Genomic DNA, 57,671 nt, shown 5'->3' on the forward strand with positions numbered 1-57,671 from the left:
CAACGTTGCTGCTGACGGCGTGATCATCACTAAAATCGACGGCACCTACGGCATCATTCTGGAAGTTAACTGCCAGACTGACTTCGTTGCTAAAGATGGCGGTTTCCAGGCATTTGCTAACAAAGTTCTGGACGCAGCTGTGGCTGGCAAAATCACCGACGTTGAAGTTCTGAAAGCACAGTTCGAAGAAGAGCGTGTTGCGCTGGTTGCTAAAATCGGTGAGAACATCAACATCCGTCGCGTTGCGGCCCTGGAAGGCGAAGTTCTGGGTTCATACCAGCACGGCGCGCGTATCGGCGTTCTGGTTGCGGCTAAAGGCGCTGACCAGGAGCTGGTTAAACAGCTGGCAATGCACATCGCTGCAAGCAAGCCGGAATTCGTTAAGCCGGAAGACGTGTCTGCTGAAGTGGTAGAGAAAGAGTACCAGGTTCAGCTGGACATCGCGATGCAGTCTGGTAAGCCGAAAGAAATCGCTGAGAAAATGGTTGAAGGCCGCATGAAGAAATTCACCGGCGAAGTTTCTCTGACCGGCCAGCCTTTCGTTATGGACCCGAGCAAATCTGTTGCTCAGCTGCTGAAAGAGCACAATGCCGACGTTACTGGCTTCATCCGCTTTGAAGTGGGCGAAGGCATCGAGAAAGTTGAGACTGACTTTGCAGCAGAAGTTGCTGCGATGTCCAAGCAGTCTTAATTTTCAAAAGGAGCCGCCTGAGGGCGGCTTCTTTTTGTGCCCGTTTTGTAAATTCAGCTCATCGCTTATAGTGGCTGTGCTGAAAAGCGGCATACAATGTCGCCAGAATTAACTCATCTCACTCGTTGACAGTCTCAGGAAAGAAACATGGCTACCAATGCAAAACCCGTCTACAAACGTATTCTGCTTAAGTTAAGTGGCGAAGCTCTGCAGGGTTCGGAAGGCTTCGGTATTGATGCAAGCATACTTGACCGTATGGCTCAGGAAATCAAAGAACTGGTTGAACTGGGTATTCAGGTTGGTGTAGTGATTGGTGGTGGTAACCTGTTCCGTGGTGCTGGGCTGGCGAAAGCGGGTATGAACCGCGTTGTGGGCGACCACATGGGCATGCTGGCAACGGTGATGAACGGCCTCGCCATGCGTGACTCACTGCATCGCGCCTATGTGAACGCTCGCCTGATGTCAGCGATTCCGCTGAATGGCGTGTGTGATAACTACAGCTGGGCAGAGGCCATCAGCCTGCTGCGTAATAATCGCGTGGTGATTCTTTCCGCCGGTACCGGTAACCCGTTCTTCACCACCGATTCCGCTGCCTGCCTGCGCGGTATTGAAATCGAAGCTGATGTGGTGCTGAAAGCCACCAAAGTCGACGGTGTGTTTACCGCTGATCCGGCCAAAGACCCGTCTGCCACCATGTACGATCAGCTGACCTACAGCGAAGTGCTCGATAAAGAGCTGAAAGTCATGGATTTGGCCGCCTTTACCCTGGCGCGTGACCATAAATTGCCGATTCGCGTTTTCAACATGAATAAACCTGGCGCACTGCGTCGCGTGGTGATGGGCGAAAAAGAAGGCACACTGATTACGGAATAATTCCCGTCAGCGCCAAATCCGGGTAATATTCCGCCTTACTTTCGCGGGCTGATTGCCCGGTGATTTGCATTAAATCTGACTATACTTAGCTCACTTTCGCGGTGAGCGACCGTCTGGTCTGTCTGAGACAAGTTTTCAAGGATTCGTAACGTGATTAGCGATATCAGAAAAGATGCTGAAGTACGCATGGAAAAATGCGTCGAAGCGTTCAAAACCCAAATCAGCAAAATACGCACGGGTCGTGCTTCTCCCAGCCTGCTGGATGGCATCGTCGTAGAATACTACGGCACGCCGACGCCGCTGCGTCAGCTGGCAAGCGTCACGGTGGAAGACTCCCGTACTCTGAAAATCAACGTGTTCGATCGCTCGATGAGCCCGGCCGTTGAGAAAGCGATCATGGCTTCCGATCTCGGTCTGAACCCAAGCTCTGCGGGCAGCGACATCCGTGTTCCGTTGCCGCCGCTGACCGAAGAACGTCGTAAGGATCTGACGAAGATCGTTCGCGGTGAAGCCGAACAAGCGCGTGTTGCCGTGCGTAACGTGCGTCGTGACGCCAATGATAAAGTAAAAGCGCTGTTGAAAGATAAAGAGATCAGCGAAGATGACGATCGCCGTTCTCAGGACGACGTGCAGAAAATGACTGACGCCGCCATCAAGAAAGTGGATGCGGCGCTGACAGATAAAGAAGCGGAACTGATGCAGTTCTGATTCTCTGCCGATACGTTCGCCGCCTGCCATTATTCATGGGCTGCGGGCGTTAAGTCTGAAACGCCGTACAGAAGACCGAACGCTCAATTCCTGGGATTGTGTTAACACGGTCGGCCCTGTAGCCTCTGGCATGCTTGCCGAAGGTGATAGACCGCCGACCTGCTCCCGGATGATTGTGGCGTAAGGGCTACTGGCGGCGTTTTTCTTTTTATCCTGTCTCAATTCTTCTGGACATCTCATGAAGCAATTAACCGTTCTCGGTTCGACCGGTTCAATTGGCTGCAGCACGCTGGATGTGGTGCGCCATAACCCCGATCGCTTTTCCATCGCCGCGCTGGTCGCAGGGAAAAATGTCGACCGCATGGTTGAACAATGTCTGGAATTCTCTCCCCGCTACGCGGTGATGGACGATGTTCAAAGCGCCGACGCGCTGCGCATCCGCCTGCGTGAAAACGGTAGCCGCACTGAGGTATTGAGCGGCCAGCACGCTGCCGCGGAAGTGGCTGCGCTGGACGACGTTGACCAGGTGATGGCGGCGATTGTGGGAGCTGCGGGACTGGTGCCAACGCTGGCGGCCATCCGTGCCGGCAAAACGGTGCTGCTGGCGAATAAAGAGTCGCTGGTCACCTGCGGGCGCCTGTTTATGGATGCTGTGCAACAGTACGGCGCGCACCTGTTGCCCGTGGACAGCGAACATAACGCGATTTTTCAGAGTATGCCGGTAACCGTACAGCATAATCTTGGATACGCTGACTTAACGCAGAATGGCGTTTCGTCGATTCTGCTGACCGGTTCCGGTGGTCCTTTCCGGGAAACGGCGATAGCGGAACTGGCGGCGATGACGCCGGATCAGGCCTGCCGTCACCCCAACTGGTCAATGGGACGCAAAATCTCTGTCGATTCCGCCACGATGATGAACAAAGGGCTGGAATATATCGAAGCCCGCTGGCTGTTCAACGCTTCAGCCCGGCAGATGGAAGTGCTGATCCACCCGCAGTCTGTCATTCACTCGATGGTGCGTTATCTTGACGGCAGCGTCATCGCGCAACTCGGTGAACCGGATATGCGCACGCCTATCGCCCATACGATGGGCTGGCCAGATCGCCTGAATTCTGGCGTGCCAGCGTTAGACTTCTGTCAGTTGAGCCACCTGAGCTTTTCCGCGCCGGACTACGGGCGCTATCCGTGTCTCAAACTGGCGATGGACGCATTCGATCACGGTCAGGCGGCGACAACGGCGCTGAATGCGGCAAATGAAATCTCAGTGGCAGCCTTCCTGGCTGAAGAGATTCGCTTTACCGACATTGCGGGAGTCAACCTGGCAGTACTGGATCAGCTGACGCTGGATGAACCGCAAAGCATTGATGAGGTGCTGGTTATTGACGCTCAGGCCAGAGTCGTTGCCGGGAAGCAGATTAAACATCTGACAACGCGGGGCTGAACCTCACGCCACGCTGTGATATTTGTGGGCGCTGGGCTTCAGTGATATAGTCTGCGCCACCCAATCGTTGCATTTTGTTGTAAAAGATTGTGGTGGCCGTGGAAAAACACGGCTTTTTTGCGTAAAGCTTTGGGTTGTTCTCTGCGATGAGCTGTAGCTTCGGCACTGGATAAAAATGCGTATACAGCGCTGACCGGTTGCTCGCGTTTAGTGGCTTGGCTAATCCTTATTATGGACTTAAAACGCGTTATGTTGTCTGCTAATCACACTGTCAGCGAAATATCGCCTGCACATGGCTGTCGTCATGTCGCCATTATCATGGACGGCAACGGTCGTTGGGCGAAACAGCAAGGAAAAATTCGCGCATTCGGCCATAAAGCCGGGGCGAAGTCGGTTCGTCGCGCGGTCTCCTTCGCGGCGAACAATGGTATTGAAGCGTTGACGCTGTATGCATTCAGCAGCGAGAACTGGAACCGCCCCGAGCAGGAAGTCAGTGCCCTGATGGAGCTGTTCGTTTGGGCGCTGGATAGCGAAGTGAAAAGCCTGCATCGGCATAACGTCCGCCTGCGGATCATCGGCGAGACAACGCGTTTTAATGCTCGCCTGCAGGAGCGTATCCGCAAAGCGGAAGCGCTGACGGAGAACAACACGGGCTTAACGCTGAATATTGCGGCGAACTACGGTGGGCGCTGGGATATTATTCAGGGTGTCCGCAATCTGGCAAGACAGGTTCAGAACGGGTTACTTCAGCCCGAACAGATCACGGAAGACATGCTGAGTCAGCAGGTCTGTATGCATGAACTGGCACCTGTAGATTTAGTTATTAGGACCGGGGGAGAGCATCGCATCAGTAATTTTTTGATTTGGCAAATTGCGTATGCCGAACTTTACTTTACCGATGTTCTTTGGCCCGATTTTGCTGAACAGGACTTTGAAGGTGCACTCCATGCCTTTGTTAATCGAGAGCGTCGTTTCGGCGGCACTGAGCCGGGTGGCAATCATGCCTGATGGGGGTCACTTTTGCTGAAGTATCGCCTGATATCGGCTTTCGTTTTAATCCCCGTGGTGATTGCGGCGCTTTTTCTGTTGCCGCCTGCGGGTTTTGCCATCGTTACGCTCGTGGTGTGTATGCTCGCTGCGTGGGAGTGGGGGCAATTTAGCGGTTTCACTTCAACTTCACAACGCATCTGGCTGGCGCTGCTGTGTGGCCTGCTACTGGCGTTGATGCTTTTCCTGATGCCGGAATATCACTATGACGTTCATCAACCGTTGGTTGAAGGATCGCTCTGGGCGTCGTTTGGCTGGTGGATTGTGGCGCTGCTGCTGGTGCTTTCTTACCCGGCGTCCGCTGCTTTCTGGCGCAACTCGAAAGCGCTGCGTCTGATCTTTGGTATTCTGACTATCGTCCCGTTCTTCTGGGGCATGCTGGTGCTGCGCGCCTGGCATTATGCGGATAACCATTACAGCGGCGCGCTGTGGCTGCTGTACGTGATGATTCTGGTCTGGGGCGCGGACTCTGGCGCCTATGTGTTTGGCAAGATGTTCGGCAAGCATAAGCTGGCTCCGAAAGTGTCTCCGGGTAAAACCTGGCAGGGTTTCTTCGGTGGCCTGGTGACGGCGGCGATCATCTCCTGGGCCTACGGTCAGTGGGCGAATCTGGATGTTACGCCAACGGTATTGCTGGTTTGTTCCGTTGTTGCGGCGCTGGCCTCAGTGCTCGGCGATCTGACAGAGAGTATGTTTAAGCGAGAGGCCGGCATTAAGGATAGCGGTCATCTGATTCCCGGACACGGTGGAATACTCGATCGTATCGACAGCCTGACGGCGGCGGTACCGGTGTTTGCTTGTCTGCTATTGTTGGTCTTCAGGACGATTTGACGGAAGGTTTTATGCTAAGCGTTCTCTGGAATTTGGCTGCCTTTATCATTGCGCTGGGCGTATTGATCACCGTGCATGAGTTTGGCCATTTCTGGGTGGCTCGTCGCTGCGGCGTTCGCGTTGAACGCTTTTCCATCGGCTTTGGTAAAGCGCTATGGCGGCGTTTTGACAAACAGGGAACGGAATTCGTCATCGCTCTTATTCCACTCGGCGGCTATGTCAAAATGCTCGACGAACGCGTCGAGCCGGTGGTGCCTGAGATGCGCCACTACGCTTTCAATAACAAAACCGTTGGCCAGCGTGCGGCCATCATTGCCGCTGGTCCTGTCGCGAACTTCATTTTTGCCATCTTTGCCTACTGGCTGGTCTTTATTATCGGCGTCCCTGGCGTACGTCCGGTTGTTGGTGAAATAGTACCCGACTCGATTGCCGCGCATGCACAAATTGCAAAAGGTACGGAACTTAAAGCGATAGATGGCATCGAAACGCCTGATTGGGATGCAGTGCGTATGGCGCTGGTCTCGAAGATAGGTGACGAGCAAACAATAGTTACGCTCGCCCCTTTCGGGAGCAGTCAGCGCCAGGATAAAATCCTCGATCTGCGGCACTGGGCGTTTGAGCCGGATAAACAAGATCCGGTGACATCGCTGGGCATTCAGCCTCGCAGCGCGCAGATTGATACGGTGCTGGCTGAAGTACAATCTGGTTCGGCGGCGCAGAAGGCCGGTTTGCAAGCGGGCGACAGGATCGTTAAAGTCGATGGTCAACCGTTAACGCAGTGGATGACGTTTGTCAATCTGGTGCGTGATAATCCGGGTAAGGCGCTGGTTCTGGAGATCGAGCGACAGGGGAGTCCCTCGTCTGTTACGCTGACGCCAGATAGCCGATCCGCAAAAGGTCAAGCCGAAGGGTTTGCAGGGGTTGTACCTAAGGTCATCCCGCTGCCTGATGAATATAAGACAGTGCGTCAGTACGGGCCGTTTGCCGCCATTGCTGAAGCCACGGATAAAACCTGGCAACTGATGTCATTAACCGTCAGGATGCTGGGTAAATTGATAACCGGTGATGTCAAACTGAACAACCTCAGCGGGCCGATTTCTATCGCCCAGGGGGCTGGAATGTCAGCGGAGTTTGGGTTGATTTACTATCTGATGTTCCTTGCGCTGATTAGCGTGAACCTCGGGATAATCAATCTGTTCCCGCTTCCCGTCCTGGACGGGGGGCACCTGCTATTTTTGGCGATTGAAAAGCTGAAGGGCGGGCCGGTATCCGAGCGAGTTCAAGACTTTAGTTATCGCATTGGCTCAATACTGCTGGTGTTGTTAATGGGGCTTGCACTTTTCAATGATTTCTCTCGGTTGTAAGAGAGTTTGTTAGGAAGAACGCATAATAACGATGGCGATGAAAAAGTTGCTCATAGCGTCGCTGCTGTTTAGCAGCGCAACCGTATACGGTGCTGAAGGGTTCGTGGTGAAGGACATTCATTTCGAAGGCTTGCAGCGTGTCGCTGTTGGTGCGGCCCTCCTCAGTATGCCAGTGCGTCCTGGCGATACGGTGACCGATGATGATATCAGTAACACCATTCGTGCTTTGTTTGCCACTGGCAACTTTGAGGACGTCCGCGTCCTGCGCGATGGTGATACCCTGTTGGTGCAGGTGAAAGAGCGCCCAACGATTGCCAGCATCACTTTCTCCGGTAATAAGTCGGTGAAGGATGACATGCTCAAGCAAAACCTTGAGGCATCCGGCGTTCGCGTTGGGGAGTCCCTTGACCGCACGACCCTCGCTGATATCGAGAAAGGGCTGGAAGATTTCTACTACAGCGTCGGTAAGTACAGCGCCAGTGTAAAAGCTGTCGTCACGCCGCTGCCGCGTAACCGCGTCGACCTGAAACTGGTATTCCAGGAAGGCGTCTCGGCGAAAATCCAGCAGATTAACATTGTCGGTAACCATGCGTTCAGCACCGATGAACTGATCTCAACATTCCAGCTGCGCGATGAAGTGCCGTGGTGGAACGTTGTCGGCGATCGCAAATACCAGAAGCAGAAGCTGGCCGGGGATCTCGAAACCCTGCGCAGCTACTATCTGGATCGCGGCTACGCGCGTTTCAACATCGACTCCACGCAGGTGAGCCTGACGCCGGATAAAAAAGGCATCTACATCACCGTGAATATCACTGAAGGCGAGCAGTACAAGCTTTCCGGTGTTCAGGTGACGGGCGATCTGGCGGGGCATTCGGCAGAAATCGAAGCGTTGACCAAAGTCGAGCCGGGCGAGCTGTATAACGGCGCCAAAGTGACCAAAATGGAGAATGATATTAAGAAACTCCTTGGTCGCTATGGCTACGCCTATCCGCGCGTCCAGTCTCAGCCGGAAATTAACGATAGCGATAAGACTGTGAAGCTGCACGTTAACGTCGATGCCGGCAACCGCTACTACGTGCGTAAAATTCGCTTCGAGGGCAACGACACCTCCAAAGACTCCGTCCTGCGTCGCGAAATGCGTCAGATGGAAGGGGCATGGCTGGGCAGCGACCTGGTCGACCAGGGTAAAGATCGTCTCAACCGCTTAGGCTATTTTGAAACGGTAGATACCGATACGCAGCGCGTACCGGGCAGCCCGGATCAGGTCGACGTGGTCTATAAAGTCAAAGAACGTAACACCGGTAGCTTCAACTTTGGTGTCGGCTACGGTACGGAAAGCGGCGTCAGCTTCCAGGCCGGCGTTCAGCAGGACAACTGGTTGGGTACCGGCTATTCCGTCGGAATTAACGGCACCAAAAACGATTACCAGACCTATACTGAACTGTCGGTCACTAACCCGTATTTCACCGTTGACGGCGTGAGCCTCGGTGGTCGTATTTTCTATAACGACTTCGACGCGAACAACGCGGATCTGTCTGACTATACCAATAAAAGCTATGGTACGGACGTTACGCTGGGCTTCCCGATCAACGAATACAATACGCTGCGCGCGGGCTTAGGTTATGTCCATAACGCCCTGTCCAATATGCAGCCGCAGGTGGCGATGTGGCGTTATCTGAACTCGATGGGGCAATATCCGAGCGACACGAATGACAGAAACTCGTTTAGCGCCAACGACTTCACCTTCAACTACGGTTGGACCTATAACAAGCTCGACCGTGGCTTCTTCCCGACGGAAGGTTCGCGTGTCAACCTGAATGGTAAAGTGACCATTCCAGGTTCTGATAACGAATACTACAAAGCGACGCTGGATACGGCGACCTATGTACCGATCGATAACGATCATCAGTGGGTGGTTCTGGGACGTACCCGCTTTGGCTACGGTGATGGCATTGGTGGCAAAGAGATGCCGTTCTACGAGAACTTCTACGCCGGTGGCTCAAGCACCGTGCGCGGGTTCCAGTCGAACACCATTGGTCCGAAAGCGGTTTATTTCCCGGCCAGCAACCGCCACGATGGCGATAATAGCTATGACAATAACTGTAAGAGCACTGAATCCGCGCCGTGTAAATCGAATGATGCGGTGGGCGGTAACGCCATGGCCGTTGCCAGCCTGGAGCTGATTACGCCGACGCCGTTTATCAGCGATAAATATGCTAACTCGGTCCGTACCTCCTTCTTCTGGGATGTGGGTACCGCGTGGGATACGCACTGGGATTCGAGCGCTTACGCGGGTTATCCGGATTACGGTGATCCGAGCAACATCCGTATGTCCGCCGGTATTGCGGTACAGTGGATGTCTCCGTTGGGGCCGTTGGTATTCTCCTACGCCCAACCGTTTAAAAAGTACGAAGGAGACAAGGCCGAGCAGTTCCAGTTTAACATTGGTAAAACCTGGTAATTGCGGGCGGCAATGGAATGTAAGTGCAGTATAGCGCTGACTTTAGGCGATAATTACGGTTATCGCCTGGCCACGCAAATAACGGTACCCCTGGGTACTCATGGGATGGTAAGGAGTTAATTGTGAAAAAGTGGTTATTAGCTGCAGGTCTGGGTTTAGCAATGGTAACTTCCGCTCAGGCGGCAGATAAAATTGCAATGGTTAACATGAACAGCCTGTTCCAGCAGGTTGCCCAGAAAACAGGCGTTTCTAACACGCTGGAGAACGAGTTCAAAGGCCGCGCGAGCGAGCTGCAGCGTATGGAAGGCGATCTGCAGTCCAAGATGCAGCGTCTGCAGTCCATGAAACCGGGTGCTGACCGTACCAAGCTGGAAAAAGACGTTATGGCTCAGCGCCAGACCTTCTCTCAGAAAGCACAGTCTTTTGAGCAGGATCGCGCACGTCGCTCCAACGAAGAGCGCGGCAAACTGGTTACCCGTATCCAGACTGCTGTGAAAAGCGTAGCGAGCAGCCAGAGCATCGACCTGGTTGTTGATTCTAATGCCGTTGCATACAACAGCAGCGATGTAAAAGACATCACCGCTGATGTGCTGAAACAGGTTAACTAAGTAATGCCTTCTATTCGACTGGCTGATCTGGCACAGCAGTTGGATGCAGAATTACACGGTGATGGCGATATCGTCATCACCGGCGTTGCGTCCATGCAGACTGCAAGAGCAGGTCATATTACGTTCATGGTCAATCCTAAGTACCGTGAACACCTGGCCGCCTGCCAGGCTTCTGCCGTTGTCATGACGCAGGATGATTTACCTTTTGCCCACAGCGCCGCACTGGTCGTGCGTAATCCCTACCTGACCTATGCGCGTATGGCTCAAATTCTGGATACCACGCCGCAGCCGGCGCAGAATATCGCCCCGAGCGCGGTGATTGATGCCACGGCGAAGCTGGGTAAAAATGTCTCGATTGGCCCTAACGCGGTGATCGAATCTGATGTTGTGCTTGCTGACAATGTGGTGATTGGCGCCGGGTGCTTCGTTGGGAAAAAGACGAAAATTGGCGCTGGCTCCCGTTTGTGGGCCAACGTGACCGTTTACCACGAAATTGAGATCGGTGAGAATTGCCTGATTCAGTCCAGCACCGTGATCGGTGCCGATGGTTTCGGTTATGCCAACGATCGCGGTAACTGGGTGAAGATCCCGCAGCTGGGTCGCGTTATTATTGGCGATCGCGTGGAGATCGGCGCCTGTACCACCATTGACCGTGGTGCGCTGGATGATACCGTGATCGGCAATGGCGTTATCATTGATAACCAGTGTCAGATTGCGCATAACGTGGTGATTGGTGACAATACTGCCGTTGCGGGTGGCGTTATCATGGCAGGCAGCCTGAAAATTGGCCGTTACTGCATGATTGGCGGAGCCAGCGTGATTAACGGACATATGGAAATTTGCGACAAAGTCACCGTCACCGGGATGGGGATGGTCATGCGTCCTATCACCGAGCCTGGCGTCTATTCTTCAGGTATTCCGCTGCAACCGAATAAGGTGTGGCGTAAAACCGCAGCGCTGGTGATGAATATTGATGAGATCAACAAACGCCTCAAATCGATTGAGCGTAAGGTTAATCAGCAAGATTAGCGCATTCGTTGACACACAAAATCATGCAAAGCAGCATCTACGCGGGTAACTGCCGCTGACAAAGACGCTGCCTGAAAGATGAAGTGTAAAAATTTTCGGCCTGTTGCATTCATAAGATTGCCGCAGGCCGTGTTATTATTGCCTTTTAGTATATTTAGACAGGAAGAGTATTTTGACTACTGAAACTCATACTCTGCACATTGAAGAGATTCTGGAACTTCTCCCTCACCGCTACCCGTTCCTGCTGGTAGACCGCGTGCTGGATTTTGAAGAAGGTCGTTTTCTGCGCGCAGTAAAAAATGTTTCTGTTAACGAGCCGTTTTTCCAGGGGCACTTCCCTGGTAAACCGATTTTACCGGGCGTGCTGATTCTGGAAGCGATGGCGCAAGCCACCGGTATTCTGGCATTCAAAAGCGTAGGTAAGCTCGAGCCGGGTGAACTTTATTACTTCGCCGGGATTGATGAAGCGCGTTTCAAACGTCCGGTAGTACCAGGCGATCAGATGATTATGGAAGTCACTTTCGAGAAAACCCGTCGCGGCCTGACTCGTTTTAAAGGCGTCGCGCTGGTCGATGGTAAAGTGGTTTGCGAAGCAACGATGATGTGTGCGCGTAGCCGGGAGGCCTGATACGTGATTGATAAAACCGCCTTTATTCATCCGACTGCCATCGTGGAAGACGGTGCCGTTATCGGTGCAAACGCCCACATTGGCCCGTTTTGTATTGTTGGTGCTAACGTCGAAATTGGCGAAGGTACCGTACTGAAGTCTCATGTTGTTGTTAACGGCCATACCAAAATTGGTCGTGATAATGAGATCTATCAGTTCGCTTCCATCGGTGAAGTTAACCAGGACCTGAAATACGCTGGTGAACCGACACGTGTGGAAATTGGCGATCGCAACCGCATCCGCGAGAGCGTCACCATTCATCGTGGCACAGTACAGGGCGGTGGATTGACGAAGGTGGGCAGCGATAACCTGCTGATGATCAACGCGCACGTTGCACACGATTGTACGGTCGGAGATCGCTGTATTCTGGCCAACAATGCCACGCTCGCCGGACATGTCTCGCTGGATGATTTCGTCATCATCGGCGGCATGACGGCAGTCCATCAGTTCTGCATCATCGGCGCGCACGTCATGGTCGGCGGCTGCTCAGGCGTCGCGCAGGATGTCCCGCCGTTCGTGATTGCTCAGGGCAACCACGCGACGCCGTATGGCGTCAATATTGAAGGGCTGAAGCGTCGTGGCTTTAGCCGCGAAGCTATCACCGCGATTCGCAATGCGTACAAACTGCTGTACCGCAGCGGGAAAACGCTGGATGAAGCGAAACCGGAAATCGCCGAGCTGGCGGCTCAGTATCCTGAAGTTCAGCCATTTGTCGATTTCTTCGCCCGCTCCACACGCGGTCTGATTCGTTAATGTCCGCACAGCGTCCCCTGACAATTGCCCTGGTCGCCGGAGAAACCTCCGGCGATATTCTTGGTGCAGGTCTGATCCGCGCCCTTAAAGCACGTATTCCCGATGCTCGCTTTGTCGGCGTGGCGGGCCCATTGATGCAGGCTGAAGGCTGTGAGGCCTGGTATGAGATGGAAGAGCTGGCGGTGATGGGCATTGTCGAAGTGCTCGGTCGCCTGCGTCGCCTGCTGCATATCCGGGCCGATCTTACCCGCCGCTTCAGCGAATTACGTCCTGATGTTTTCGTCGGTATTGACGCTCCGGACTTTAACATTACGCTTGAAGGCAACCTGAAAAAGCAGGGTATTAAAACCATTCATTACGTCAGCCCCTCCGTATGGGCCTGGCGGCAAAAACGCGTTTTCAAAATCGGCAGATCGACGAATCTGGTACTGGCATTTCTGCCTTTCGAAAAAGCGTTTTACGACAAATTTAACGTTCCCTGCCGCTTTATCGGCCATACCATGGCGGATGCCATGCCGTTGGATCCGGATAAAGGCGCCGCGCGGGATCGCCTGGGCATTGCCCGGGATGCGCACTGTCTGGCGCTGCTGCCGGGCAGCCGCGGCGCTGAAGTCGAAATGCTCAGCGCAGATTTTCTGAAAACCGCGCAAATTCTGCGCCAGGATTACCCTGACCTGCAGGTCCTGGTACCGCTGGTGAATGCCAGAAGGCGGGAGCAGTTCGAACGTATTAAAGCGGAAACGGCGCCAGAGCTGACGGTACATCTGCTTGATGGCCAGGCGCGCGATGCCATGATCGCCAGCGATGCGGCCCTGCTGGCTTCCGGAACCGCGGCGCTGGAGTGCATGCTGGCCAAGTGTCCGATGGTGGTTGGCTATCGTATGAAGCCGTTTACTTTCTGGCTAGCGAAACGACTGGTGAAAACCGACTACGTGTCGTTACCGAACCTGCTGGCCGGCCGCGAACTGGTCAAAGAGCTGTTGCAGGAAGAATGCCAGCCCGGGTTGCTTGCGGATGCGCTGCGGCCGCTGCTGGCCGATGGTAAAACCAGCCATGAAATGCATGACACTTTCCGCGCTCTGCATCAACAAATTCGCTGCAATGCGGATGAGCAGGCGGCGGACGCAGTACTGGAGTTAGCAAAATGATGGAGTTTGTGTATCCGCATACTCACCTGGTCGCCGGCGTCGATGAAGTCGGTCGGGGTCCGCTGGTCGGCGCGGTCGTGACCGCCGCGGTGATCCTTGACCCGGTACGGCCAATTGTGGGTCTGAATGACTCCAAAAAATTAAGCGAAAAGCGTCGTCTGGCGCTGTTCGATGAAATCAAAGAGAAGGCGTTAGCCTGGAGTTTCGGCCGCGCGGAAGCGCATGAAATAGACGAGCTGAATATTCTGCATGCGACCATGCTGGCGATGCAGCGCGCCGTTGCCGCCCTGCCGGTTGTGCCGGAGTTTGTGCTGATTGATGGCAACCGCTGCCCGCCGCTGCCCGTGCCTTCACTGGCGGTGGTCAAAGGCGATAGCCGGGTGGCAGAAATCAGCGCAGCGTCTATTCTGGCTAAAGTCGCGCGCGATGCGGAAATGGCTGAGCTGGATCTTGAATTTCCTCAATACGGCTTTGCGCAGCATAAAGGCTATCCTACCGCTTTCCATCTGGAAAAACTGATCGAACATGGCGCAACCGAGCATCATCGGCGTAGTTTTGGCCCGGTAAAACGCGCGCTGGGCCTTGCGTCCTGATTCTTGTGTCGAGAAATAAGTAAACCGGAATCTGAAGATGTCTGAACCACGTTTCGTCCACCTGCGGGTGCATAGCGACTATTCCATGATCGATGGGCTGGCAAAAACCGGGCCGCTGGTGAAAAAGGCGGCCTCGCTTGGCATGCCTGCGCTGGCGATCACCGATTTTACTAACCTGTGCGGGCTGGTGAAGTTCTACGGAACGGGACATGGCGCCGGGCTGAAACCTATCGTCGGCGCGGATTTTCACGTCCAGAGCGAACTGATGGGCGATGAGTTCACTGAACTCACGGTGCTGGCGGCCAACAATGTGGGTTATCAAAACCTGACGCTGCTGATTTCGCGCGCCTATCAACGCGGCTACGGCGCGCTGGGTCCGTGGATTGACCGGGACTGGCTGGCCGAACACCATGAAGGGCTGATCCTGCTTTCCGGCGCACGTAAGGGCGATGTTGGCGTCAGTCTGACGCGCGGCAATATGGCACTGGTCGATCAATGCCTCGCGTTCTACCAGCAACATTTCCCGGATTGCTACTATCTGGAGCTGATCCGCACCGGCCGTGCCGATGAAGAGACCTATTTACATGCCGCCGTGCAGCTGGCGGAGGAGCGCGGGCTGCCGGTAGTGGCGACCAACGACGTGCGCTTCCTTGAGACCGGCGACTTTGACGCGCATGAAATCCGCGTGGCGATCCATGACGGTTTTACCCTCGACGATCCGAAGCGCCCGCGTAACTATTCGCCGCAGCAGTATATGCGCAGCGAAGAAGAAATGTGCGAGCTGTTCTCTGATATTCCTGAGGCGCTGGAAAATAGCGTCGAAATCGCCAAACGCTGCAACGTCACCGTGCGCCTTGGCGAATACTTCCTGCCGCAGTTCCCGACCGGGGATATGACGACGGAAGATTTCCTGGTGGTTAAATCGAAAGAAGGGCTGGAAGAGCGTCTGGCTTTCCTGTTCCCTGATCCGCAAGAGCGCGCTAAACGCCGTCCTGAGTACGATGAACGTCTGGATATCGAGCTGCAGGTGATTAACCAGATGGGCTTCCCCGGCTACTTCCTGATCGTTATGGAGTTTATCCAGTGGTCCAAGGATAACGGCGTACCGGTCGGCCCAGGCCGCGGCTCCGGCGCCGGATCGCTGGTTGCGTATGCGCTGAAAATTACCGACCTCGATCCGCTGGAATTCGATCTGCTGTTCGAACGTTTCCTGAACCCTGAACGTGTATCGATGCCCGACTTTGACGTCGACTTCTGCATGGAGAAGCGCGATCAGGTTATCGAGCACGTCGCCGATATGTACGGTCGCGATGCGGTATCGCAGATCATCACCTTCGGTACGATGGCGGCGAAAGCGGTTATTCGCGACGTGGGTCGCGTGCTTGGTCATCCGTACGGGTTCGTTGACCGGATCTCAAAACTGGTGCCGCCCGACCCGGGGATGACGCTGGCGAAAGCGTTTGAGGCCGAGCCGCAGCTGCCGGAGATCTACGAAGCTGACGAAGAGGTTAAAGCGCTAATTGATATGGCGCGGAAACTGGAAGGCGTCACGCGTAACGCCGGTAAACATGCGGGGGGAGTGGTTATCGCTCCGACCAAAATTACCGATTTCGCCCCGCTATATTGCGATGAAGCCGGTTTGCATCCGGTCACCCAGTTTGACAAGAACGACGTCGAATACGCCGGGCTGGTGAAGTTTGACTTCCTTGGCCTGCGTACGCTGACCATCATCAACTGGGCGCTGGAGATGATCAACAAGCGGCGGGCGAAGCACGGCGAGCCGCCGCTGGATATCGCGGCGATTCCGCTGGACGATAAGAAAAGTTTCGATATGCTGCAACGCTCGGAAACCACGGCGGTGTTCCAGCTTGAATCGCGCGGCATGAAAGACCTGATTAAGCGTCTTCAGCCCGACTGCTTCGAAGATATGATAGCCCTGGTGGCCCTGTTCCGCCCGGGGCCGCTACAGTCGGGGATGGTAGATAACTTTATCGACCGTAAACACGGCCGCGAGGAGATCTCTTACCCGGACGTGCAGTGGCAGCATGAGTGTCTAAAACCGGTGCTTGAGCCGACGTATGGCATTATCCTGTATCAGGAACAGGTCATGCAGATTGCCCAGGAGCTTTCCGGCTATACCCTCGGCGGCGCGGATATGCTGCGTCGCGCGATGGGTAAGAAGAAGCCGGAAGAGATGGCCAAGCAGCGCGGTACCTTCGAAGAAGGGGCGAAAAAGCGCGGCGTGGACGGCGAACTGGCGATGAAAATCTTCGACCTGGTGGAGAAGTTTGCCGGTTATGGATTTAACAAATCGCACTCGGCGGCCTATGCGCTGGTCTCCTACCAGACGCTGTGGCTGAAAGCGCACTATCCGGCCGAATTTATGGCGGCGGTAATGACCGCGGATATGGATAACACCGAGAAAGTGGTCGGGCTGGTGGATGAGTGCTGGCGAATGGGGCTGAAAATCCTGCCGCCGGATATTAACTCCGGTCTGTACCATTTCCACGTCAACGACGACGGTGAAATCGTCTACGGTATCGGCGCGATTAAAGGGGTCGGCGAAGGCCCAATTGAAGCTATTATTGAAGCACGTAACAACGGCGGTTATTTCCGCGAGTTGTTCGATCTTTGCGCCCGCACCGATACCAAAAAACTGAACCGTCGGGTGCTGGAAAAACTGATTATGTCCGGGGCATTTGACCGCCTCGGGCCGCATCGCGCGGCATTAATGAATTCGCTGGGCGATGCGCTGAAGGCCGCCGATCAGCATGCGAAAGCCGAGGCGATTGGCCAGGCGGATATGTTCGGGGTGCTGGCGGAAGAGCCGGAACAAATCGAGCAATCCTATGCCAACTGCCAGCCGTGGCCGGAGCAGGTGGTGCTGGATGGTGAACGGGAGACCCTGGGGCTGTACCTGACGGGTCATCCTATCAACCAGTATTTGAAAGAGATTGAGCGCTATGTTGGCGGCGTGAGACTCAAAGACATGCATCCGACCGATCGTGGTAAAGTCACCACGGCGGCGGGGCTCGTTATTGCTGCGCGGGTAATGGTCACCAAGCGCGGCAATCGTATCGGTATCTGTACGTTGGATGACCGTTCCGGGCGTCTGGAGGTGATGTTATTTACCGACGCGCTGGATAAATATCAGCAATTGCTGGAAAAAGACCGCATACTTATCGTCAGCGGACAGGTCAGCTTTGATGACTTCAGCGGGGGGCTTAAAATGACCGCCCGCGAAGTCATGGACATTGACGAAGCCCGGGAAAAATATGCTCGCGGGCTTGCTATCTCGCTGACGGACAGGCAAATTGATGACCAGCTTTTAAACCGACTCCGTCAGTCTCTGGAACCCCACCGTTCGGGAACCATTCCAGTACACCTCTATTATCAGAGGGCGGATGCGCGCGCGCGGTTGCGTTTTGGCGCAACATGGCGCGTCTCTCCGAGCGATCGTTTACTCAACGATCTGCGTGGCCTTATCGGCCCGGAGCAGGTGGAACTGGAGTTTGACTAATACAGGAATACTATGAGTCTGAATTTCCTTGATTTTGAACAGCCGATTGCAGAGCTGGAAGCGAAAATCGATTCCCTGACTGCGGTAAGCCGTCAGGATGAGAAACTCGATATTAACATCGACGAAGAAGTGCATCGTCTGCGCGAGAAAAGCGTTGAACTGACGCGTAAAATCTTCGCCGATCTGGGGGCATGGCAGGTTGCTCAACTGGCACGCCATCCACGTCGCCCGTACACCCTGGATTATGTTCGCCTGGCATTCGACGAATTTGACGAACTGGCCGGCGACCGCGCTTACGCTGACGATAAAGCCATTGTTGGCGGTATTGCGCGTCTGGACGGGCGTCCGGTGATGATTATCGGCCACCAGAAAGGACGCGAAACGAAAGAGAAGATTCGTCGCAACTTCGGTATGCCGGCGCCAGAAGGCTACCGTAAGGCGCTGCGCCTGATGGAGATGGCCGAGCGTTTCAAAATGCCGATCATCACCTTTATCGACACCCCAGGTGCCTACCCGGGCGTGGGCGCGGAAGAGCGCGGCCAGTCCGAGGCGATTGCCCGTAACCTGCGCGAAATGTCGCGTCTGAGCGTTCCGGTCATCTGTACCGTTATCGGGGAAGGTGGGTCCGGCGGCGCGCTGGCAATCGGCGTTGGCGATAAGGTCAACATGCTGCAGTACAGCACCTACTCGGTTATTTCGCCGGAAGGCTGCGCCTCCATTCTGTGGAAAAGCGCGGATAAAGCCCCGCTGGCGGCCGAAGCGATGGGGATCGTTGCCCCGCGTCTGAAAGAGCTGAAGCTTATCGACTCGATTATTGCGGAACCGCTGGGCGGCGCCCACCGTAATCCGGAAGCCATTGCGGCAAGCCTGAAGGCGCAGCTGCTGGCGGATCTGGCCGATCTCGACACGCTGAGTAAAGAAGAGCTGTTAAATCGTCGCTACCAGCGTCTGATGAGTTACGGCTACGCCTGATTATTTCTCGCGTCAATATTGCCAGGGGCCGGATTTTCCGGCCCCTTTTTTATGTGCGATACGTCAGCGCGATTGCTATGATGCCTGACTCAGGTCAATTCCAGGAGGAAAGCGTGAATATCATCGCCATTATGGGGCCCCACGGCGTCTACCACAAAGACGAACCGATCAAAGAGCTGGAGGCGGCCCTGCAACGGCAAGGCTTTCAGACTATCTGGCCGCAAAACAGCGCCGACCTGCTGCAGTTTATCGAACATAATCCGCGGATCTGCGGGGTCATCTTTGACTGGGATGAGTACAACGCCGATCTGTGCAGCGATATCAATCAGCTGAATGAGTATCTCCCGCTATACGCCTTTATCAACGCGCATTCGACGATGGATGTCAGCAGCCAGGATCTGCGTATGACGCTGTGGTTCTTTGAATACGCGCTTGGTCTGGCAGAAGAGATAGCTACCCGAATCGCCCAGTACACGCGCGAATACCTGGATAACATCACGCCGCCGTTTACCAAAGCCCTGTTCAACTATGTGCAGGAGGGAAAATATACCTTCTGTACGCCTGGGCATATGGGGGGAAGCGCGTACCAGAAAAGCCCGGTTGGCTGCCTGTTTTATGATTTCTTCGGCGGTAATACGCTGAAAGCCGACGTGTCGATTTCGGTCACCGAGCTGGGGTCGCTCCTCGACCACAGCGGGCCGCACCTGGAGGCTGAAGAGTATATCGCCCGCGCTTTTGGCGCCGAGCAGAGCTATATGGTGACCAACGGGACCTCGACGTCGAACAAGATTGTCGGCATGTATTCGGCGCCGGCGGGCAGCACGCTGCTGATTGACCGTAACTGCCATAAGTCACTGGCGCACCTGCTGATGATGAGCGATGTTGTTCCGCTGTGGCTGAAACCGACGCGTAACGCGCTGGGCATTCTGGGCGGCATACCGAAACGGGAATTCACTCGCGACAGCATTCAGCAGAAGGTCAATACCGCGAGCGGCGCCGGGTGGCCGGTACATGCGGTGATCACCAACTCCACCTATGACGGACTGTTGTATAACACCACCTGGATCAAAGAGACGCTCGATGTGCCCTCGATCCATTTTGATTCCGCCTGGGTACCTTACACCCATTTCCACCCGATCTATCAGGGGAAAAGCGGGATGAGCGGCGATCGTATTCCGGGAAAGGTGGTCTTCGAAACGCAATCAACGCACAAAATGCTGGCGGCGCTGTCGCAGGCCTCGCTTATCCACATTAAAGGTAGCTACGACGAAGAGACCTTTAATGAAGCTTTTATGATGCACACCTCGACGTCGCCAAGCTATCCGATCGTTGCTTCGATAGAAACCGCGGCGGCGATGCTGCGCGGCAATTCGGGCAAGCGGTTGATCCAGCGCTCCATTGAACGAGCGCTGGATTTCCGCAAAGAGGTCCAGCGTCTGCGCGAAGAGTCTGACGGCTGGTTCTTTGATATCTGGCAGCCGGAGGATATTGAGCAGGTGCAGTGCTGGCCGGTGGCAAGTGGTGAGAACTGGCACGGTTTTAAAGACGCTGACGATAACCATATGTTCCTCGATCCGGTGAAGGTGACTATCCTGACGCCGGGAATGGATGAACAGGGCAATATGGATGACGAGGGGATCCCGGCGGCGCTGGTGGCGAAATTCCTTGATGAGCGCGGCGTGGTGGTGGAGAAAACCGGGCCCTACAACCTGCTGTTTCTGTTCAGTATCGGTATCGATAAAACCCGGGCGATGGGGTTGTTGCGTGGCTTAACCGAGTTTAAGCGCGCCTACGATCTCAACCTGCGGGTGAAGAACATGCTGCCGGATCTCTACGCGGAAGATCCCGATTTTTATCGCAATATGCGTATTCAGGATCTGGCGCAGGGGATCCATCGCCTGATCCGCCAGCACCAGCTGTCACAGCTGATGCTGAGTGCGTTTGATGTGCTGCCGGAAATGAAAATGACGCCACATCAGGCCTGGCAGCGGCAAATCAAAGGTGAAGTCGAAACCATTGAGCTGGAAAATCTGGTCGGGCGCATTTCGGCTAACATGATTCTGCCGTACCCGCCGGGCGTGCCGCTGCTGATGCCCGGTGAGATGATTACCGAAGAGAGCCGGGCGGTGCTCGATTTCCTGCTGATGCTTTGCTCGATTGGCCGCCATTATCCGGGCTTCGAAACGGATATCCACGGGGCGAAGCGTGATGACGACGGCGTCTACCGTGTACGAGTCTTAAAAAATGACCCACTGCTTGCGCCGCGTTAAGCGGCGCGAGTAACCTGGATGGTATTAACTGGAGGAGTAGATATGCTGGGTTTAAAACGGGTTCACCATATTGCTATCATCGCGACCAACTATGCGCAGAGCAAAGCCTTTTACTGCGATATCCTGGGCTTTACGTTGCAGAGCGAGTTCTATCGTGAAGAGCGCGACTCGTGGAAGGGCGATCTGGCGTTGAACGGCGAGTATGTCATTGAACTGTTCTCTTTCCCGTTTCCGCCTGCTCGTCCGAGCCGCCCGGAAGCCTGTGGGCTGCGTCATCTGGCCTTTAGCGTGGATGATATTGACGCGGCGGTGGCCCATCTGCAAGCGCATGGGGTGGCCTGTGAGGGGATTCGTATCGATCCTTTTACCGGCAAACGCTTCACCTTTTTTAACGATCCCGACGGCCTGCCGCTGGAGATTTATCAGCAGTAACCCTTGCCAGAGCGCGCCCGGCCCGGTAACGTGCCGGGCTATCTCCCCAGCGACACTATCAAGATGATGACGCCCGATATTGCGCAAACCCTACACCCCTGTCGTCAGTTTTTGATCGCCTTCAGCGGCGGTCTGGATTCGACGGTGCTTTTACATCAGCTGGTCTGCTGGCGTGAACGAGACCCGACGCTACAGCTGCGGGCCATCCATATCCACCATGGCCTGAGCGCGAATGCCGATAGCTGGGTTGCGCACTGCCAGCAGGTTTGTCAGCACTGGCTGGTGCCGCTGGTGGTCGAGCGCGTTACCCTGGCGGATGACGGACTGGGCGTGGAGGCGCATGCGCGTCAGGCGCGTTATCAGGCTTTCCGGATGGCGCTGCAACCGGGAGAAGCCCTGGTGACGGCTCAGCATCTCGACGATCAGTGTGAAACCTTCCTGCTGGCGCTCAAACGCGGCAGCGGCCCAACCGGGCTGGCGGCGATGGCGACATCCTCCGAATTTGCCGCTACGCGGCTGCTGCGTCCTCTGCTGAATACCCGCCGTGAAACGCTGCTCCAGTGGGCGCTGGCCCATCAGCTCAGCTGGATTGAGGACGAGAGCAATCAGGATGATACCTACGATCGTAACTTCCTCCGTCTGCGCGTCGTTCCGCAGCTTAACGCGCGCTGGCCCCACTTCACCGAGGCGGTCGCCCGTAGCGCCAGCCTGTGCGGCGAGCAGGAGCAGTTGCTGGATGAACTGCTGGCGGAAGATTTGGCAAAACTGGTGGCGAATGACGGTTCGTTAGCTATCGACGCGCTGGCGTCCATGAGCGCGCCGCGCCGTGCCGCGCTGCTGCGGCGTTGGCTGGCCGGGCACTCTGCGCCGATGCCCTCGCGCGAGGTGCCGGAGCGAATCTGGCGTGAAGTCGCGCTGGCGCGGGAGGATGCCTTTCCCTGCCTGCGTCTTGGCGATTTTTCCGTGCGTCGTTATCAGCAGCGGCTGTGGTGGGTCAGATATCAACCCGGTCAGACGGACGCGGTGCTAGCGTGGCCGGATTACCGCCAGCCGCTGCGGTTGCCGGCAGGCCTTGGCGAGCTGACGCTGCGGCCAGGCGGACCGTTACGCGCCCCGCGTGGTGAAGAGCCGGTGACGGTGCGCTTTCGCGCCAGCGGAAATCTGCATATTGTCGGCCGTCACGGCGGCCGCAAGCTGAAGAAAATCTGGCAGGAGCTGGGGGTTGCCCCCTGGCGCCGCGATACGACTCCGCTGCTGTTTTACGGCGAGACGCTGATTGCGGCGGCGGATTCGCTGTTCGTCACCTGCGAAGGGGCCGCGCGGGAAGGCGAGGGGACAGAGATGATATGGAGGAAAACGGGCGGCTGAACCACCCGTTTTTATTCAGGACTCACTGACCACCACGGTACCGATTTCCGGGTGGCTGAAGCTGGCGATTTTATCCAGGCGTAGCTCGCGACTGTTTCCGCTCAGGTCCACCACCAGATACTCGATATTTTTGCGCGAGATAAGATCGTTTGCCTTCGCTTGCAGCTGCTCACCATCTTTGAGCGTCAGGACAAGCACCAGGTGATGCTGGCAGGCAAGTTCGAGGTTGTCATAATCATCACAATTGATGGGTTGATAAGTATCATTCATTGACATAATCGCTCACCAGTAAGTTTGCTGCCGCACAGGCGGCCTTTTCCCTGACTGACTCCGAAAGGGCCTCATCCGCCGCAATTTCATTCAATACTTTCAACACGCAACCCAGCGCGTCTGAAATATACCCTAGGTCTCCGCTGGCTATTTCCGCATACCGTTTGCGTATTAACTCACAATATTGGTCCACATGCCCTCCTGTCAGTATTCTGACTCAACCGTGGGATGTAAGTTTAAGCCTACGAAGATACACTCTGTTTAGCAAGGTGACTATACCATAGTCATTTAAGCAATATCAGCAGGATGAAAAGAGAGCCGCCGATTGTCGGCAGCCTTTTGTCGTGAGTTTCGTTACAATGTACGCCATTTATTTCAGGAGTGTATTCATGGCGCTGAAAGCGACAATTTATAAGGCTACGGTGAACGTCGCCGATCTCGATCGCAACCAGTTTCTGGATGCCAGCCTGACGCTGGCTCAACATCCGTCGGAAACCCAGGAGCGTATGATGCTTCGCCTGCTGGCGTGGATCAAATACGCCGACGATCGTCTGCAGTTTACCCGCGGTCTGTCGTCAGATGATGAGGCGGAGCTGTGGCTGCTCAACGATCATCTCGGCGTTGACCTGTGGATCGAGCTTGGTTTGCCGGATGAGCGGCGGATTAAAAAAGCGTGTTCGCGGGCTCAGGAGGTGGTGCTGTTTGCCTACAACAGCCGGGCGGCTGAAATCTGGTGGCAGCAGAACAAGAGCAAAATGGCGCAGTTTAGCAAGCTGACGGTGTGGTATCTGGATGATGAGCAGCTCGCCCGGCTCAGCGCTTTTGCCGATCGTTCAATGGTGCTGCAGGCGACGTTACAGGACGGCGGCATCTGGCTATCTGACGCTAAGAATAATCTGGAAATTCATTTAACGGCGTGGCAGCCGTCGGCATGATTACGATTAGCCGCAGCGTGGTGATTGCGGATGAAGAGATAACCCTGTCCGGGATACGCGCGCAGGGTGCGGGTGGTCAGCACGTGAATAAAGCGTCTACCGCCATCCATCTGCGCTTTGACATAAAAGCATCCAGCCTGCCTGACTCTTATAAAGAACGCTTACTGGCCGCCAGTCACCACTTAATTTCTGCCGATGGTGTGGTTATCATTAAGGCTCAGGAATATCGCAGCCAGGAAATGAATCGCGAAGCGGCCATTTCTCGTCTGGTTGCGTTAATACAAGAATTAACCGCAGTGCAAAAAAGTCGCCGTGAGACCCGGCCGACCCGGGCGTCAAAAGAGCGTCGTCTTGCCTCGAAGGCGCAAAAGTCCTCAGTCAAAGCACTGCGTGGGAAAGTTCGTCAGTAAGCGGCATGGCGAACGGGTGGAATGGATTATAAGGAATTCACAGTGAAGAAAATCGTACTCTCCGTTGCGCTAGCGTGTTCGTTCTTTGCGCTATTTGGCTGCAATCATCGTTCGGATGTCGAGATGCTGCAGCCAGCGCCGATGGCCGAACTGAAGCCGATGCAGCAAAGCTGGCGCGGTATTTTGCCCTGCGCCGATTGTGAAGGGATTGAAACCTCGTTGTTCCTCGAAAAAGATGGCAGCTGGGTAATGAACGAACGCTATCAGGGGGTCAGTCATGAGCCGTCATCGTTCGCCTCTTACGGGACCTGGGCGCGGACCGCAGATAAGCTGGTACTGACCGACAGCAAAGGTGATAAGTCCTACTATCGCGCGAAGGGGGAAACCCTCGAGATGCTCGATCGGCAAGGCAACCCCATTGAGTCGACGCTCAACTACACCCTGAAATCGGTCCAGGCCAGCCTGCCGACCACGCCGATGACGATGCGCGGGATGTATTTCTATATGGCGGACGCGGCCACCTTCACCGACTGCGCGACCGGTAAGCGGATCGCGGTGGCTAACAATGCCCAGCTTGAGCGCGATTATGCCGCCGCTCGCGGGACGCAAACGCGCCCGGTACTGCTGGTGGTGGAAGGGCACTTTACGCTGGAAGCCAATCCCGATAGCGGGGAGATGGTGAAAACGCTGATGGCGGATAAAGATATTAAATTCGTGCCGGGCAAAGACTGTAACCAGTAAGTCGTTTTCTCGCGAACGCGGCAAACAGCGTTGAAATAAAAAAAGGCCCCGCTTCAGCGGGGCCTTTTACGTTTAGCGGTGGGGTCAGCCTTTGATAGCGTTAACCAGGTAATTCACGATATCGCCGGTTTTGATCAGCTGCTTCTCGCCGTTGCGACGATATTTGTATTCAATATCGTCATTGTCGAGGTTGCGATCGCCGAGCACGATGGTATGCGGAATACCAATCAGCTCCATATCGGCAAACATCACGCCCGGACGCTCTTTACGATCGTCCATCAGCACTTCGATGCCCTGTGCGCGCAGTTCGCTATACAGCTTCTCTGCCAGTTCCTGCACGCGGTAGGATTTGTGCATGTTCATCGGCAGGATGGCGACCTGGAACGGTGCAATCGCGTCTGGCCAGATAATACCGCGATCGTCATGGTTCTGCTCAATGGCGGCAGCCACCACGCGGGTTACCCCGATACCGTAGCAGCCCATCGTCAGCACCTGGTTACGACCGTCTTCACCCTGCACCGAGGCGTTCATCGCCTGGGAGTACTTGGTCCCCAACTGGAAGATGTGACCCACTTCGATGCCACGCTTAATCAGCAGCGTGCCCTGACCATCCGGGCTCGGATCGCCGGCGACAACATTACGGATATCAGCGACTTCCGGGGTCGCCACATCGCGATCCCAGTTAATACCGAAGTAGTGTTTGCCATCGATATTGGCGCCGGCAGCGAAATCGCTCATGGCCGCCACGGTACGGTCGATAACCAGCGGAACCGTCATGTTGACCGGACCGAGAGAGCCAGGGCCCGCTTTGACGATAGCGCGGATCTCTTCTTCGGTGGCGAAAGTCAGCGGGCTGGCAACCTGCGCCAGTTTTTCTGCCTTCACTTCGTTCAGCTCATGGTCGCCGCGCACCAGCAGGGCAACCAGCGGATAGCTGCTGCCTTCAACGGCTTTGACCAGCAGCGTTTTGACGGTTTTCTCAACCGGCAGGTTGAACTGCTCAACCAGCTCGGCGATGGTTTTCGCATTCGGCGTATCGACCAGGGTCATCTCCTGAGTGGCCGCTGCGCGCGGCGCTTTCGGCGCGATCGCTTCCGCAAACTCAATATTGGCCGCAAAGTCGGAGCTGTCAGAGAAGATCACGTCATCTTCGCCGCTCTGCGCCAGAACCTGGAACTCATGAGAAGCACTACCGCCGATTGAACCGGTATCAGCCTGTACCGCGCGGAAATCGAGACCCATACGGGTGAAGATTTTGCTGTAGGCGGCATACATCGCATCGTAGGTCTCTTGCAGCGATTCCTGAGAGGTGTGGAAAGAGTAGGCATCTTTCATCAGGAACTCGCGGGAGCGCATCACGCCAAAGCGCGGGCGAACTTCGTCACGGAACTTGGTCTGAATCTGGAAGAAGTTCAGCGGCAGCTGCTTATAAGAGTTCAGTTCGTTACGGATCAGGTCGGTAATGACCTCTTCATGCGTCGGGCCGAGCACAAACGGACGATCGCCACGGTCAACGAAACGCAGCAGTTCCGGACCATACTGTTCCCAGCGACCGCTCTCCTGCCACAGGTCCGCTGGCTGAACTACCGGCATGGACACCTCGATGGCACCGGCGTTGTTCATCTCTTCACGCACGATGTTTTCGACTTTTTTCAGGACGCGCAGACCGGTCGGCAGCCAGGTATACAACCCGGAGGCCAGCTTGCGGATCATCCCGGCGCGCAGCATCAACTGATGGCTGATGACTTCGGCGTCGGCAGGTGTCTCCTTTTGAGTGGAGAGCAGGTATTGGCTAGTACGCATGTTGTTACGGTTCCATTTGGACGATCGGAACAGGCTGGGGGACCAGCCTGAAACAAAAAAGTGGTTTAGTTTACCAGTGTGGCAAAGATGCCAAAAGAGAGGAAAATAAAATTAGCGCGCTTCAAGGGAAAAGACTTCAAAACCGGACGGAATCACCCGCCAGCGGACGTTAAAATCGAGCAGCCAGACGGCATAGGTTTTTCCCGCTTCTTCCTCTTTACGATAGGCCGGCCGCGGATCCTGCGCCAGCACCTCGCAGATGAACGCTTTAAGGTGCGGATAGCGCTTTTCCAGGGCGAAGAGCTGCGCCTGCGTTTCAGGGGTAAAGCTGACCGCCATCTCCGCCTGCGGCGCCTGCTGGGCGTAGCTGGCGCTGGCATCCGGCAGCGCTTCGGCAAACGGAAGATAGGGTTTGATATCGACGACCGGCGTACCGTCAACCAGATCCAGACTGCCAAGCTCCAGGATGACCCGATCTTTATGGCAACGGATGCCCTTGAGCTCAACCAGCGACATCCCAATGGGATTCGGGCGAAACGTCGAACGCGTAGCGAACACGCCCATGCGCGCATTGCCGCCGAGGCGAGGTGGGCGCACGGTGGGTCGCCAGCCGCCTTCCATCGTCTGATGGAAAACAAACAGCACCCACAGATGACTGAATGCTTCCAGACCGCGTACGGCATCAGCCTGGTTATAAGGGGGCAGCAGATGCAATTCGCCGCCGCCATGTTTGACCAGGCCTGGCTGGCGCGGGACGGCAAATTTTTCTTTATATGGCGAGCGAATAACGCCTATCTGCGTAAACTGAAAAGCACTCATTGCGCCGAGACATCAAGCGCTGACCCCAGGCAAACGGCCTGGCGATAGCAACCTGGCGTGCCGCTGGTGACTTCACAGCGGTGCAGAAGGACCGCGTTGGCTTTCATTCTCGCGGCGTTGATTTGCAGACGCTTGCGTGCGGTTGGGATATTGGGCGGCGAGTCCTGATTGCTGGCCTGGCATGATTCGCCGGTCACCTCACCGAGATCGCGAAATGGCTTCCCGACCAGTGCGGAGGCATCGGTATAAATTCTTACTGGCGCCGGGCGTACGGCTTTCGGTTTGGCTGGTTCCGTTTTAGCCGGTGCGGTTGCGGTACTTTGTACAGGCTCGACGGGAGATCTGCTTAGCATGGAACAGCCGCTTAACATGAGTGCTAATAAACAGACCGGTAAAGCACGCATAGTATTTCCTCAATAAAAGATCAAACAGGGCGCTATTGAATCAGGCGCTTGCATAAATGACAAGACGGGCATAAAGCCCGTCCTGAATGATATTACGGTGAACAGAGATTACCAGCCTTTCACTGCACCGCCGTTAAAGATTTTGTTAGCGGCTTCATAAACTTCATCGCTCTGGTAAGCCTGAACAAATTTCTTAACATTTTCCGCATCTTTGTTGTCTTCACGAGCAACAATCAGGTTTACGTACGGGGAGTCTTTATCTTCTACGAAAATACCGTCTTTGGCCGGGGTCAGGCCGATCTGGCTGGCGTAGGTGGTGTTGATGACTGCCAGCGCAATCTGTGCATCGTCGAGGGAACGCGGCAACTGCGGTGCTTCCAGCTCAACAATCTTCAGGTTTTTCGGGTTTTCAATGATATCCAGGGCGGTCGGCAGCAGACCTACGCCTTCTTTCAGTTTGATAAGGCCCACCTGTTGCAGCAGCAGCAGGGAACGACCGAGGTTGGTCGGATCGTTAGGAATGGCAATCTGGGAGCCCGGCTGCAGCTCATCCAGTGATTTGATTTTTTTGGAATAACCGGCAATCGGATAGACAAAAGAGTTGCCCACGGCAACCAGTTTGTAGCCACGGTCTTTAATTTGCTGATCGAGGTACGGTTTGTGCTGGAAGGCGTTCACGTCGATATCGCCTTTGCTCAATGCTTCGTTCGGCAGAACGTAATCGTTAAAGGTCACCAGCTCAACATCGAGACCGTATTTCTCTTTCGCCACTTTTTGTGCCACTTCAGCAACCTGCTGCTCGGCACCCACGATGACGCCGACTTTAATGTGGTTCGGATCTTTTTCATCCTGACCACAACCTACCAGAGCCAGAGAACCGATTAATGCGCCGACTGCCGCAAAGGTTTTGAAATTAAAGGCCATGTTATTTCCTTCTGTAAGAGTCTGTGTATACACGAGTCATTGGGTCGCGCGAAGACGGCCCAATGAGGTGGTGTAGATAATGTTATTTGTGAGTCACAGCCCGGACGATGCGATCGCCAGAGAATTGGATTAAATAAACCAGAATAACCAGTAATACCAGCACGGTATTCATTACCGTAGCGTTGTAGCCGATATAGCCGTACTGATAGCCAATCTGCCCCAGACCGCCGGCGCCCACCGCCCCGCCCATCGCGGAATAGCCGACCAGCGTAATGAGGGTGATGGTTGCGGCGTTGACCAGACCCGGCAGCGCTTCAGGCAGCAGCACTTTACGCACGATCTGTATCGGCGTGGCACCCATCGCGCGGGATGCCTCGATAAGCCCGGTTGGAATTTCCAGCAGCGCATTTTCCACCATACGGGCGATAAACGGCGCCGCGCCAACCGTCAGCGGCACAATGGCGGCCTGCAGCCCAATGGACGTACCGACAATCACGCGGGTGAAAGGAATCATCCACACCAGCAGGATAATGAAAGGAATGGAACGGAAAATGTTAACCAGCGCGGACAGCGTCCGGTACAGTTTTGCGTTGGCGACAATCTGTCCTGGGCGGGTGACGTACAGCAGCACACCTACCGGCAGGCCGATAACGAAACCGAAAAAGCCGGAGACGAACGTCATGGCCAGCGTTTCCCACACGCCGCGCAACAGCAGCCAAATCATTGCCTCAGACATATCCCAGTACCTCTACTTTTACATGGTGTTCCTGCAACCAGGCGATAGCCGCCTGGGTATCTTCCTGCGTGCCGTGCATCTCAGTCAGCATGATGCCGAACTTCACGCCGCCGGCGTAATCCATCTGCGCGCTAATAATGTTGTTATTTACATTAAAGCGACGGGCGGTTTCAGAGAGCAGCGGAGCGTCGACAGAATGGCCGGTGAACTCCATGCGCAGCATAGGAACGCTATCGGGCAGCGCGGTCGGCTTCAGGCGTGCCTGGTAGTCGTCCGGAATATCCAGATGCAGCGTGGATTGAATAAATTGCTGGGCCAGCGGGGTTTTCGGGTGAGAGAAGACCTCACTCACCGTATCCTGCTCGATCAACTGGCCATTGCTGATAACCGCGACGCAATCGCAGATGCGTTTGACGACATCCATCTCGTGCGTAATCAGCAGAATAGTCAGGCCCAGACGACGGTTGATATCTTTCAGCAGCTCCAGAATGGAGCGCGTGGTTGCCGGGTCCAGGGCGCTGGTGGCTTCGTCACACAGCAGCACCTTCGGGTTGCTTGCCAGCGCGCGAGCAATCGCCACACGCTGTTTCTGGCCGCCGGAAAGGTTCGCCGGGTAGCTGTCATGTTTATCGGCAAGACCGACCAGATCCAGCAGTTCAGTGACGCGGCGTTTAATCTCCGCCTGCGGGGTATTGTCCAGTTCCAGCGGAAGCGCCACATTGCCGAAGACGGTGCGCGAGGCCAGCAGGTTAAAGTGCTGGAAAATCATGCCAATCTGGCGACGCGCGCGGGTCAGCTCTTTTTCAGACAGCGCTGTCAACTCCTGGCCGCCAACCTGGACACTGCCTTCGGTCGGACGTTCAAGCAGGTTAACGCAGCGAATCAACGTACTTTTACCGGCGCCGGATGCGCCGATCACGCCATAAATTTGTCCGGCAGGGACATGCAGGCTGACATTATTCAGCGCCTGTATAGTGCGATTCCCCTGCTGGAACACTTTGGTGATATTCGAAAGTTTAATCATCAGTTATTTATTATCGTTTAGCCGTTTGCCGTGGCATTTTCTTCTGCCGTGTTCAGGCGATGCCTGTCAATGAAATGGATGTTAAGGCATCCAGACGTCTAAATCAATCTGCCTCTGTATAATGAGCACTTTCTTGCCTCCAGAAACATGCGATACTAATCAGACTAGCCTTTATCAGGAGTAAACCGGTGGCAAAGTCAGTACCCGCAATTTTTCTCGACCGTGACGGCACGATTAATGTCGATCATGGCTATGTCCACGAAATCGACAACTTTGAATTTATCGATGGCGTCATTGACGCGATGCGTCAGTTAAAGGAGATGGGATTCGCCCTGGTGGTGGTCACCAATCAGTCCGGCATTGCGCGCGGTAAGTTCACGGAAGCGCAGTTTGAAACGCTGACCGAATGGATGGACTGGTCTCTGGCCGATCGCGGTATCGACCTGGACGGCATCTATTACTGTCCGCACCACCCGCAGGGGACGGTTGAAGAGTTTCGTCAGACCTGTGATTGCCGCAAGCCGCAACCGGGGATGCTGATCTCGGCGCGCGACTATCTGCACATAGATATGGCCGCTTCTTATATGGTTGGCGATAAAGTGGAAGATATGCAGGCCGCTGCCGCCGCATCTATTGGGACTAAAGTCCTGGTTCGTACCGGTAAGCCGGTCACGCCGGAAGCGGAAAAGGCCGCCGACTGGGTGCTGAATAGCCTGGCAGACCTGCCGGAAGCCATCAAAAAGCAGCAAAAATAGGCGTTAAGTACAAAAGATGAGCGGTTGAAATAAAAATGCATTTTTCCGCTTGTCATTCCCGTTCGGCTCCCTATAATGCGCCTCCATCGACACGGAACAACGGCAGACAAGCCGCCGGGTTGAAAGAGAAAACTTCTGAAAAATGAGGTTGACTCTGAATGAGGAAAACGTATTATACGGGACCTCGCGACAGAGCGCTAAAGCGCGTCGCAACTGCTCTTTAACAATTTATCAGACAATCTGTGTGGGCACTCAAAGTGACATGGATTCTTAACGTCCTCGGACGAAAAATGAATACCAAGTCTCAGTGAGTGAACATACGTAATTCATTACGAAGTTTAATTCATGAGCATCAAACTTAAATTGAAGAGTTTGATCATGGCTCAGATTGAACGCTGGCGGCAGGCCTAACACATGCAAGTCGAACGGTAGCACAGAGAGCTTGCTCTCGGGTGACGAGTGGCGGACGGGTGAGTAATGTCTGGGAAACTGCCTGATGGAGGGGGATAACTACTGGAAACGGTAGCTAATACCGCATAACGTCGCAAGACCAAAGTGGGGGACCTTCGGGCCTCATGCCATCAGATGTGCCCAGATGGGATTAGCTAGTAGGTGGGGTAACGGCTCACCTAGGCGACGATCCCTAGCTGGTCTGAGAGGATGACCAGCCACACTGGAACTGAGACACGGTCCAGACTCCTACGGGAGGCAGCAGTGGGGAATATTGCACAATGGGCGCAAGCCTGATGCAGCCATGCCGCGTGTATGAAGAAGGCCTTCGGGTTGTAAAGTACTTTCAGCGAGGAGGAAGGCGGTGAGGTTAATAACCTCATCGATTGACGTTACTCGCAGAAGAAGCACCGGCTAACTCCGTGCCAGCAGCCGCGGTAATACGGAGGGTGCAAGCGTTAATCGGAATTACTGGGCGTAAAGCGCACGCAGGCGGTCTGTTAAGTCAGATGTGAAATCCCCGGGCTCAACCTGGGAACTGCATTTGAAACTGGCAGGCTTGAGTCTTGTAGAGGGGGGTAGAATTCCAGGTGTAGCGGTGAAATGCGTAGAGATCTGGAGGAATACCGGTGGCGAAGGCGGCCCCCTGGACAAAGACTGACGCTCAGGTGCGAAAGCGTGGGGAGCAAACAGGATTAGATACCCTGGTAGTCCACGCTGTAAACGATGTCGACTTGGAGGTTGTTCCCTTGAGGAGTGGCTTCCGGAGCTAACGCGTTAAGTCGACCGCCTGGGGAGTACGGCCGCAAGGTTAAAACTCAAATGAATTGACGGGGGCCCGCACAAGCGGTGGAGCATGTGGTTTAATTCGATGCAACGCGAAGAACCTTACCTACTCTTGACATCCAGAGAACTTAGCAGAGATGCTTTGGTGCCTTCGGGAACTCTGAGACAGGTGCTGCATGGCTGTCGTCAGCTCGTGTTGTGAAATGTTGGGTTAAGTCCCGCAACGAGCGCAACCCTTATCCTTTGTTGCCAGCGGTCCGGCCGGGAACTCAAAGGAGACTGCCAGTGATAAACTGGAGGAAGGTGGGGATGACGTCAAGTCATCATGGCCCTTACGAGTAGGGCTACACACGTGCTACAATGGCATATACAAAGAGAAGCGACCTCGCGAGAGCAAGCGGACCTCATAAAGTATGTCGTAGTCCGGATTGGAGTCTGCAACTCGACTCCATGAAGTCGGAATCGCTAGTAATCGTAGATCAGAATGCTACGGTGAATACGTTCCCGGGCCTTGTACACACCGCCCGTCACACCATGGGAGTGGGTTGCAAAAGAAGTAGGTAGCTTAACCTTCGGGAGGGCGCTTACCACTTTGTGATTCATGACTGGGGTGAAGTCGTAACAAGGTAACCGTAGGGGAACCTGCGGTTGGATCACCTCCTTACCTGAAAGAACCTGCCTTTGTAGTGCTCACACAGATTGTCTGATGAAAAAGTAGCAGTAAAAATCTCTGCAGGCTTGTAGCTCAGGTGGTTAGAGCGCACCCCTGATAAGGGTGAGGTCGGTGGTTCAAGTCCACTCAGGCCTACCAAATTCGCCTCCGTGCTGTGTTACGGCGATGCTCGCATACTTCAGTATGCTTCGCACCACCGCGCCTTGCCCGGAAACGAATTAGGATACAGAGATTAGCATTTTACGATGGGGTTATAGCTCAGCTGGGAGAGCGCCTGCCTTGCACGCAGGAGGTCTGCGGTTCGATCCCGCATAGCTCCACCATCCTTTACTGCTGCACAACAAGAAAACTTCAGAGTGTACCTGAAAAGGTATGCTGCGAAGTTTTGCTCTTTAAAAATCTGGATCAAGCTGAAAATTGAAACGACACACTGTGTATGTTCTCCGTAATAAGAACAGATAAGCGGTGTGTCCGAGTCTCTCAAATTTTCGCAACACGAACCGTTTTACGAAACAGTTTCGGGTTGTGAGGTTAAGCGACTAAGCGTACACGGTGGATGCCCTGGCAGTCAGAGGCGATGAAGGACGTGCTAATCTGCGATAAGCGTCGGTAAGGTGATATGAACCGTTATAACCGGCGATTTCCGAATGGGGAAACCCAGTGCAATTCGTTGCACTATCGTTAAGTGAATACATAGCTTAACGAAGCGAACCGGGGGAACTGAAACATCTAAGTACCCCGAGGAAAAGAAATCAACCGAGATTCCCCCAGTAGCGGCGAGCGAACGGGGAGCAGCCCAGAACCTGAATCAGTTTGTGTGTTAGTGGAAGCGTCTGGAAAGTCGCAGGGTACAGGGTGATACTCCCGTACACTAAAATGCACAGGCTGTGAGTTCGAAGAGTAGGGCGGGACACGTGGTATCCTGTCTGAATATGGGGGGACCATCCTCCAAGGCTAAATACTCCTGACTGACCGATAGTGAACCAGTACCGTGAGGGAAAGGCGAAAAGAACCCCGGCGAGGGGAGTGAAAAAGAACCTGAAACCGTGTACGTACAAGCAGTGGGAGCCTCTTTATGGGGTGACTGCGTACCTTTTGTATAATGGGTCAGCGACTTATATTCTGTAGCAAGTTTAACCGAATAGGGGAGCCGCAGGGAAACCGAGTCTTAACTGGGCGTTAAGTTGCAGGGTATAGACCCGAAACCCGGTGATCTAGCCATGGGCAGGTTGAAGGTTGGGTAACACTAACTGGAGGACCGAACCGACTAATGTTGAAAAATTAGCGGATGACTTGTGGCTGGGGGTGAAAGGCCAATCAAACCGGGAGATAGCTGGTTCTCCCCGAAAGCTATTTAGGTAGCGCCTCGTGAACTCATCTTCGGGGGTAGAGCACTGTTTCGGCTAGGGGGTCATCCCGACTTACCAACCCGATGCAAACTACGAATACCGAAGAATGTTATCACGGGAGACACACGGCGGGTGCTAACGTCCGTCGTGAAGAGGGAAACAACCCAGACCGCCAGCTAAGGTCCCAAAGTCATGGTTAAGTGGGAAACGATGTGGGAAGGCACAGACAGCCAGGATGTTGGCTTAGAAGCAGCCATCATTTAAAGAAAGCGTAATAGCTCACTGGTCGAGTCGGCCTGCGCGGAAGATGTAACGGGGCTAAACCATGCACCGAAGCTGCGGCAGCGACACGATGTGTTGTTGGGTAGGGGAGCGTTCTGTAAGCCGTTGAAGGTGGCCTGTGAGGGTTGCTGGAGGTATCAGAAGTGCGAATGCTGACATAAGTAACGATAAAGCGGGTGAAAAGCCCGCTCGCCGGAAGACCAAGGGTTCCTGTCCAACGTTAATCGGGGCAGGGTGAGTCGACCCCTAAGGCGAGGCCGAAAGGCGTAGTCGATGGGAAACAGGTTAATATTCCTGTACTCGGTGTTACTGCGAAGGGGGGACGGAGAAGGCTATGTCGGCCGGGCGACGGTTGTCCCGGTTTAAGCATGTAGGCGGAACGATTAGGTAAATCCGGTCGTTTATTCAACGCTGAGGTGTGATGACGAGGCACTACGGTGCTGAAGTGACAAATGCCCTGCTTCCAGGAAAAGCCTCTAAGCATCAGGTAACATCAAATCGTACCCCAAACCGACACAGGTGGTCAGGTAGAGAATACCAAGGCGCTTGAGAGAACTCGGGTGAAGGAACTAGGCAAAATGGTGCCGTAACTTCGGGAGAAGGCACGCTGATGGTAAGTGAAGTGACTTGCTCATGGAGCTGAACTCAGTCGAAGATACCAGCTGGCTGCAACTGTTTATTAAAAACACAGCACTGTGCAAACACGAAAGTGGACGTATACGGTGTGACGCCTGCCCGGTGCCGGAAGGTTAATTGATGGGGTTATCCGTAAGGAGAAGCTCTTGATCGAAGCCCCGGTAAACGGCGGCCGTAACTATAACGGTCCTTAGGTAGCGAAATTCCTTGTCGGGTAAGTTCCGACCTGCACGAATGGCGTAATGATGGCCAGGCTGTCTCCACCCGAGACTCAGTGAAATTGAACTCGCTGTGAAGATGCAGTGTACCCGCGGCAAGACGGAAAGACCCCGTGAACCTTTACTATAGCTTGACACTGAACACTGGTCCTTGATGTGTAGGATAGGTGGGAGGCTTTGAAGTGTGGACGCCAGTCTGCATGGAGCCAACCTTGAAATACCACCCTTTAATGGCTGGTGTTCTAACGTAGACCCGTCATCCGGGTTGCGGACAGTGTCTGGTGGGTAGTTTGACTGGGGCGGTCTCCTCCCAAAGAGTAACGGAGGAGCACGAAGGTTAGCTAATCCTGGTCGGACATCAGGAGGTTAGTGCAATGGCATAAGCTAGCTTGACTGCGAGCGTGACGGCGCGAGCAGGTGCGAAAGCAGGTCATAGTGATCCGGTGGTTCTGAATGGAAGGGCCATCGCTCAACGGATAAAAGGTACTCCGGGGATAACAGGCTGATACCGCCCAAGAGTTCATATCGACGGCGGTGTTTGGCACCTCGATGTCGGCTCATCACATCCTGGGGCTGAAGTAGGTCCCAAGGGTATGGCTGTTCGCCATTTAAAGTGGTACGCGAGCTGGGTTTAGAACGTCGTGAGACAGTTCGGTCCCTATCTGCCGTGGGCGCTGGAGAATTGAGGGGGGCTGCTCCTAGTACGAGAGGACCGGAGTGGACGCATCACTGGTGTTCGGGTTGTCATGCCAATGGCATTGCCCGGTAGCTAAATGCGGAAGAGATAAGTGCTGAAAGCATCTAAGCACGAAACTTGCCCCGAGATGAGTTCTCCCTGACCCTTTAAGGGTCCTGAAGGAACGTTGAAGACGACGACGTTGATAGGTCGGGTGTGTAAGCGTAGCGATACGTTGAGCTAACCGATACTAATGAACCGTGAGGCTTAACCTTACAACGCCGAAGCTGTTTTGGCGAAGAGACGAAATAGATTTTCAGTTTGATTACAGATTACTCATCACGCAGGAATGCGGGGTGAAAACAGAATTTGCCTGGCGGCACTAGCGCGGTGGTCCCACCTGACCCCATGCCGAACTCAGAAGTGAAACGCCGTAGCGCCGATGGTAGTGTGGGGTCTCCCCATGTGAGAGTAGGGAACTGCCAGGCATCAAATTAAGAACGCAATCACAGCGATGTTGTGAGTGGTTCGACAGTTAAAGTAGTCAACCGGGGTGACAACCGGTAGCAGTAAAACAGAATTCAGTGGAGCGGTAGTTCAGTCGGTTAGAATACCTGCCTGTCACGCAGGGGGTCGCGGGTTCGAGTCCCGTCCGTTCCGCCACTTATTAAAAGCCCTGAGCATTTGCTCAGGGCTTTTTCTTTTTCCGTCGAACTATTGTTGCTGTTTCAGCAAAAATCCTCTGCATTTATCGATCTTTTTCCCCTCCGTCGCCTCAGCCATAATCATTCTCAATGAGTTAACACTAAGTAAAAACGAGGAATTTTATGGCAATCCCTGCATTTGGTCTTGGAACCTTCCGTCTGAAAGATGATGTGGTTATCGCATCGGTAAAAACGGCGCTGGAACTGGGCTACCGTACGATTGATACCGCTCAGATTTATGATAACGAGGCCGCTGTCGGCCAGGCTATTGCAGAAAGCGGTGTGCCGCGTGATGAGCTGTTTATCACCACCAAAATCTGGATTGAGAACCTGAGTCCGGAAAAACTTATCGCCAGTCTTGAAGAGAGCCTGCAGAAGCTGCGTACAGATTATGTCGATCTGACGTTGATCCACTGGCCGTCGCCGAACGATACCGTTGCCGTCGAAGCATTTATGCCTGCACTGCTGGCCGCGAAAAAGCAGGGGCTGACCCGCCAGATTGGTATCTCTAACTTTACGATTCCGCTCATGGAACGTGCGATTGCCGCCGTTGGCGCTGAAAATATCGCCACCAATCAGATTGAGCTCTCGCCATACCTGCAAAACCGCAAGGTGGTGGAGTGGGCCGCGGAACACGGTATCCATATCACCTCTTACATGACGCTGGCTTATGGTAAGGCGCTAAAAGATGAAGTGATCGCCCGTATTGCCGCGAAACACAATGCGACACCGGCACAGGTGATTCTGGCCTGGGCGATAGGTGAAGGCTACGCCGTGATCCCGTCTTCCACGAAGCGCGAAAATCTGGCGAGTAATTTGAAGGCTCAGGATCTGCAGCTGGATGAGGAGGATCGCAAAGCGATCGCCGCGCTGGATTGCAACGATCGCCTGGTTAGCCCGGAAGGTCTTGCCCCTGAGTGGGATTAAAATAATTAACTCTCTGTAGCCCTTATTTAACCCTCTACAGCTCCTTCGGGAGCTGTTTTACATGCTCGCTGAGAAAATCAATAAACGCCCTGATCCGGGTGCTGACCGCTCTGTCGCTGTAGTAAACGGCGCTAAACGGCATCTCTACCGGCAGTCGCTTGTCGGCAAGAAGCTCGACAAACTCCCCGCTCGCAATCTCCTGATTCACCATATAATCCGATAAACAGGCGATGCCGTTACCGGCAAGGCACAGCTGTTTTATGGTTTCCCCACTATTTGAGGATATCTCGCAGCTGACTTCCAGCAACTGACCATCGCAGCAGGAGACGGGCCAGCTATTCAACGAGACCGGCTCGGTAAAGCCCAGGCACAGGTGATCTTTCAGGTCAGCGACATTTTTCGGCGTACCGCGGCGAGCAATGTAGTCCGGGGAGGCGATAATTTTGCGGTAGCTGTTAAAAAGCGGCCGGGCGCGAAGGCTCGAATCCGTTAACGTACCGGCACGGATCGCGACGTCGACTTTACGCTCAATCAGATTGATAAAGGTTTCTGATGACACCAGCGACAGGGTCATTTCCGGATAACGCTCGCGGAAAGGTTTCACCAGCGGCATCAGAAAATGCAGCATCACCGGCGTAGCAGCGTCAACGCGCAACAATCCCCTCGGCGTCGTTCGTGTCTCCAGAAGCTCATTCTCCGCCGCCGCCATTTCCTGCAGAACGACCTGCATGCGACGAAAATAGCGCTCTCCTTCTTCGGTCAGGTTGAGCTGACGGGTCGTACGGTTCAGCAGGCTGACACCAAGTTTTGATTCCAGCTTTTTTACCGCCCGGCTGACGGCGGAATTAGCCTGCCCCAGCTGTTCGGCCGCCCTGCTAAAGCTCCCGCTTTCAACGACAGCAACAAAGATGGCTATCTCTTCTGAAGTGGCTCTCATTATTGCACCTGTAGCAAAATTCTATTGAGACTTTGATGGTTTTTGTTATTTAAACACCGCTTCATACTATGTGTCATCTTAATCCTGATGATACGGAGTAAATTATGCCACTGGCGCTACTTGCCTTAACGATCGGTGCCTTTGCTATTGGTACCACGGAATTTGTGATTGTGGGGCTGGTCCCCGCGATTGCTGAACAACTGGCGATCTCGTTGCCTTCTGCCGGTCTGCTGGTTTCTATCTACGCACTGGGGGTTGCCATCGGGGCGCCGGTACTGACCGCATTGACCGGGCGTATGCCGCGTAAACAGCTGCTTCTGGCGCTAATGGTGCTTTTTACCGCTGGTAATCTGTTGGCCTGGCAGGCTCCCGGTTATGCGACGCTGATCTTTGCGCGTCTGCTGACCGGGCTGGCGCACGGTGTGTTTTTCTCGATTGGCTCAACCATCGCGACGAGTCTGGTACCGAAAGAGAAAGCCGCTTCGGCGATCGCCATTATGTTTGGCGGCTTAACGGTCGCCCTGGTGACCGGTGTGCCAATCGGGACCTTTATCGGTCAGCATTTTGGCTGGCGAGAAACCTTTCTCGCCGTCTCGATCCTCGGCGTCATTGCACTGGTGAGCAGTCTGATTCTGGTACCAAACAACATCCCAGGCCGCGCCAGCGCTAGTCTTCGTGATCAAGTAAAAGTACTCACCCACCCGCGCCTGTTGATGATTTATGCTATTACCGCATTGGGATATGGCGGCGTCTTCACCGCATTTACTTTCCTGGCTCCCATGATGCAGGAGCTGGCCGGGTTTAGCCCATCAACGGTGAGCTGGATTCTGTTGGGCTATGGGATCTCGGTCGCCGTTGGCAATGTCTGGGGCGGAAAACTGGCCGATAAACATGGGGCCGTTGCGGCACTGAAGTTTATCTTTGCCGCGTTGGTCGCCCTGCTGCTGGTATTCCAGTTTACCGCCAGCATCCAGTATGCGGCGCTGGCAACGGTGCTGGTAATGGGGATTTTTGCCTTCGGTAACGTGCCGGGGCTGCAGGTTTATGTCGTGCAAAAAGCCGAACAGTATACGCCGGGTGCGGTTGACGTGGCCTCCGGCCTGAATATCGCCGCGTTCAACGTTGGCATTGCGTTAGGTTCAGTTATCGGTGGGCAAACGGTGGAACGCTATGGGCTGGCCGAGACGCCGTGGACAGGGGCCGTCATTGTCTTCGCCGCGCTGCTGCTGATTGTGCGTAGCGGTCGTCTGGATAAGTACCAACCGGCAAAGACGGTGAATGTCGAAGGATAAAGGTTTCTCGCGAATTGCATTGAAAGTACCGGTGAAAATCCCTATAACAGAAGAACCAGCCGCAGTCAGGCTGGTTTCCTGTTATCGAGGTTTGATGCCCAAATTGCGAAAGAATACTTATGCTATGCGCTACATCGCCGGACAGCCCGCGGAGAGAATTTTGCCTCCGGGGTCGTTTGCAAGCGTGAGCCAGGCATTTGCGGCCGGCGTGCCATTAAGCACAGATGAAAAGATCCGTGTCCTGGTGTGGAATATCTTTAAGCAGCAGCGCGCTGAGTGGAAGTCAGTTCTCAAGAGCTTCGGTAAAGATGCCCACCTTGTGCTGTTACAGGAAGCGCAAACTACCCCTGAAATGGTCCGATTTGCGACGACTAACTACCTTGCCGCCGATCAGGTCCCGGCCCTGGTCTTGCCGCAGCACCCCTCTGGCGTCATGACGCTGGCTTCGGCACATCCGGTATACTGCTGCCCGCTGCGCGAGCGTGAGCCGATTCTGCGGCTGGCAAAATCCGCATTAGTGACCGTGTACCCGCTGCCGGATACGCGTTTACTGATGGTTGTGAATATTCACGCCGTTAATTTCAGCCTCGGTGTTGATGTCTACAGCAAGCAGCTGCTGCCAATTGGCGATCAAATTGCCCATCACAGTGGACCGGTGATTATGGCCGGTGACTTCAATGCCTGGAGCCGTTCACGAATGAATGCGCTCTATCACTTTGCGCGAGAAATGTCGCTGCGCGAAGTTCGTTTCCCTGACGATCAGCGCCGCCGCGCGTTTGGTCGCCCGCTTGATTTTGTGTTCTATCGGGGGTTAAGCGTCCACGATGCTTCCGTACTGGTGACGAGCGCCTCTGACCACAACCCGCTACTAGTCGAATTCAGTCCCGGCAAGCCTGATTAATAAAGGTATGTCAGGCCTGCCATGGGGCGGGCCTGTGCAAGCATGGTGCCGCCTTTATTCTTCAAACCGCTAAAGGACAACACAATGACAACACGCTCTCATCATGACAACGTCGAAAAACAGTTTGGCTCACAGGCAAGCGCCTACCTGACCAGCGCCGTTCACGCGTCCGGACGCGATCTGCAGCGCCTTGCCGAACGCCTGGCTGATTTCCCCCATGCACATGTTCTGGATATGGGGTGTGGCGCCGGACATGCCAGCTTTGCGGCGGCGGGACAGGTGGCACAGGTTACGGCGTATGATTTATCCAGTCAGATGCTGGAGGTTGTTGCCCAGGCCTCGCGCGATAAAGGCATGTCGAATATTGCCACTCAGCAGGGGTATGCTGAATCGCTGCCGTTTGCGGATGCCAGCTTTGATGTGGTGATAAGCCGCTATTCTGCCCATCACTGGCATGATGTCGGCCAGGCGCTGCGTGAGGTTAAGCGCGTCCTGAAGCCGGGCGGAGTGATGATGATTATGGATGTGATGTCGCCCGGACACCCCGTGCGCGATATCTGGCTGCAAACCGTTGAAGCGCTGCGCGATACGTCTCATGTACGTAACTACTCAAGCGGAGAATGGCTGGCGTTAGCGAATGAGGCCGGGCTGGCCATCAATCAGCTGTTGACCGACCGTTTGCCGCTGGAATTTGCCTCATGGGTAGCCCGTATGCGCACGCCCGCGCCGCTGGTGGAGGCCATCCGTTTATATCAGGAGAGCGCATCCGCAGAGGTCAAAGCCTATTTCGCTTTGCAGCAGGACGGCTCATTTACCAGCGATACGATTATGTTTGAAGCGCATAAAGCGCTTTAAAACAGCAAGCGCTTTAAAATAAAAAGGCACCGGGATCCGGTGCCTTTTCTACTAAGAGATGTATCAGGAGTCTGGTCTGCTGCTGTTCTTCACGTACAGCGTCAGCTGATCGCCAGGCCTCAGGTCATCAGTACCGCTATTCCAGCGCATCACATCACGTGTATTCACGCCGTGACGTTTGGCGATGCTCGACAACGAATCGCCTTTACGCACGCGATAGGTAATGCTATCGCTGTTGTTGGCAAGACGCTGGGCGCTGCTACCGGCGCCAATCACCAGGTTCTGACCCACTTTCAGCCCAGACCCGCGCAGGTTATTCCACTGCTGCAGATCTTTCGTCGATACGCCAAGACGCGATGCAATCCCGGAAACCGTATCGCCCGAACGCACCTGGTAGCTACGGCTGGTCAACGGCGTGTTGTCCACCAGCTGCGTAGGTTGCACGGCGGCAATATCGCCAGAGGCCAGTGATTCACGCAGCTGAACAGCGTGCTTCTGTGGCACCATCACGTACTGTGGCCCGTTTGCACCGAGGGTTGAGCCCTTGACGCCAGCGTTGAAGGTTTTCAACTTGCCGACGGGCATGCCTGCCATATCTGCAAGCTGGCTAATCTCAACCGGACTGTCGAGGCGAACACGCGCCAGCGCACGGCTTTCGTCTGCCGTCGGCAGCTTCACGCCATAACGTTTGCTGTTTTTGAGAATATCACTCAACGCCAGCATTTTCGGCACATACACCTTGGTTTCCCGCGGTAATGGAAGTGACCAGAAATCGGTGGATTTACCACGCGAACGGTTCGCTTTCATTGCCTTCAGCACCCGGCCTTCGCCGCTGTTGTACGCCGCGACCGTTAACAACCAGTCGCCGTCGAACATCTTGTTCAGACGCTGCATCATATCCAGCGCCGCCGTTGTAGAGGCGACGACGTCACGACGCGCATCGTAGCTGCGGGTCTGTTTCAAACCATAATTGCGCCCGGTGCTCGGAATGATCTGCCAGATGCCTGCGGCATTGGCGCCAGACGTTGCGTGCGGGTCAAAAGCGCTCTCCACTATGGGTAGTAATACCAGTTCCATTGGCATGTTACGTTTCTTAACTTGCCCGGCTATCCAGTACATATACGGCTCTGCCCGTAAAGTTACATCGTGGAGATAGCTCTTATTACTTAAATATTTCTGTTTTTGTTCGCGAATCCGGGGATTTTCCGGTATTCCCATCTTTAGCTCGTCGCCTATGGAAGTCCACAGATCCTGGTCTTGCGCGTAGAAGGTTCCATCATCTAACCAGCGCGCTTGACTTGTGAACTTACCTGCTTCCCCTTGACCAGCTGCAGAAAGGCTCTGTGCGTGCTGTTGGACGTTGCCATCGTTTTTCGACGACTGGCACCCCACCAGCAAGACAGAGGCGAGTAAAATCGCTCGTGCCTTCATGTGTGTGTCAATAGTTGCTTAAAAGACGAGCAAGAATAACGGTGAAGGCGGCGAATGACAAGAATTAAATGTCAGAAGTCATCTTTCTTTGACCTTAACCAGGCAAATCTCTGTGCAGAGTGTTGCAAATTTGTTTCTTTGGATATTTCTTTAATTAAATCATTATCATCCGTGCGTAAAAAAATATTTATACGTCGCTCATTTTTCAGAGTTACGGGGAGTGTCATTTGTTTTTTTGCACGTAACTCATTAACTTTACGGTAGTAATCATTTATATCCCTGTCATGAGGAAGGATACTCAATGCAAACTTCATATTTGCTAAAGTATACTCATGTGCGCAACAAATCAGGGTATCCTCGGGAAGGGCGTTTATTTTCCTAAATGATTGATACATCTGCTCTGCTGTTCCTTCGAAAAGCCTTCCGCAGCCGCCGGAAAACATTGTATCGCCACAAAAAAGATAAGGTTCGCTATAGAAACAGATGTGTCCTAAAGTGTGACCGGGCGTAGAAAAAATAGAAAATTCGTGACCCAAAATCGTCACCCGATCGCCGTCGGCCACAAGGTGAGTGGTGCCTTTATCCTGGGTTTCTGCCGGTCCGTAAACGACAAGAGCCGGGAATTTATCACGCAGTTGTTTTACGCCGCCAACATGATCGTGGTGGTGGTGGGTCAGTAAAATGGCTTCTGGTTGCCAGTGATTGGTTTCGATGGCGGCCAGTAGCGGTGCAGCTTCGCCGGGATCGACGATAAGGCAACGGCCGTTCTCCTCACTAAGAACCCAGATGTAGTTGTCCTGAAATGCGGGAATGCTGATAAGATTCATAAATTACCTCTCAAAGCGTAGCGGAAGGTTGCGATGAAGCCGGCAAGGATACCTCAGTCAATCACAGCGCCCGAGCACTGGTCCAGTATGCCCTGGGGCGAATACTATCGTGAATCGCTGGAACGGCAGATGAAACCGTGGCTGGCTAAATTATATGGCTTTCATTTGCTTAAAATTGGCAATCTGAGCGCGGAAATCAATACCGAAGCTTGTGCCATCTCCCATCAGGTGAATGTGTCTTTGCAAGGCAACCCGATGCAGGTTAAAGCCGATCCGCTGCATCTTCCTTTTGCCGAAAAGTCGGTTGATGCTTGCCTGCTGGCGCATACTTTGCCGTGGTGCGGCGATCCGCATCGTTTGCTGCGTGAAGCCGACCGGGTATTAATAGATGACGGCTGGATGATTTTGACCGGGTTTAACCCCGTCAGCCTGATGGGCCTGCGTAAGCTGGTGCCGGTATTGCGTAAGACGACGCCCTACAACAGCCGGATGTTTACGCTGATGCGCCAGCTGGACTGGCTGGCGTTGTTGAATTTTGAGGTGCTGCATTATGGTCGCTATCAGGTGCTGCCGTGGTCCAGAAATGGCGGCAAACTGCTCAGCGCTCATCTGCCGGCGCTGGGCTGTTTACAGCTGATTGTTGCCCGGAAGCGGACGATTCCGCTGACGCTAAATCCGATGAAATCAGGAAAAGCCAAAACGCAGCTGCGTCAGACGGTTGGCGCCACGCGACAGAGTTAGCTTTCTGGCTGGTAGCCAGTATCGCTTTGCGTCGGGCTGGAGGCGGCCGCGCGTGCCAGCTCATCGCAGCGTTCATTTTCCGGGTGGCCGGCGTGGCCTTTGACCCATTCCCATTTGATTTGATGCTGGCCGAGCGCCGCATCCAGGCGCTGCCAGAGATCGACGTTTTTGACCGGTTTTTTGTCAGCGGTTTTCCAGCCGCGTTTTTTCCAGTTATGGATCCACTGGGTGATCCCCTGGCGCACATACTGGCTGTCGGTGCTGAGGATCACTTCGCACTGCTCTTTCAGCGCTTCGAGGGCGACGATTGCCGCCATCATCTCCATCCGGTTATTGGTGGTGAGGTGATAGCCCTGACTAAAGATTTTTTCTTTTCCGCGATAGCGTAAAATCGCCCCATAACCACCGGGCCCGGGATTGCCCAGGCATGAACCATCGGTGAAAATTTCTACCTGTTTAAGCATCTCTGGTAGACTTCCTGTAATTGAAATCGATAGATAAACGGCAAGTCTGACATAAATGGCTGATATGAGCACTGCAATTACACGACAGATTGTTCTCGATACAGAAACCACCGGTATGAACCAGATCGGTGCGCACTACGAAGGACATAAGATCATCGAGATCGGTGCGGTAGAGGTGATAAACCGCCGCCTCACCGGGAACAACTTCCATGTTTATCTGAAACCGGACCGGCTGGTGGACCCGGAAGCGTTCGGCGTTCACGGGATCGCCGATGAATTCCTGATGGATAAACCGGTGTTTGCGGATGTGGCCGACGAGTTTATGGACTATATCCGCGGCGCGGAGCTGGTCATTCATAATGCCTCGTTTGATATCGGCTTTATGGATTATGAATTCAGCAAGCTGAATCGCGGCATTGCGAAAACCAATACCTTCTGCAAAGTCACCGATAGCCTCGCGCTGGCGCGGAAAATGTTCCCCGGCAAGCGTAATAGCCTGGATGCGCTGTGCTCGCGTTATGAAATAGACAACAGTAAGCGAACGCTGCACGGGGCATTACTCGATGCCCAGATTCTGGCCGATGTCTATCTGATGATGACCGGTGGTCAGACGACGATGGCATTTTCAATGGAAGGTGAGGGGCAACAGCAGGCCGGAGAAATGGGAATACAGCGGGTTGTTCGCGCAGCCAGCAAATTACGCGTGGTTTATGCAACTGATGAAGAGATAGTGAGCCACGAATCCCGACTCGATCTGGTGCAAAAGAAGGGCGGAAGCTGCCTGTGGCGCGCCTGAACCATCGGGATATGCTGTAAAAATCACCTGGCGGGCGATTTTTACAGCAAACGATTCAAAACTGAAGAAAAAGCGTTGACGGCGTTATGGGGAATCCGTAATATTCGCCTCGTTCCCAAGGGAACAGTAAGTGGAGCGGTAGTTCAGTCGGTTAGAATACCTGCCTGTCACGCAGGGGGTCGCGGGTTCGAGTCCCGTCCGTTCCGCCACTATTCAGGCCCATGTTATTCATTAACGTGGGCCTTTTTTATATCTGCAGTTTTACTGCCCGCTATTGCCGCCTGACTTGCGCGATGATGACCCATTTTATTGATGTCTGCGCCCAGGTCATCGCCAGGTAAAATAGCGCGTAACAGCATCGCTGTTTCTGTTACGCGCGGTCACTACGCTGACACCCGTCAGTCAGAAAAGCTCTCGTACTGACTTTATCAATCTTTGCTGGTCGAAGGCTGTTTCTCTTTCACTTCGCGATACCAACGCGGGTGATGTTTCTTCGCCCATGTTTTGCTAACCCAGCCCTCCACCATCGCGGTAATGGTGCCTTTCACCCACAGGGCGGCGTAAATATGCACCATAATAACCACAATCAGGGCAACGGCGGCAAATGAATGCAGCATCAGCGCGAAGCGGATCACCGGGATTGAGAACGCCGGCGCAAAATACGGACGCCAGATGATCACGCCACTCGCCAGCAGCAGCACCAGCAAGATAATCGCCGCCCAGAATACGCACTTCTGGCCGAAGTTATAGCGCCCGGTGTCACCCACTTCCTCGTTGACGACGATCTTACGAATATTCTTCGCCCAGAAGATATCATCCCGGTTGATGAGGTTATGGTGCCAGTAGCGGAAAAACATGATGATGAACGACGCGAACATGATAACGCCGACAAACGGGTGCAGTATACGCGCCAGCTGCGGTGTCCCCATGATCTGCATCAGCCAGTTGAAGGACGGAAAGAAAAAGCCCAGTCCGCTCACCGCCGCCAGCACGAAGCAGAAGGCGGTGACCCAGTGGTTGATGCGTTCCGGCGCCGTGTAGCGCACGATGGTGTCACGTCTTTTCATTTGCGCACCTCGTCATTCTCTTCATGCAGGTTGTCCTCTTCCTCTTCCGCACGGTTCGGACCGACCCCGACATAGTGGAAGACGCTGGCGGCGAAAGTCGCGGCGAATCCTACCGCCGCGAGCGGTTTCCAGATACCTTTCCAGAACTTCACGGTGGCGCTGATTTCCGGGTTCTCCGGCAGGCCGTGATACAGATTCGGTTTGTCGGCGTGGTGCAGCACGTACATCACGTGCGTGCCGCCGACGCCGGCCGGATCGTACAGGCCCGCGTTGTCGTAACCACGGGTTTTCAGTTCAGCGACGCGCTCGCCTGCCAGCGTTTTCATATCCTCTTTGGAGCCAAAGTGGATAGCGCCGGTCGGGCAGGTTTTCACACAGGCAGGCTCCTGACCCACGGTGACGCGGTCGACGCACAGCGTACATTTGTAGACGCGGTTGTCTTCCGGGTTCAGGCGCGGCACATTGAACGGGCAGCCGGCGATACAGTAGCCGCAGCCGATGCACTGCTCGGACTGAAAATCCACGATACCATTGGCATACTGAATGATAGCCCCTTCCGACGGGCAGGCCTTCAGGCAGCCGGGGTCGGCGCAGTGCATGCAGCCATCCTTACGGATAAGCCACTCCAGTTTGTCGTTCTGCTCCACTTCGGAGAAGCGCATCACCGTCCAGGATTTGGCGGTCAGATCCGCGGGGTTGTCGTACACCCCGACGTTGTGACCGACTTCATCGCGGATATCGTTCCATTCTGAACAGGCGACCTGACAGGCTTTACAGCCAATACAGGTGGTGACGTCGATAAGCTTCGCGACTTCCTGCTGGTGGTCCCGCGCCTGAGGCGCGGGAGTGAAACCGTTAGTCGCGGAACGACGAATAATGTCTTGCGATTGATAAGCCATAAGTCGTCTCCGTTACACCTTTTCCACGTTCACAAGGAAAGCTTTGTATTCCGGAGTTTGCGAATTCGCATCGCCCACTGAAGGCGTCAGCGTGTTCGCCAGGAACCCTTTCCGGGTCGCCCCCTCAAAACCCCAGTGACAGGGAATGCCGATCGTATTGACCGTACGCCCATCGATGGTCAGCGTTTGCAGACGTTTCGTCACCACCGCTTTGGCCTTGATAAAACCGCGTTTCGAGACGATTTTGACTATGTCGCCGCTCAAAATACCTTTCTCTTTAGCCAGATTTTCGCCGATTTCAATAAACTGCTCCGGCTGGGCGATGGCGTTCAGACGCGCATGCTTGGTCCAGTGACGGAACAGTTCGGTGATCGAATAGGTGGTCGCTACATACGGGAACTCATCCGCATGACCCATATTCGCCAGATCATCGCTAAAGATCCGCGCCACCGGGCTGGAGACTACCTTCGGGTGGAGAGGGTTAGTACCAATCGGCGACTCTATTGGCTCATAGTGCTCAGGGAAGGGGCCATCGTTCATTTTGTTCAGGGAGAACAAACGGCCCACCCCTTCAGGGTTCATGATAAACGGCCCGACGTTGCTGTCCGGTGCCGCCAGGCTATAGTCGGCGACATCCATTCCCGCCCAGCGTTTACCGTCCCAGTGCAGCAGCGCGCGCTGCGGATCCCAAGGCTTACCCGCCGGATCGGCGGATGCGCGGTTATACAGGATGCGGCGGTTAGCCGGCCAGGACCAGGCCCAGCCGGGCGTACAGCCCAGCCCGTAAGGATCGCTATTATCACGATTCGCCATCTGGTTGCCCTGTTCAGTCCAGCAGCCGCAATAGACCCAGCAGTAGCTGCTGGTGGAACCATCATCCTTCAATTGCGCAAAGCTGCTGAGCTGCTGGCCTTTTTTGACGATAACCTGGCCCTGGTCATCAACAATATCGCGCAGCGCTTTACCATTGGCCTCACGGGCCACCTCTTCCGGCTGCGGGTCAAGGGGATCGTGATAATCCCACGACATATTCAGCACCGGCGCCGGGTTGGCGCCGCCTTCCTGCCGATAAAGATCGCGCAGGCGCATAAACAGGCGGCCGAGAATTTTGCCGTCGTGGAGCGCTTCGCCCGGCGGTTCGGCCGCCGCCCAGTGCCACTGCAGCCAGCGGCCCGAGTTGGCAATCGAGCCGTTCTCTTCGGCGAAACAGGAGGATGGCAGACGGAAGACTTCGGTCTGGATATCTTCAGGACGAACGTCGTTCATCTCACCGTGGTTCTGCCAGAAGTTCGACGACTCTGTCACCAGCGGGTCAATCACCACCAGGTACTTGAGCTTTGCCAACGCGCGGGAAGATTTGTTCTTATCAGGAAACGCCGCCAGTGGGTTAAAGCCCTGGACAATATAACCATTGATTTTTCCCTGCGTCATCAGCTCGGCCTGAGTCATCACATCGTATAGCCGGTCCCATTTCGGCAGCCAGTCATAGCCCCAGTTGTTCTCCGCTGTTGCCGAATCGCCCCAGAAACTCTTCATCATGCTGACGAAAAATTTCGGCGTATTTTGCCAGTAGTTAACTTCACCCGCGCCTAAGGCCGCAGGGGTGATTTGCGCAATATAGGTTTGATAATCCGGCTGTTTTTCCGATGGTAACGGCATATACCCCGGCAGATTGGTGGAGAGTAGCCCCAGGTCGGTATAGCCCTGAATATTGGAGTGCCCGCGCAGCGCGTTAATCCCGCCGCCGGCCATGCCGATATTGCCCAGCAGCAGTTGCAGCATCGCCGCGGCACGGATGGTTTGCGCGCCCGCCGTATGGTGGGTCCAGCCGAGGGCATATAAGATAGTGGCGGTGCGATTCGCCACGCTGGTGCTGGCCAGAAGCTGACAAATGCGCAGGAAATCGTCGATCGACGTTCCGCACAGGCGGTTGACCATTTCCGGGGTGTAGCGCTCGACATGCTGCCGCATTAGATTCCAGACGCAGCGCGGGTGGCGATAGGTTTCATCGCGCATGGCGAAACCGTTCTCATCCAGCTCGTAGTTCCAGCTGGTTTTATCGTACTGCCGTTGTTCAGGATCAAAACCGCTGAACAGCCCGGCATCGAAAGCATAATCTTCGCGCACGATCATGCTGGCGTTGGTGTAGTGGCGCACGTACTCATGCTGCACCCGATCGTGCGCGATCAGATAGCGAATGACGCCAAGCAGGAAGGCGCTGTCGGAACCGGCGCGGATCGGCGCGTACAGATCGGCTACCGCCGCGCTGCGGTTAAAACGCGGATCCACGACGATGACCGTCGCATTATTTTTAATTTTGGCTTCGATAACCCATTTAAAGCCAACCGGATGTGCTTCCGCCGCGTTGCCGCCCATAATCAGCACAACGTTGGCGTTTTTGATATCCACCCAGTTGTTGGTCATCGCCCCACGGCCAAAGGTCGGCGCCAGCGCCGAGACCGTCGGGCCATGGCAAAGACGCGCCTGGCAGTCAATCGACACCATCCCCAAGGCGCGGGTAAATTTGCCGTCGAGGATCCCGGTCTCATTACTCGCCGCCGAAGAGCACAGCATGCCGGTGGTCAACCAACGGTTCACGGTGACGCCCTGGGCATTCTTTTCGATAAAGTAGGCATCGCGGTCGTCCTTCATTAACCTCGCGATGCGATTAATCGCCTCATCCCAGCTGATGCGCGTCCATTTATCCGCCCCCGGAGCCCGATATTCCGGATAGCGCAAACGGCTGTCGCTATGGATATAGTCCAGCACTCCGGCACCTTTCGGGCACAAAGAACCGCGGCTCACCGGATGATCGGGATCGCCTTCAATGTGGTAAATACTTTCACGTACGTTCTTCGCGTTATCCCCGAGGCTATACATGATGATGCCGCAACCCACCGAGCAGTAGGTGCAGTTATTACGGGTTTCTTTGGATTTTAATAGCTTATATTGACGCGTCTCGGCGTTAGCGGAAAACGCAGGAAGAAAACCAAGCGATGCTACGGTTGTCCCTGCCATCCCACCCACGCAGATGCGAAAGAACTGCCTGCGACTGAGCTCCATTGTATCTCCAGCTTAAACTTAAGACAGGAAAGGGTGCAGCGATTATAAGGTTATTTTGCAGGGCTGCGCCAGAAAACCGGCGTATTAATGCTGTGACCGCAAGCACAGCTAAGCTCATCCGGGGCCATTTGCGGTGGCGGCGTTTTCAAAAACGAAAGGGAAACGCTTTTCCCCTCGATGACGAGGGGGAGAGGGAAATTAATCCAGGCTAAACGGATCGGCATCCTGCCAGGCGGGGAATTTTTCGCGATACTCGTTGAGCGCGGTGAGCGACAGTTCCGCATCGAGGCGCGTGGCCTGGTGAGGTTCTGCCGTTGCCAGAATTTCACCCTGCGGGCTGATAATGCGACTGTCTCCCCGGTAGTGGTGGCCATTTCCATCGGTACCGACCCGATTGCAGCCGGCGACGTAAGCCTGGTTTTCAATGGCCCTGGCGACCAGCAGCGACTGCCAGTGCAGCGAACGCGGCGCCGGCCAGTTGGCCACGTACAGCGCTAAATCGTAGTCGTTATGGTTGCGTGACCAGACCGGGAAGCGCAGGTCGTAGCAAACCAGCGGCAGGATCCGCCAGCCGCGCCACTCGAAAATGACCCGCTGGTTGCCCGCCGTATAATGATGATGCTCTTCGGCCATCCGGAACAGGTGCCGCTTATCATAAAAATGGGTTTTCCCGCCTGGCTCTACCAGCAGGAAGCGGTTAACCGGGCCGCGCTCGGTTTGCAGCGCAGCGCTCCCCGCAATCAGGGCATTGGTCTGCAGCGCTTTCGCCAGCATCCAGTCAATGACCTCTTCCTGCGGTAGCGACTGTTTCGCGGCTTCCATAGCGAAGCCGGTGGTAAACATTTCCGGCAAAACAATCAGATCGCGCCCGCTGACACCTTCCAGCTGGCGATCGAAATGGCGCAGGTTGGCGGGACCGTCCATCCACACCAGCGGTTGTTGCAATAGCGTAATTTTCAGACCTGGCACAGTGGTGAACTCCATTATCATTAGGCGGTTATAGTTACTTTAACACCATATCAGTCTCTGGATAGTCAGCGGAATATTTTGTTAAAGAAATGCTAATTCTGGAAACGATTTGTGTGGGGAAGGTGTTGCCAGAGGCAAAGGGGGAGGCAAGCCGCAAAGACGGGTTGGCGCGGATTGACTCACGCGGCTTTTTTAGTTCTACGATGGTGCCCCGTAAACCCGGGCCCGCGAGGGGAGTTTAAGGGGCACTGCGTGAGGCATGGCGCGTGGCTTAAAGCGCCATGCTGGCCAACAGAATGAAGATCAGGCCGCAAAGAGATAGCATTGTTGACATTAACGTCCAGGACAGTAAGGTTTCCTTGATAGTCAGGCCGAAGAAATCCTTTATCATCCAGAAGCTTGCATCATTGACATGCGAGCAAATGCAGGAGCCTGCGCCCGTCGCCAGAGTAATCAAGGCCAGGTTTGTATTTGGGTGTGCAGACAGCAAAGGGATCACCAGGCCGGCGGTGGAGATAGCGGCAACCGTTGCGGAGCCGAGACAAATCCGCAGAAAGGCCGCCACTCCCCACGCCATCAGAATGGGGTTGATATCCGTGCCTGCCACCAGCGTCGAAATATACTGGCCGACGCCAGAATCAATCAGCACCTGTTTGAATGCGCCGCCGCCGCCGATAATCAATAACAGACCGGCAATACCCGCAATCGCTTTCCCGCAGGAGTCCATCAGTTCCGGAATCGTTTTGCCTCTCCCGAGCCCCATGGCCCAAATGGCGAACAGCAGCGAAATCAGCATCGCGATCGTCGAGTTTCCTAAAAACAGGAATACGGAATAGAGCATACCGGGGTCGCCTGCGTCTTTTGGCCGGACCATTTGCATAATGGTGACCAGCGCCATCAGGATAACTGGCAGCATGGCAGTCAGAAAACTTATCCCAAACCCCGGCATTTCGCTTTCGCTAAAACTCTTTGTTGCCCCAAGGGACGCAATATTGCCTTCTTTGGCAAAGGCCTCCGGGATCAGCCGTTGGCATACTTTATTCAGCAGTGGGCCACAGAGAATAAAGGTTGGAATGCCTACGATGATGCCATAAATCAGCACGACACCAACATCTGCGCCATATTCTCTGGCGATGACGGTAGGGCCGGGATGAGGCGGCAGAAAACCGTGCGCCACTAACAAACCCGACAGCATTGGTACGCACATATACATCGGTGATATTTTGGCTTCCCTGGCGATGGCGAATAAAATCGGTACCAGCAGGATTAAACCAACTTCGAAAAATAGCGCAATACCGACAATAAATGCCGAAGTCACTACCGCCCAGTCCAGTCTTTTGACACCAAAATAGTTTAGCATGGTCAACGCAATACGTTGCGCGCCGCCGGCATCGGATAATAATCGTCCGAGCATTACGCCAAAACCGAATATCAAGCCGATATGACCCAGCGTGCCGCCTAGTCCGGATTCGACAGACACGACGACCTTATTCAGGTCCATGCCGCTGGCAATAGCTACGGCCAATGAAACAATAATTAATGAAACAAAAGTATTGAGTTTTATTTTTATGGTTAAAAGCAGGAGTACAGCGATACCTGCCACAACAATTAATAGTGGCATAACGTCCTCTCATTAATAATATTAAATAGTTTTAATTATTCCTTCAGGATTTTTTCATATGCTGATGCAGTGCTGCGCTGATTTTATGAACGTCGTAGATGCAGCCACGCCAGGTTCCGCCGCTTACTGCCTGGAGCATCGCCCAGAGTTGGGTATCATCTGGTAAATCAGGATCGGGCATTAAATCAGGATGGCTGCTTCTGCCATTTAATATAATAGTCGCCTCCTCTCGTGAGGGGAGAGTCTGAGCGTTAGCGAGACCCAGAAAATTGACCTCTCCCTGGAGTTGTTTGCAGTCGATTTTAATTTCGATGAGATCCCCGCTGCGTAATTTCCCGATGGCGCCGCCGGCCAGTGCTTCCGGCCCAACGTGGCCAATACAGGCGCCGGTGGAAACACCAGAGAATCGGGCGTCGGTAATAAGAGAAACATGTTTCCCATAGGATAAATGCTTCAACGCGCTGGTCACCTGATAAGTTTCCTCCATCCCGGTGCCGGACGGCCCTGCGCCGATAATAACCAGAATATCGCCCGCTTTAATTTTGTCGTGTTTGATATCATAAATGGCGGTTTTCTCCGAGAGGTACACCTTCGCCACGCCCTGATGATAATAAATACCCTCTTCATTAATGACCGAGGGATCGATGGCCGTGGATTTTATGACCGAGCCCTCCGGAGCGATATTTCCGACCGGGAAGGTCATCGTGGAGGTTAACCCGCGTTTTTGCGCCTGTTGCGCAGACATGATGACCTCCTGGGGATCAACCTGCTCCTGGCTGAGCAGCAGGTTTTTAAATATCTGCCGACGTTCGGAGCGCTGCCACCAGTCGAGATTTTCCCCTAGCGTACTGCCCGTTACGGTCATGACATCCTCATGCAGAAGACCCAACTGGCGCAGATGCAGCATCACTTCAGGTACGCCGCCAGCCATAAAGGCCCGTACGGTTGGGTGATAAACCGGGCCATTGGGCAGTACGCTGACCAGGCGCGGCACCTGTTTATTTATGCGTATCCAGTCCTCCACCGTCGGAATATGGCAGCCCGCCTGATGGGCAATCGCCGGAATGTGCAGCAGGAGATTGGTGGAGCCGCCGAATGCCGCGTGGACCATCATGGCGTTTTCAATCGCGCGATCGGTGAGGATATCCTTCGTCGTGATGCCCTTCTGGCTCAGCAGCAGCGCGGCCCGCGCTGATGCCCTGGCGATCTCCGTCCAGACCGGTTCACCTGAAGGCGCCAGCGCAGAATGAGGAATCGCGAGGCCGAGGCCTTCAGCGACGACCTGCGAGGTGCCTGCGGTTCCGAGGAACTGGCAGCCGCCACCCGACGACGCGCAGGCCTGGCAGCCCGCCCGACGAGCGTCCTGCAGCGATAATTCGCCGTTGGCAAAACGCGCGCCGATAGTCTGCACCTTGCCGTTATCTTCGCCATGTAAAGCCGGCAGCGTGGCCCCGCCGGGGATCAATACCGTCGCTTTATCATGCTGCGATGCCAGCGCCATCATGGTCGCGGGCAGCCCTTTATCGCAGGTTGCCACGCCAATCACCGCTTTGGCTCCCGGCAGGGAACGGATCAGGCGGCGCATCACCATAGAGGCATCATTGCGATAAGGTAATGAATCGAACATGCCGGTGGTACCCTGCGTGCGTCCGTCACAGGGATCGGAGACATACACTGCATAAGGCAGGGCGTGATGGTTTTTGATGACCTCCGCTGCCGCTTTCATCTGGATGTCCAGCTCGTAATGTCCCTGATGAAGCGCCAGCGCGACGGGTTTGCCGTCCTGCCCGCGCAGCCCCCCCAGCGTGCTAAGCAGCAGGATACCCTCCTGATTCAATTCATCCGGCGACCAGCCCATCCCGGCATTCATGGTCATGCCAAAAATATCGCCGCTAGGGCGATTGATTAGCATATCCCCGGTCAGCGGCAGTTCGCCCTGCGGACCCGGCGCGTGGGTTCTGACGCGGTAGATGTCCGGGTTATCACCAGCAAAAATATCGTCAATAGACATCGAATGCCTCCTCATGATGTTAAAATGCCCTGCGCGGCCAGCAGCTCGCGAACCCGTGCTTTCGCCTCTTCCGACGCCTCCAGAATCGGCGGCAGGCAATAGGTATTCACCCGCAGCCCCACACACTGCATGGCATATTTGATCAGGGAGACAAACGGTGTTTCCAGCGAGTAGATAGCCGGTAGCTGCAGCAATTTTTTATTCAGCGTCGCCGCGGTCGCGAGATCGCCATCTTGCCAGGCGCGAAAAATGCCGACAGACAGTTCCGGCGCGAAGTTTGCGCTGGCGGTAATGGCGCCATCCCCGCCCAGCAGCAGGTTATTGAGTAAATGGTCGTCGAAGCCGCAGAACACGGAGAAATCGGGGCGCACGGCTTTGATGGTGTTAATCATCGCCCGCAGGTGGCCGACGCTGTCGATTGTGTCTTTAATCCCGACGATATTTTCATTTTGCAGCGCCAGCCGTTTGACGATATCGGGGGTGAGATCCTGGCCGGTGAGGTCCGGGAAGTTATAAACGATAGCTGGCAGGCGGACGCTGCTGGCGATGCGGTGGTAATAGTCTTCAAGATTGCTGGCGGCAACTTTCCAGTAATAGGGGTTAATAATCACGATGCCGTCCGCACCGCTGGTTTCGGCGTGTTTTGCCAGTTCGACCGCTTCGTCAGTGGAGGGGGAGCCTACGCCAATTAATACCGGAACGCGCCCGCCAACCGCCGCGATTGCTGCCTCGGCGAAGTCCATCCTTTTTCCGGCGTTCATCTGACTGAATTCACCGCCGGTTCCCAGATAAAACAAGCCGTCGACGCCTTTCTTAATAAGAAAATCGGCGACGTCTGCTAAGGCTATTTTATCAATGTTACCGTTGTCATCGAACGTCGTGGAGACCGGTGGAATAATTCCCCTGAATTTTTTCATTAGATCAATTTCCTTTTCTTAAATATTCATTTTCGTTTCTATAACCCAGACCATGCGAGATCTGATCGGCGCATTGCCTGAGCAATTCGAGATAGCCATCGATCTTCTTTCCCGAATAAACGATTGGGTCACCCGATAATGAAATGGCATAATTCACGCGATGATACATATCGAAAACCGGCATGCTCAGGCATACGGCCCCGTTGGTCGATTCTTCATTATCTATCGCCCATCCTCTGAGACGCGTTTTCTGTAGCTCTTCACGAAATAACTTTTTATCAGTGAAGGTATTGTTAGTGTGCTTTTTCAGAATTAAAGCATCGAGAAAATAATCCATCTCTTCTCGCGGCTTCCAGGCCAGCAGCGCCTTACCAAGCGCGGTAATATGTAATTCTAGCTTTTTACCGATCCAGCTTTTTTTCGTCGGTACGGAATCCGGGCTCTCGACTTTATCCAGGTAAATGGCGGAGTAACTCTCCATAGCCCCTAAATGGCAGACCAGTCCGCTTTTCAATGAAAGCTCCTGCATCGGGCGCTTGGTTACCTCGAATATGTTTTTCCTGTGCAGCGACTGGCACCCAA

50 protein-coding genes, 4 tRNA genes and 3 rRNA genes (2 of these 57 running past the window's edge) are annotated in these 57,671 nt (G+C 54.6%); 36 read left to right on the plus strand and 21 right to left on the minus strand.

Features of this window, described 5'->3' with window-relative positions; genetic code table 11:
- From tsf to tilS, 19 genes are all read left to right on the plus strand, one after another.
- A protein-coding gene (tsf, locus tag FNY10_RS18635; protein WP_095103655.1) for a translation elongation factor Ts crosses the window boundary here: on the plus strand, nucleotides 1–691 show its 3' portion. The gene continues 161 nt to the left of window position 1, outside the view; only the last 691 of its 852 coding nucleotides appear in the window; the start codon falls outside the window, past its left edge; the stop codon is at nucleotides 689–691.
- A gap of 147 nt (nucleotides 692–838) precedes the next feature.
- Nucleotides 839–1,564 (plus strand): UMP kinase, encoded by a 726-nt coding sequence (gene pyrH, locus FNY10_RS18640; RefSeq protein ID WP_004858112.1) that lies wholly within the window; start codon nucleotides 839–841, stop codon nucleotides 1,562–1,564.
- Nucleotides 1,565–1,714: 150 nt separating this feature from the next.
- Nucleotides 1,715–2,272, plus strand: a complete 558-nt coding sequence (frr, locus tag FNY10_RS18645) for a ribosome recycling factor (protein WP_100682498.1) — start codon at nucleotides 1,715–1,717, stop codon at nucleotides 2,270–2,272.
- 238 nt (nucleotides 2,273–2,510) lie between these two features.
- Complete coding sequence (ispC, locus tag FNY10_RS18650) at nucleotides 2,511–3,713, plus strand: 1-deoxy-D-xylulose-5-phosphate reductoisomerase (protein WP_160702276.1); 1,203 nt, start codon at nucleotides 2,511–2,513, stop codon at nucleotides 3,711–3,713.
- 249 nt (nucleotides 3,714–3,962) lie between these two features.
- On the plus strand, nucleotides 3,963–4,721 hold the full coding sequence (ispU, locus tag FNY10_RS18655; protein ID WP_100682656.1) for a (2E,6E)-farnesyl-diphosphate-specific ditrans,polycis-undecaprenyl-diphosphate synthase: 759 nt from the start codon (nucleotides 3,963–3,965) through the stop codon (nucleotides 4,719–4,721).
- 12 nt (nucleotides 4,722–4,733) lie between these two features.
- Complete coding sequence (gene cdsA / locus FNY10_RS18660; protein WP_100682496.1) at nucleotides 4,734–5,591, plus strand: phosphatidate cytidylyltransferase; 858 nt, start codon at nucleotides 4,734–4,736, stop codon at nucleotides 5,589–5,591.
- Between the two features lie 11 nt (nucleotides 5,592–5,602).
- Complete coding sequence (gene rseP, locus FNY10_RS18665) at nucleotides 5,603–6,955, plus strand: sigma E protease regulator RseP (RefSeq protein ID WP_100682495.1); 1,353 nt, start codon at nucleotides 5,603–5,605, stop codon at nucleotides 6,953–6,955.
- A gap of 31 nt (nucleotides 6,956–6,986) precedes the next feature.
- Complete coding sequence (bamA, locus tag FNY10_RS18670) at nucleotides 6,987–9,416, plus strand: outer membrane protein assembly factor BamA (protein WP_131049275.1); 2,430 nt, start codon at nucleotides 6,987–6,989, stop codon at nucleotides 9,414–9,416.
- 122 nt (nucleotides 9,417–9,538) lie between these two features.
- On the plus strand, nucleotides 9,539–10,024 hold the full coding sequence (skp, locus tag FNY10_RS18675) for a molecular chaperone Skp (protein ID WP_100682493.1): 486 nt from the start codon (nucleotides 9,539–9,541) through the stop codon (nucleotides 10,022–10,024).
- A 3-nt stretch (nucleotides 10,025–10,027) separates the two neighbouring features.
- Nucleotides 10,028–11,053, plus strand: coding sequence for a UDP-3-O-(3-hydroxymyristoyl)glucosamine N-acyltransferase (lpxD, locus tag FNY10_RS18680; RefSeq protein ID WP_131049276.1), 1,026 nt, complete (start codon nucleotides 10,028–10,030; stop codon nucleotides 11,051–11,053).
- Nucleotides 11,054–11,225: 172 nt separating this feature from the next.
- A complete protein-coding gene (gene fabZ, locus FNY10_RS18685; protein WP_004858132.1) occupies nucleotides 11,226–11,681 on the plus strand; it encodes a 3-hydroxyacyl-ACP dehydratase FabZ in 456 nt (151 codons plus the stop codon).
- Between the two features lie 3 nt (nucleotides 11,682–11,684).
- Complete coding sequence (lpxA, locus tag FNY10_RS18690) at nucleotides 11,685–12,473, plus strand: acyl-ACP--UDP-N-acetylglucosamine O-acyltransferase (RefSeq protein ID WP_100682491.1); 789 nt, start codon at nucleotides 11,685–11,687, stop codon at nucleotides 12,471–12,473.
- Entirely contained in the window at nucleotides 12,473–13,621 is a 1,149-nt protein-coding gene (lpxB, locus tag FNY10_RS18695; protein ID WP_160702273.1) for a lipid-A-disaccharide synthase, read from the plus strand. Before lpxA ends, lpxB begins: the two co-directional genes overlap by 1 nt.
- Entirely contained in the window at nucleotides 13,618–14,214 is a 597-nt protein-coding gene (rnhB, locus tag FNY10_RS18700; RefSeq protein ID WP_160702271.1) for a ribonuclease HII, read from the plus strand. The genes lpxB and rnhB overlap by 4 nt, the downstream gene beginning before the upstream one ends.
- Before the next feature lie 37 nt (nucleotides 14,215–14,251).
- The gene (gene dnaE / locus FNY10_RS18705) at nucleotides 14,252–17,734 is read left to right on the plus strand and encodes a DNA polymerase III subunit alpha (protein WP_131049280.1); all 3,483 of its coding nucleotides are present in this window, start codon (nucleotides 14,252–14,254) and stop codon (nucleotides 17,732–17,734) included.
- A gap of 12 nt (nucleotides 17,735–17,746) precedes the next feature.
- Complete coding sequence (accA, locus tag FNY10_RS18710) at nucleotides 17,747–18,706, plus strand: acetyl-CoA carboxylase carboxyl transferase subunit alpha (protein WP_100682487.1); 960 nt, start codon at nucleotides 17,747–17,749, stop codon at nucleotides 18,704–18,706.
- A 113-nt stretch (nucleotides 18,707–18,819) separates the two neighbouring features.
- Entirely contained in the window at nucleotides 18,820–20,976 is a 2,157-nt protein-coding gene (locus FNY10_RS18715; protein ID WP_100682486.1) for a lysine decarboxylase LdcC, read from the plus strand.
- Nucleotides 20,977–21,018: 42 nt separating this feature from the next.
- Entirely contained in the window at nucleotides 21,019–21,408 is a 390-nt protein-coding gene (locus FNY10_RS18720) for a VOC family protein (protein ID WP_131049281.1), read from the plus strand.
- A 66-nt stretch (nucleotides 21,409–21,474) separates the two neighbouring features.
- Nucleotides 21,475–22,776 (plus strand): tRNA lysidine(34) synthetase TilS, encoded by a 1,302-nt coding sequence (tilS, locus tag FNY10_RS18725; RefSeq protein ID WP_160702576.1) that lies wholly within the window; start codon nucleotides 21,475–21,477, stop codon nucleotides 22,774–22,776.
- A 15-nt stretch (nucleotides 22,777–22,791) separates the two neighbouring features.
- Here the strand turns inward: tilS and rof are convergent, their stop codons facing one another.
- Both rof and FNY10_RS18735 read right to left on the minus strand, forming a co-directional pair.
- Nucleotides 22,792–23,052: a Rho-binding antiterminator gene (rof, locus tag FNY10_RS18730; protein ID WP_160702267.1), complete on the minus strand. Its 261-nt coding sequence runs from the start codon at nucleotides 23,050–23,052 to the stop codon at nucleotides 22,792–22,794.
- On the minus strand, nucleotides 23,039–23,239 hold the full coding sequence (locus tag FNY10_RS18735) for a YaeP family protein (RefSeq protein ID WP_100682483.1): 201 nt from the start codon (nucleotides 23,237–23,239) through the stop codon (nucleotides 23,039–23,041). Before FNY10_RS18735 ends, rof begins: the two co-directional genes overlap by 14 nt.
- Nucleotides 23,240–23,435: 196 nt before the next feature.
- On the opposite strand from FNY10_RS18735, the gene FNY10_RS18740 reads away from it, so the two are divergent.
- Genes FNY10_RS18740 through nlpE form a run of 3 tightly spaced genes read left to right on the plus strand, consistent with a single transcriptional unit; the run spans nucleotide 23,436 to nucleotide 25,132 of the window.
- Nucleotides 23,436–23,981, plus strand: coding sequence for a YaeQ family protein (locus FNY10_RS18740; protein ID WP_100682482.1), 546 nt, complete (start codon nucleotides 23,436–23,438; stop codon nucleotides 23,979–23,981).
- Nucleotides 23,978–24,391 carry an alternative ribosome rescue aminoacyl-tRNA hydrolase ArfB gene (gene arfB / locus FNY10_RS18745; protein ID WP_100682481.1) on the plus strand — a complete coding sequence of 138 codons (414 nt, stop codon included), beginning with the start codon at nucleotides 23,978–23,980 and terminating at the stop codon, nucleotides 24,389–24,391. The genes FNY10_RS18740 and arfB overlap by 4 nt, the downstream gene beginning before the upstream one ends.
- A gap of 42 nt (nucleotides 24,392–24,433) precedes the next feature.
- A complete protein-coding gene (nlpE, locus tag FNY10_RS18750) occupies nucleotides 24,434–25,132 on the plus strand; it encodes an envelope stress response activation lipoprotein NlpE (RefSeq protein ID WP_100682480.1) in 699 nt (232 codons plus the stop codon).
- Nucleotides 25,133–25,216: 84 nt separating this feature from the next.
- On the opposite strand, the gene proS is transcribed toward nlpE, so the two are convergent.
- From proS to metN, 6 genes are all read right to left on the minus strand, one after another.
- Nucleotides 25,217–26,935, minus strand: coding sequence for a proline--tRNA ligase (gene proS, locus FNY10_RS18755; RefSeq protein WP_131049283.1), 1,719 nt, complete (start codon nucleotides 26,933–26,935; stop codon nucleotides 25,217–25,219).
- Nucleotides 26,936–27,046: 111 nt separating this feature from the next.
- Nucleotides 27,047–27,754, minus strand: coding sequence for a tRNA (N6-threonylcarbamoyladenosine(37)-N6)-methyltransferase TrmO (tsaA, locus tag FNY10_RS18760; protein ID WP_100682478.1), 708 nt, complete (start codon nucleotides 27,752–27,754; stop codon nucleotides 27,047–27,049).
- Nucleotides 27,751–28,158 carry an Rcs stress response system protein RcsF gene (gene rcsF / locus FNY10_RS18765; RefSeq protein ID WP_131049285.1) on the minus strand — a complete coding sequence of 136 codons (408 nt, stop codon included), beginning with the start codon at nucleotides 28,156–28,158 and terminating at the stop codon, nucleotides 27,751–27,753. Before rcsF ends, tsaA begins: the two co-directional genes overlap by 4 nt.
- Nucleotides 28,159–28,266: 108 nt before the next feature.
- Entirely contained in the window at nucleotides 28,267–29,082 is an 816-nt protein-coding gene (metQ, locus tag FNY10_RS18770; protein WP_100682476.1) for a methionine ABC transporter substrate-binding lipoprotein MetQ, read from the minus strand.
- An 82-nt stretch (nucleotides 29,083–29,164) separates the two neighbouring features.
- Nucleotides 29,165–29,818, minus strand: coding sequence for a methionine ABC transporter permease MetI (locus FNY10_RS18775; RefSeq protein WP_100682475.1), 654 nt, complete (start codon nucleotides 29,816–29,818; stop codon nucleotides 29,165–29,167).
- Nucleotides 29,811–30,842, minus strand: a complete 1,032-nt coding sequence (gene metN / locus FNY10_RS18780; RefSeq protein ID WP_131049286.1) for a methionine ABC transporter ATP-binding protein MetN — start codon at nucleotides 30,840–30,842, stop codon at nucleotides 29,811–29,813. The genes FNY10_RS18775 and metN overlap by 8 nt, the downstream gene beginning before the upstream one ends.
- A gap of 188 nt (nucleotides 30,843–31,030) precedes the next feature.
- On the opposite strand from metN, the gene gmhB reads away from it, so the two are divergent.
- The 8 genes from gmhB to dkgB all read left to right on the plus strand — a co-directional run bounded on the left by gmhB (nucleotide 31,031) and on the right by dkgB (nucleotide 38,298).
- On the plus strand, nucleotides 31,031–31,597 hold the full coding sequence (gene gmhB / locus FNY10_RS18785) for a D-glycero-beta-D-manno-heptose 1,7-bisphosphate 7-phosphatase (RefSeq protein ID WP_131049287.1): 567 nt from the start codon (nucleotides 31,031–31,033) through the stop codon (nucleotides 31,595–31,597).
- Between the two features lie 360 nt (nucleotides 31,598–31,957).
- A 16S ribosomal RNA gene (locus FNY10_RS18790) occupies nucleotides 31,958–33,497 on the plus strand.
- A 70-nt stretch (nucleotides 33,498–33,567) separates the two neighbouring features.
- Nucleotides 33,568–33,644: transfer RNA gene (locus FNY10_RS18795), tRNA-Ile, on the plus strand.
- A 109-nt stretch (nucleotides 33,645–33,753) separates the two neighbouring features.
- Nucleotides 33,754–33,829, plus strand: a tRNA-Ala gene (locus tag FNY10_RS18800).
- Nucleotides 33,830–34,035: 206 nt separating this feature from the next.
- A 23S ribosomal RNA gene (locus FNY10_RS18805) occupies nucleotides 34,036–36,942 on the plus strand.
- Nucleotides 36,943–37,039: 97 nt separating this feature from the next.
- Nucleotides 37,040–37,155, plus strand: a 5S ribosomal RNA gene (gene rrf, locus FNY10_RS18810).
- The 16S, 23S and 5S rRNA genes sit together here with 3 tRNA genes alongside, the layout of an rRNA operon.
- 98 nt (nucleotides 37,156–37,253) lie before the next feature.
- Nucleotides 37,254–37,330, plus strand: a tRNA-Asp gene (locus FNY10_RS18815).
- Between the two features lie 164 nt (nucleotides 37,331–37,494).
- Entirely contained in the window at nucleotides 37,495–38,298 is an 804-nt protein-coding gene (dkgB, locus tag FNY10_RS18820; protein ID WP_131050784.1) for a 2,5-didehydrogluconate reductase DkgB, read from the plus strand.
- Between the two features lie 34 nt (nucleotides 38,299–38,332).
- On the opposite strand, the gene yafC is transcribed toward dkgB, so the two are convergent.
- The gene (gene yafC, locus FNY10_RS18825; protein WP_160702265.1) at nucleotides 38,333–39,235 is read right to left on the minus strand and encodes a DNA-binding transcriptional regulator YafC; all 903 of its coding nucleotides are present in this window, start codon (nucleotides 39,233–39,235) and stop codon (nucleotides 38,333–38,335) included.
- Nucleotides 39,236–39,339: 104 nt separating this feature from the next.
- On the opposite strand from yafC, the gene FNY10_RS18830 reads away from it, so the two are divergent.
- The 3 genes from FNY10_RS18830 to FNY10_RS18840 all read left to right on the plus strand — a co-directional run bounded on the left by FNY10_RS18830 (nucleotide 39,340) and on the right by FNY10_RS18840 (nucleotide 42,283).
- Nucleotides 39,340–40,527: an MFS transporter gene (locus FNY10_RS18830; protein WP_160702263.1), complete on the plus strand. Its 1,188-nt coding sequence runs from the start codon at nucleotides 39,340–39,342 to the stop codon at nucleotides 40,525–40,527.
- A gap of 103 nt (nucleotides 40,528–40,630) precedes the next feature.
- Complete coding sequence (locus FNY10_RS18835) at nucleotides 40,631–41,428, plus strand: endonuclease/exonuclease/phosphatase family protein (RefSeq protein WP_100686630.1); 798 nt, start codon at nucleotides 40,631–40,633, stop codon at nucleotides 41,426–41,428.
- 84 nt (nucleotides 41,429–41,512) lie between these two features.
- On the plus strand, nucleotides 41,513–42,283 hold the full coding sequence (locus FNY10_RS18840) for a class I SAM-dependent methyltransferase (RefSeq protein WP_100686626.1): 771 nt from the start codon (nucleotides 41,513–41,515) through the stop codon (nucleotides 42,281–42,283).
- A 63-nt stretch (nucleotides 42,284–42,346) separates the two neighbouring features.
- Here FNY10_RS18840 and mltD read toward each other — a convergent pair whose 3' ends face one another.
- Entirely contained in the window at nucleotides 42,347–43,714 is a 1,368-nt protein-coding gene (gene mltD, locus FNY10_RS18845) for a murein transglycosylase D (RefSeq protein ID WP_160702261.1), read from the minus strand.
- Between the two features lie 71 nt (nucleotides 43,715–43,785).
- On the minus strand, nucleotides 43,786–44,541 hold the full coding sequence (gene gloB, locus FNY10_RS18850; RefSeq protein WP_131050788.1) for a hydroxyacylglutathione hydrolase: 756 nt from the start codon (nucleotides 44,539–44,541) through the stop codon (nucleotides 43,786–43,788).
- Nucleotides 44,542–44,574: 33 nt separating this feature from the next.
- Between gloB and FNY10_RS18855 the strand changes: the two genes are divergently transcribed.
- On the plus strand, nucleotides 44,575–45,282 hold the full coding sequence (locus FNY10_RS18855; RefSeq protein ID WP_202395167.1) for a class I SAM-dependent methyltransferase: 708 nt from the start codon (nucleotides 44,575–44,577) through the stop codon (nucleotides 45,280–45,282).
- On the opposite strand, the gene rnhA is transcribed toward FNY10_RS18855, so the two are convergent.
- Entirely contained in the window at nucleotides 45,279–45,857 is a 579-nt protein-coding gene (gene rnhA, locus FNY10_RS18860) for a ribonuclease HI (protein WP_160702257.1), read from the minus strand. The two genes, FNY10_RS18855 and rnhA, sit on opposite strands and share 4 nt — an antisense overlap.
- On the opposite strand from rnhA, the gene dnaQ reads away from it, so the two are divergent.
- Together dnaQ and FNY10_RS18870 are read left to right on the plus strand one after the other, a co-directional pair.
- Nucleotides 45,811–46,542 (plus strand): DNA polymerase III subunit epsilon, encoded by a 732-nt coding sequence (dnaQ, locus tag FNY10_RS18865; protein WP_047665456.1) that lies wholly within the window; start codon nucleotides 45,811–45,813, stop codon nucleotides 46,540–46,542. The genes rnhA and dnaQ overlap by 47 nt on opposite strands.
- Before the next feature lie 132 nt (nucleotides 46,543–46,674).
- Nucleotides 46,675–46,751 (plus strand) — tRNA-Asp (locus tag FNY10_RS18870).
- A 15-nt stretch (nucleotides 46,752–46,766) separates the two neighbouring features.
- Here FNY10_RS18870 and FNY10_RS27195 read toward each other — a convergent pair.
- From FNY10_RS27195 to FNY10_RS18910, 9 genes are all read right to left on the minus strand, one after another.
- The gene (locus FNY10_RS27195) at nucleotides 46,767–46,901 is read right to left on the minus strand and encodes a hypothetical protein (RefSeq protein WP_255493266.1); all 135 of its coding nucleotides are present in this window, start codon (nucleotides 46,899–46,901) and stop codon (nucleotides 46,767–46,769) included.
- A gap of 69 nt (nucleotides 46,902–46,970) precedes the next feature.
- Nucleotides 46,971–47,609 (minus strand): formate dehydrogenase cytochrome b556 subunit, encoded by a 639-nt coding sequence (fdoI, locus tag FNY10_RS18875; RefSeq protein WP_160702255.1) that lies wholly within the window; start codon nucleotides 47,607–47,609, stop codon nucleotides 46,971–46,973.
- Complete coding sequence (gene fdxH, locus FNY10_RS18880) at nucleotides 47,606–48,508, minus strand: formate dehydrogenase subunit beta (protein ID WP_131050830.1); 903 nt, start codon at nucleotides 48,506–48,508, stop codon at nucleotides 47,606–47,608. The genes fdoI and fdxH overlap by 4 nt, the downstream gene beginning before the upstream one ends.
- A gap of 12 nt (nucleotides 48,509–48,520) precedes the next feature.
- Nucleotides 48,521–51,571 carry a formate dehydrogenase-N subunit alpha gene (gene fdnG / locus FNY10_RS18885; RefSeq protein WP_141965284.1) on the minus strand — a complete coding sequence of 1,017 codons (3,051 nt, stop codon included), beginning with the start codon at nucleotides 51,569–51,571 and terminating at the stop codon, nucleotides 48,521–48,523.
- Between the two features lie 198 nt (nucleotides 51,572–51,769).
- Complete coding sequence (locus FNY10_RS18890) at nucleotides 51,770–52,540, minus strand: amidohydrolase (RefSeq protein WP_141965283.1); 771 nt, start codon at nucleotides 52,538–52,540, stop codon at nucleotides 51,770–51,772.
- A gap of 271 nt (nucleotides 52,541–52,811) precedes the next feature.
- Nucleotides 52,812–54,161 carry a GntP family permease gene (locus FNY10_RS18895; protein ID WP_100684762.1) on the minus strand — a complete coding sequence of 450 codons (1,350 nt, stop codon included), beginning with the start codon at nucleotides 54,159–54,161 and terminating at the stop codon, nucleotides 52,812–52,814.
- Between the two features lie 43 nt (nucleotides 54,162–54,204).
- Nucleotides 54,205–56,172: a YjhG/YagF family D-xylonate dehydratase gene (locus FNY10_RS18900; RefSeq protein WP_141965282.1), complete on the minus strand. Its 1,968-nt coding sequence runs from the start codon at nucleotides 56,170–56,172 to the stop codon at nucleotides 54,205–54,207.
- Nucleotides 56,173–56,183: 11 nt separating this feature from the next.
- Nucleotides 56,184–57,089, minus strand: coding sequence for a dihydrodipicolinate synthase family protein (locus tag FNY10_RS18905; RefSeq protein ID WP_141965281.1), 906 nt, complete (start codon nucleotides 57,087–57,089; stop codon nucleotides 56,184–56,186).
- Nucleotides 57,090–57,093: 4 nt separating this feature from the next.
- On the minus strand, nucleotides 57,094–57,671 hold the 3' portion of the coding sequence (locus tag FNY10_RS18910) for an IclR family transcriptional regulator (protein ID WP_131050418.1). The gene runs 211 nt beyond the window's last position; the window shows 578 of its 789 coding nt (coding positions 212–789); the start codon falls outside the window, past its right edge — the gene reads right to left on this strand; the stop codon is at nucleotides 57,094–57,096.

This window comes from Klebsiella sp. Lac1 (assembly GCF_009825425.1).
Lineage (GTDB): Bacteria > Pseudomonadota > Gammaproteobacteria > Enterobacterales > Enterobacteriaceae > Klebsiella > Klebsiella electrica.

Bases quoted from the DNA above. Each gene is read 5' to 3' on its own strand.
- metQ (WP_100682476.1), bottom strand. From the start codon at position 29,082: ATGGCCTTTAATTTCAAAACCTTTGCGGCAGTCGGCGCATTAATCGGT.
- FNY10_RS18900 (WP_141965282.1), bottom strand. From the start codon at position 56,172: ATGTCTATTGACGATATTTTTGCTGGTGATAACCCGGACATCTACCGC.
- rnhB (WP_160702271.1), top strand. From the start codon at position 13,618: ATGATGGAGTTTGTGTATCCGCATACTCACCTGGTCGCCGGCGTCGAT.
- lpxD (WP_131049276.1), top strand. From the start codon at position 10,028: ATGCCTTCTATTCGACTGGCTGATCTGGCACAGCAGTTGGATGCAGAA.
- accA (WP_100682487.1), top strand. From the start codon at position 17,747: ATGAGTCTGAATTTCCTTGATTTTGAACAGCCGATTGCAGAGCTGGAA.
- rcsF (WP_131049285.1), bottom strand. From the start codon at position 28,158: ATGCGTGCTTTACCGGTCTGTTTATTAGCACTCATGTTAAGCGGCTGT.
- FNY10_RS18840 (WP_100686626.1), top strand. From the start codon at position 41,513: ATGACAACACGCTCTCATCATGACAACGTCGAAAAACAGTTTGGCTCA.
- fdoI (WP_160702255.1), bottom strand. From the start codon at position 47,609: ATGAAAAGACGTGACACCATCGTGCGCTACACGGCGCCGGAACGCATC.
- mltD (WP_160702261.1), bottom strand. From the start codon at position 43,714: ATGAAGGCACGAGCGATTTTACTCGCCTCTGTCTTGCTGGTGGGGTGC.
- FNY10_RS18855 (WP_202395167.1), top strand. From the start codon at position 44,575: ATGAAGCCGGCAAGGATACCTCAGTCAATCACAGCGCCCGAGCACTGG.
- FNY10_RS18830 (WP_160702263.1), top strand. From the start codon at position 39,340: ATGCCACTGGCGCTACTTGCCTTAACGATCGGTGCCTTTGCTATTGGT.
- FNY10_RS18720 (WP_131049281.1), top strand. From the start codon at position 21,019: ATGCTGGGTTTAAAACGGGTTCACCATATTGCTATCATCGCGACCAAC.
- FNY10_RS27195 (WP_255493266.1), bottom strand. From the start codon at position 46,901: ATGCTGTTACGCGCTATTTTACCTGGCGATGACCTGGGCGCAGACATC.
- fdnG (WP_141965284.1), bottom strand. From the start codon at position 51,571: ATGGAGCTCAGTCGCAGGCAGTTCTTTCGCATCTGCGTGGGTGGGATG.
- ispU (WP_100682656.1), top strand. From the start codon at position 3,963: ATGTTGTCTGCTAATCACACTGTCAGCGAAATATCGCCTGCACATGGC.
- fdxH (WP_131050830.1), bottom strand. From the start codon at position 48,508: ATGGCTTATCAATCGCAAGACATTATTCGTCGTTCCGCGACTAACGGT.
- FNY10_RS18895 (WP_100684762.1), bottom strand. From the start codon at position 54,161: ATGCCACTATTAATTGTTGTGGCAGGTATCGCTGTACTCCTGCTTTTA.
- FNY10_RS18775 (WP_100682475.1), bottom strand. From the start codon at position 29,818: ATGTCTGAGGCAATGATTTGGCTGCTGTTGCGCGGCGTGTGGGAAACG.
- FNY10_RS18740 (WP_100682482.1), top strand. From the start codon at position 23,436: ATGGCGCTGAAAGCGACAATTTATAAGGCTACGGTGAACGTCGCCGAT.
- dkgB (WP_131050784.1), top strand. From the start codon at position 37,495: ATGGCAATCCCTGCATTTGGTCTTGGAACCTTCCGTCTGAAAGATGAT.
- pyrH (WP_004858112.1), top strand. From the start codon at position 839: ATGGCTACCAATGCAAAACCCGTCTACAAACGTATTCTGCTTAAGTTA.
- tilS (WP_160702576.1), top strand. From the start codon at position 21,475: ATGACGCCCGATATTGCGCAAACCCTACACCCCTGTCGTCAGTTTTTG.
- bamA (WP_131049275.1), top strand. From the start codon at position 6,987: ATGGCGATGAAAAAGTTGCTCATAGCGTCGCTGCTGTTTAGCAGCGCA.
- dnaQ (WP_047665456.1), top strand. From the start codon at position 45,811: ATGAGCACTGCAATTACACGACAGATTGTTCTCGATACAGAAACCACC.
- metN (WP_131049286.1), bottom strand. From the start codon at position 30,842: ATGATTAAACTTTCGAATATCACCAAAGTGTTCCAGCAGGGGAATCGC.
- gloB (WP_131050788.1), bottom strand. From the start codon at position 44,541: ATGAATCTTATCAGCATTCCCGCATTTCAGGACAACTACATCTGGGTT.
- dnaE (WP_131049280.1), top strand. From the start codon at position 14,252: ATGTCTGAACCACGTTTCGTCCACCTGCGGGTGCATAGCGACTATTCC.
- lpxB (WP_160702273.1), top strand. From the start codon at position 12,473: ATGTCCGCACAGCGTCCCCTGACAATTGCCCTGGTCGCCGGAGAAACC.
- ispC (WP_160702276.1), top strand. From the start codon at position 2,511: ATGAAGCAATTAACCGTTCTCGGTTCGACCGGTTCAATTGGCTGCAGC.
- rseP (WP_100682495.1), top strand. From the start codon at position 5,603: ATGCTAAGCGTTCTCTGGAATTTGGCTGCCTTTATCATTGCGCTGGGC.
- proS (WP_131049283.1), bottom strand. From the start codon at position 26,935: ATGCGTACTAGCCAATACCTGCTCTCCACTCAAAAGGAGACACCTGCC.
- FNY10_RS18905 (WP_141965281.1), bottom strand. From the start codon at position 57,089: ATGAAAAAATTCAGGGGAATTATTCCACCGGTCTCCACGACGTTCGAT.
- tsaA (WP_100682478.1), bottom strand. From the start codon at position 27,754: ATGAGTGCTTTTCAGTTTACGCAGATAGGCGTTATTCGCTCGCCATAT.
- yafC (WP_160702265.1), bottom strand. From the start codon at position 39,235: ATGAGAGCCACTTCAGAAGAGATAGCCATCTTTGTTGCTGTCGTTGAA.
- rof (WP_160702267.1), bottom strand. From the start codon at position 23,052: ATGTCAATGAATGATACTTATCAACCCATCAATTGTGATGATTATGAC.
- arfB (WP_100682481.1), top strand. From the start codon at position 23,978: ATGATTACGATTAGCCGCAGCGTGGTGATTGCGGATGAAGAGATAACC.